Source organism: Devosia sp. 63-57 (genome assembly GCF_001899045.1).
Taxonomy (GTDB): Bacteria; Pseudomonadota; Alphaproteobacteria; order Rhizobiales; family Devosiaceae; genus Devosia; species Devosia equisanguinis.
This window is the reverse complement of the sequence record NZ_MKUY01000004.1, coordinates 115,177-170,601: the sequence shown is the minus strand read 5'-3', so window position 1 is coordinate 170,601 and position 55,425 is coordinate 115,177. Positions and strand designations below refer to the sequence as shown.

The following is a 55,425-nucleotide window of genomic DNA, read 5'->3' as shown; positions in this document are numbered from 1 at the left end:
AGATCGTGGACGAGGTCACCCAGGCGCCGCGCCGCCTGAGACCACTGCGGCGTCTATTGCCCTTCATGCTCGCCTATCCAGTGCGGTTGAGCCTGACTCTACTGTTCATGCTGGTCTCGACCATTTCCTCTCTGGCGATCCCGGCGCTCATGGGTGGGGCCATCGACGAAGGGTTTCTGGCCGAGAACCTCGAAAATGTCGGCCGCTACGGCTTCATCATCATCGCTATCGCCGCGGTCATGGCCATTGGCAGCGGCGCGCGCTTCTACTTTATCTCCGTGGTCGGCGAACGCGTTCTTGCCGATCTGCGGCAGGCCGTGTTCACCCATCTCCTGGCGCTCGACACCCGCTATTTCGACAATCACCGCGTTGGTGAACTGACCAGCCGCCTCAATGGCGACGTCGCTGTCATTCGTGGCGCTGTCGGCTCCAGCTTCTCGCTCGCCCTGCGCTCCATGGTCACCATCATCGGCGCGCTGGTGATGATGATTCTGACCAGCCCTGTGCTGACCTTGGCTGTGGTCATCGCCGTGCCAGCCATACTTGTCCCGGTCATTCTATATGGCCGCCGCCTGCGCGGCATGTCGCGCAAGACCCAGGATGCGCTGGCCGATCTCTCGGCGATGGCCACCGAAATGCTGGGGGCCACGCGCACAGTGAAGGCCTTCACCCAGGAACAGGTACAGTCCGGCATTTACGACAGCCACAGCGAAGCCAGCTATCGCGCCGAAGTCCGTCGGCTCGGTGCCCGCTCGCTTCTCGTGGCGCTGGTCATGTTCCTCGGCACCAGCGCCCTGGTTGGCCTCGTTTGGTGGGGCGCCCGCGCCGTGTTCGACGGCTCGGTGACGGCCGGGCAGCTGGCCCAGTTCCTTGTCTATGCGCTGATGGCTTCGGGCGCCCTGACCAACGTCTCCGAAGTCCTGGGCACGCTGCAGACCGTAGCCGGCTCTACCGAACGGCTGATGGAGATTCTCGATACCGATGCCGAGATCAACGACCCCGCCCAGCCGGTCCCCCTGCCTACGCCCTCACCAGGCACCGTCCAGTTCGACAATGTGGATTTCTCCTATGCCGGACCCAATGGGGAAAAGGTACTCAAGAGCCTCAACTTCTCCGTCTCCAAGGGGGAGACCGTTGCGCTCGTGGGCCCCTCCGGCTCCGGCAAATCCACCACGCTGGCGCTGCTACAACGCTTTTACGATGTTACTTCGGGGACGATCCGCGTCGACGGCATCGATATCCGAAAGGTGCGCCAACAGGATCTGCGGCAGCGTTTTGCCTATGTCGAGCAGGAGCCGGTGATCTTTGCCGGCACCATTGCTGACAATATCCGTTTCGGCAAACCCGGCGCCGACATGTCCGAGGTCATCGCCGCTGCCAAGGCCGCCCTGGTGGATGACTTCGTCTCCGATCTCCCCATGGGATATGACACCGTCGTTGGCGAGCGCGGGGTCATGCTCTCTGGTGGACAAAAGCAGCGCCTCGCCATTGCCCGCGCCATCATCAAAAATGCCCCTATCCTCCTGCTCGACGAGGCCACCTCGGCACTCGACGCGCAGAGCGAGCACCTGGTGCAACTGGCCCTCGAACATCTGATGGCAGGGCGTACCACGCTGGTGATCGCCCATCGCCTCGCCACCATCCGCGACGCCAACACTATTCTGGTGCTCGACGATGGCCAGATCATCGACCAGGGCACCCATGACCAATTGGTCGCCAAGGGCGGCCGCTATGCAGAGTTGGCCCGCCTGCAATTCCGCCTTGCCGAAGCCGGGTAATCCCCGGCTCGGCGCAGGCCGCTCAAGGCTTTCCGGCCAAGAGACAGGCATCGATCAAGTCGTAAAGCCGCGCGCGCCCAAGGATCAGCAGCCAGGGCGTGGCATCGGCCGGCACGATTTCAACGCGTCCACCCGAGCCCTCATTGGACGTGCCCAGCAGGCCACCGGGCTCAAGGAAGAGGCCATCGAGCGGATAGAACAGGCCCAGCGATCGGCGGAAGCGGATCGGCAGCAGGGGATGCACCGAGACGCGCTCGCGCCGGTCGGCCTCGAAGGCAAAGGGTCCAACCACCGCCAACGCCACATCGACCTCGTCCACCAGCAGCACATGCCGGTCAGGCGCCACCTGCAAGACCGCGCTCAGCGCTGCCAGCGTATGATCAAGCCGCTTACCGGTCATGCCGAGCGCCAGCGTCACCGGCGCCCGCGTGGAATAGAGCGCCTTCTGGAAATCGGTCGTGATTTGCTCGGGTATGTGGACGACGCGGCTGCGGCTTTCCCAGCCGGTCCGATCCTGCAGCGAATCGAGGTCACCGATGATCGCCGCTGGCACCAGTCCGGCAGCAGCAATGGCATCGGCGCCGCCATCGGCACCGATCAGTACCATGTCGCGCTGGTAGAGGTCCTGCAGCAGCGCATTATCGACCGTCCCACCGCCCACAATAGCGACCGGTTGATCGAAGGTGAGGGGAAGCGGCGATTCGTCGTTCAGGGAGGGGGATTGCACTCTCGGCATTCTCTCAATATGGTCCGCACCGTCTCGCTGGGGTGTTCCGGTTACCGCCGGAGCTGAGAGTTACCCATAGAACCTGAACCAGGTCATGCTGGCGGAGGAAGTTCGAGATGGCAAGGGTGCATCTCGCGCATCCTCTCCATTGACAAGATCCCTTCACCCATGGCCGCAGACCATTGAAGGGAAGCCGACCATGGCAAAATCCTTGACACTGGCGCTTGCGGTCCTCGTTGCCGGATTGTCCGCAGCGCCCGCATTGTCACAAGACCGTCCGACGCTCACCATCTACACCTATGACGGCTTTGCCGCCGAATGGGGCCCCGGCCCCAAGCTCAAGCAGGGGTTCGAGGCCACCTGCAATTGCACCGTGAACTGGGTGGCCGCCGACAGCTCCATCGGCACGCTGCGCCGCGCCCAACTTGAAGGCCCAAGCACCGAGGCAGATATCCTGCTCGGCCTTGACACTGCCATTGCCGGGGAAGCCCGTGCCACCGGCCTGTTTGCCGATCATGGTCTCGATCTCAGCCATCTGGCACTGCCCGAGACCTGGACCGATGCGCAGTTCGTGCCCTTCGACTTTTCGCACTTCGCCTTCATGCACGACACCGACACCATGGCGGTGCCGCCGGCTTCGTTCGAAGAGCTGATTGCACTGCCGGATACGGTCAAGATCGCGATCCAGGATCCCCGTTCGGCCACGCCGGGCCTCGGCCTCTTGCTCTGGGTCAAGGCCGCCTATGGCGAGCGCGCCCCGGAAATCTGGGCCGGTCTCAAGCCACATATTCTCACCATCACGCGAGAGTGGAGCGAGAGCTATTCGCTGTTCCTCAATGGCGAAGTCGACATGGTGCTCTCCTACACCACTTCACCCGCCTACCACATCATCGAGGACGGCGACGACACCATCAAGGCGGCGCTGTTCAGCGAAGGCCATTTTCCGCAGATTGAAGTGGCAGGCATCCTGAAATCCTCGGACCAGCAGGACCTGGCGCGGCAATTCCTTGCCTACCTCACCTCGCCCGAGGGCCAGAAAGTGATCCCGACCACCAACTGGATGTTCCCGGTGATCGATCTCGGCGCCGATCTCGATCCAGCTTTCGCCACCCTGCCGCAGCCGGAAAAGACGCTGACCATCCCCGAACAGGAGATAACGGCCAATTCCGCCGCCTGGATCGACGAGATGCTGGCGTCGGTGCAGTAGAGCGGGGGTCTCGCGCCTGCAAAGCCAAGCTTCGCGCCTCCCCATCATTGTAGGGGAGGCGCAGTTTCCGCACGAAAAGTTTGTCAGGAGGTGGCACGTGAGCACCATGCCGACACTTCCCCATCGCCCCTATCGCATCGCCGCCGCCACGGCCTTGTCACTATTCATCGCCGGGCTCATCGCCGCCGTGCTCTGGGCTATCCTTGCTGCCGCCGGCGATAGCGCCGGCACCTCGCGCATCGATATCCCGCACCTTCTGCGCATGACCTCCATCCAGGCTACCCTCACCACCGTGCTGTCGCTCGGCGTCGGCACCGCCATCGCCTGGTCGCTCAATCGCCTGCGTTTCGTCGGGCGCGACCTGGTCGTCGGCCTCTTTGCTGCCGCCATCGTCACCCCCGGCATGGTGGTGGCCTTCGGGCTCATCTCCATCTGGGGGCGCAATGGCTGGATCAACCAGCTGAGCCAATCGCTGTTCGGCGTCAGCATCGATAGCCCCGCCTATGGGCTTTCGGGCATCCTGCTCGCCCATGTCATTCTCGATGGCGCCTTTGCGGCGCGCATTCTGCTCGCCCGCCTCGACGCCATTCCCGCCAACCGGCTGAAAGTCGGGCAGTCACTTGCATTGTCGGCCTGGCACCGCTTCCGCCTCATTGACTGGCCCGCTTTGCGCGGCAGCCTGCCCGGATTGGGCGCTATCATCTTCCTCCTCGCTTTCACCAGCTTCCCCATCGTGCTGCTGCTCGGCGGCGGCCCCGCCAACCAGACGCTGGAAGTGGCCATCTATTCCGCCGTCCGGCTCGATTTTGACCTTACCGGCGCGGTGCGCCTGGCGCTGACCCAGATTGCCGTCTGCGCCGTCGTCATCCTGCTCGCCTCGGCTCTTACGCCGGTTCCCGCGGCCCTCGGCCGCTCCGCCCAGCCCGCCTGGCGCGATATGGGTGTGGCGCGACTGCTGCAGTGGCTGGTGCTGATCCTGGGCACAGTCGCCTTCCTCCTGCCGCTGCTGTCGGTATTGATCGATGGAATGGCGGGAGGCTTCGGCCGGGTTCTGGCCCAGCCGAGCTTCTGGCGCGCCACCCTAACCAGCCTTCTCATCGGCACCGCTTCCGCGCTCCTCACCCTGCTGCTGTCCCTCGCCCTGGCCCTGGGACGCAGCGCCGCCGCGACGCCGGCCCTGCGCACCGTGCTCGGCGCCCCGGCCTATGCCTATCTGGCCGTGCCGGCAGTGGTGCTGTCGCTGGGATTTTTCCTTCTGGTGCGTCAAATGGGCATGTCGACCGGCGTTGCTGCCCCCTTCGTCGTGGTCTTCGCCAATAGCCTGCTCGCCCTGCCCTTCGCCATCGCCACGCTTGGCCCTCCACTCGACGCAATCGTGCGCAGCCGTGGCAAGCTGATCCGGTCGCTGGGGATTGATGGCTACAAGCAATTCCTCACCATCGAATACCCCCTGCTCGGCCGTGATATCGGGCTGATGCTGGCGCTCGCCTTCTGCTTCTCGCTCGGCGACCTCGGCGTCATCGCCTTGTTCGGCACCCAGGATTTCCAAACCCTGCCGCTGATGATGTTCCGCGCGCTCGGCGCCTATCGCAACAACGATGCCGCCGCCATTGCCGCACTCCTGCTCATCGGCACCATCACCGCCTTTGTCGGCCTTCCCCGTCTCATCGAAAGGATCGCCCATGCTCCGCGCCGATGATCTGGTCTTCGCCCATCCCGGCCAAACCAGTCCCTACCATTTCAGTCTGAGCGCCGAGGCCGGCGAGGTCACCGCCATTTCCGGCGCCAGTGGCTCCGGAAAATCGACATTGCTCGATCTATTGGCCGGCTTTCTTTCCCCAAGTGCCGGAACGCTCTTGCTCGACGGCACCAACATCGCCGTCCTGCCGCCGGAAAAGCGGCCGGTCTCGCTGCTGCTGCAGGCGGACAATCTCTTCGATCACCTCACCGCCGCCGATAACGTGGCGCTTGGCATGCCCAAGGGCATCGACAAGGGCACGGGAAAAGAAAAGGTCCGCGCCGCTCTTGCGGAGGTAGGGCTGGGCGAGTTTGCCGACAAACCGGCATCCACACTGTCAGGCGGTCAAAAGCAGCGTGTGGCCCTGGCGCGCACATTGCTGCGTGACCGGCCCGTCCTGCTGCTCGACGAGCCGTTTTCGGCACTGGACGATGAGACGCGGCGCACGACGCGCGATCTCGTGGCCGAACTGACCCGCCGCCATGGCTGGCACACAGTGCTCGTCAGTCACCATGCCGACGACATCGCTGCTCTGGCCCAGCGCCATTATCGCTTGAGTGACGGGCGGCTCATCGCCGCCTGATCGCTTTGCTTACGGGTTCCAGGCGGCAAACGCCTGCTGGAACAGCGCCTCCGCCTCATCATCCTTTTCCAGGGTCAGGATGGCATTGCGGCCGGTGCCATAGACAATGGCCAGGTCGATCCAGCGCCGCGACGACAGCAATTGGGTATTGTTGGTCACATCGTCGCCGCTGGTGCTGAGCGCGAAGAGGAAGGAATTGCCGACAACGCGCGCTGAAGCGCCGACCAGCGCCGTGCCCGGCACCAGTTCCTCATCCTTGAGCAGCACGCCAGCCAGCGTCGAGATCGAGCCGCCGATAAAGGTATCGGAGACGTCGAAGGTGACTTCCATCAAATGGCTGGCCGGCAGGCTCGGATCGGAATTCTTGCGAATGGTCAGCGACACCTTGAGATTGCGTGCCGGGATATTGGCCTCGGCAACCAGTGTCGGCAGGCCGATCTCGTCGACGCCTTCGCTCCAGTCCACGGTGCCCGAGAACGGCACCGCGCCGCCGCGACCATCGGTCGAGGCTTCGAGCAGCAGCGACTGACTACCGGCAAGCACGGATGGATCAACGCTGGCACTGGGGTCGTTGGTCGCCGCAATACTGGTGTCCTGCCCGGACAGCCGCTCTTCGGTCTTGGCTTCGCCATTGCTGTTGATCGATGGCAGCACGGTCTCGCTACCACTCGGAACCACGGCCTCAGGCGTCGGCTCCAACCGATCTTCGGTCTCGAGTCCTTCGAGCGCGTTGGTCGGCTCCTGCGTCACCGTGGTGGCGGTGTTGCCGGGGCCCACAGCCTCTTCACCGGTTGTGCCCGGCGCAGTGGTCATTGCGTCCATCGAAGGCGTATTGGGCGTCTCGACATTCTGTGCGGTTTGCGTCGTCGTGGTCTGGGCGCGGCCGAACATCTGGTCAAGATCGACATAGCCCTCGCGCCACGCCCAGAAGCCGGCACCGCCGACACCAACCAGCAACAGCGCGAAAACCACGAGGAAAATGGTCACACCGGCGCCCGAGCGCTGCTCGGCACCCACGGTGGCAAAGCCGCTGTCGTCGCTGGCATCGCCATCGAGCGCGCCAGCGGCGCGGGTTTCAGACCGATCGGGAAGCGCCTCGGTTGCTTCGCCACGAGCTTCCCGATCCAGCGTCTCGATCGCCCGTTCGATCACGCCTTCGGCTTCGCGGGCGTCATCTTCCAGATCGACCTCGCGCACACTCGAAAGCGCCGGTTCCACTGGCAAGACCGGTTCGATGGCGACCGGCTGCACCTGCGGCTGGCGCGCCAGCGCCGTGGCACCCAGGCCGGGCTCGATCCGCGGCAGGCTTGCGGGGGCAACAAAGTCGGAATTGGCCGCCAGCGGCGCGGGACTGTCACGACGGGCGGTAAAGGACGGAGATTTGAGCGGGGTCGGCTCCACGGTGCGAAGATCGGGGCGCTGCGGTGTCTGGCTCGGCTTTGCCACCACCGGCGGCGGCAGGGGTTCAGCCGTTACCAGATCGGGCTCGACGGCCTCGACCGCGGCGCCACTGGCCTCGGCTGCTTCCCCGATAATGTCCTCGATGGAGACCGGTTCCGGAACCGGCTCATCGATTTCCGGCTCCACCGGGACTGCCGCGACGGGCATCGGGGCTTGCACCTGCACCGGCTTGGGCGGCGGTGTGAATTGCGGCTGGGGGGTGACCACCGGCGCGGCGGCCTGTGGCGCAGGCGCGGGTTTGGGAACTGGCGCCACCGGAATGAGCGGCTCGCGCGGAATTGGGGCGGTGTCCCGCCCCAACATGATCACGGCTTCGCTGGCCTCTTGCTCGACCTGGCGGATACAATCTTCCAATTGCAGGCGATGTTGCGTGATTTCACGCGCCGGCAACGGCGGCTGGATGGCGCGCAACTGCCCGACCAGGGCCGTGCGTGCCTTCTCATAAACCGCGCGACGCGCGGCCCCGTTGTTCTCCGGCAGCGCCGTAATCGCACGGCGCAACAGCTCCTTGTAGTCCGCCATTGGTTACTTGGTACTCACAATTGCAGCGACGTCTTGTAGCAAAATTTTTCAGTCTTGGAACGGGTCAACCACAAGAATGGTGTCGGCACGTTCGGGACTGGTGGACAATAGCGCTACCGGAGCGCCGATCAGCTCTTCGATATAGCGGACATACTTGACGGCCTGCGCCGGCAGTTCGGCCCAGCTGCGCGCGCCTGCCGTGGTCTCCGACCAGCCTTCCAGCGTCTCGTAAATCGGCTTAACCCGCGCTTGTGCCCCCATTGAGGCAGGCAAATAATCAATCCGTGATCCGTCGAGCTCATAGCCGACGCACACCTTGATCTCCTTGAGGCCATCGAGCACGTCGAGCTTGGTCAGTGCAATGCCGGTAATCCCCGAGGTCTTGACCGTCTGGCGCACCAAGACGGCATCGAACCAGCCGCAGCGGCGCGGACGGCCGGTATTGACGCCCACTTCCTTGCCCACCGTCGCCAGATGCTTACCGATCTCGTCATCGAGCTCGCAAGGAAACGGGCCTTCGCCGACGCGGGTCGTATAGGCCTTGGTGATCCCCAGCACATAACCGATGGCAGTGGGGCCGAGACCCGAGCCGGCGGCGGCCTGGCCGGCCACGGTGTTGGAGGAGGTTACGAACGGATAGGTGCCGTGATCGTTGTCGAGCAGCGCACCCTGGGCGCCTTCGAACAGGATGCGCGCGCCTTCACGGCGCTTATCGTCGAGCACGCGCCAGACCTGATCCATGAACGGCAGGATTTCCCCGGCGATCGAGGTCAGCTCTTCATAGATCGTGTCGGCAGCGATTTCCGCCAGGCCGATGCCGCGACGCAGCGCATTGTGGTGCGCGAGCAGGCGCTCGATCTTGGGCATCAGCGTATCGGGTTCGGAAAGATCAACCAGGCGAATGGCGCGGCGGCCAACCTTGTCCTCATAGGCCGGACCGATACCGCGGCGCGTCGTGCCGATCTTGAGCCCGGAATTGGCGTCTTCGCGAATACCGTCCAGCTCGCGATGCAGCGACAGGATTAACGGCGCATTATCGGCAATCCGCAGGATCTCGGGGGTAATGGTAACGCCCTGGCCACGCAGCTTGGCCATCTCGGCGACGAAATGGTGCGGATCCACGACCACGCCATTGCCGATGACGCTGAGCTTGCCCTGCACGAGGCCCGACGGCAGCAGCGCCAGCTTGTAGCTCACCCCATCGATGACCAGCGTATGGCCGGCATTGTGGCCACCATGGAAGCGCACGACGACGTCGGCGCGCTCCGAAAGCCAATCCACGATCTTGCCCTTGCCCTCGTCGCCCCATTGCGAGCCGACGACAACCACATTCGCCATATTCCAGTCTTCCTCAAGAAAACGCGACAATAGGGCCGCGCGTCAGCGGGCCCCTTCGAATTGGACGTCCGTCCCCCCCAGCCACCTTTGTCTGATTTGAATGTGGCCGAATAACTGGTAAGTCCAACTGTCCTTACATCACCAAAGCCATTATGACAAAGCCGCAGACACACCAAAATCGCGGCATAACCGCCCGCTTTCTCGATCAACCCTACCTTCTATTGATCCTGGCCCCGCTTTTTTGGGGTGGAAATCTCGTCGCCGCCAAGATGGTAACCGGGGAAATCGACCCCTTTCTGCTGCTGGCAAGCCGCTGCGTGCTGGCGACGCTCTTCATCCTGCCCTTCTCGATCAGTCATCTGCGCCAGGACTGGGCCGTCGTGCGAAAGTCCTGGCCGATCCTCATGGCCTATGGCGCGGTGGGCTACGCCTTTTTCAACGTTCTGCTCTATGTCGGCCTGCAGACGACGAGTGGAATCAACGCCGCCATCGTCCAGGCTGCCCTGCCCATGATGATCCTGGGCGCCAATTTCATCATCTTCCGGGTCCGCGCCCGCTTCGCGCAGATCATCGGCGTGCTGCTGGCCATTTTCGGCGTGCTCGTGACCGCCACCCACGGCAATCCGCTGCGTGTGCTCACCCTCGACGTCAATCTTGGCGACGGCTTCGTCATCCTCGCCTGCATTTCCTATATGGCCTATACGCTGGGTTTGCGCTTCCGCCCCAAAATGCACCTCATGAGCTTCATGGCCGTGTCCTTCGCCGGCGCTGCCATCACCGGGCTCATCATGCTGGCACTATTCGGTGGCGGGCTAGGCGCCATTGCCAGCCTGGGCAGCACCTCGACAGCCGTCTGGCTCGTCATCATCTATATCGCGATCTTTCCCTCGATGGTCAGCCAGATCGCCTATGCCCGCGGGGTGGAACTGGTGGGCGCCAATCGCGCCGCGCCCACCCACAATCTCATCCCGGTCTTCGGGACACTGGGCTCGGTGCTGATCCTGGGAGAAAGCCTGCAGCCCTATCACTTCATCGCCGCCGGCATCATCATTGGCGGCATCGTACTGGCCGAATGGGCCGCACGACAAAAGGCCTGAACGCCATATGCAAAAAGGCCGGCGCAACGCGCCGGCCTTTGTAAGCTTCACATGGTCTTGGCGCGTAAGCGCCTCAGAACTTCAGCGCCTTGGCCTGCTTCACGCCCTCCAGCGAGGCGATCTCGACCAGTTGCGCCTCGGTCAGCGTGCCATCGATCGAAATCAGCGCGATAGCATCACCACCCACTTCGGCACGGCCAAGATTGAAGTTGGCGATGTTGATGCCCAGCGTACCCAGCAGCGTGCCCAGGCGGCCGATATGGCCCGGCTTGTCCTCATTGGTGACATAGAGCATGGACGGGGTCAGTTCCGCTTCCATGTTGATGTCCTTGACCTGGATGATGCGCGGCTTGCCATTGGCGAACAGCGTACCGGCAAGGCCACGCACCTGGCGCTCGGTCGTGATGGTCAGCCGGATATAGCCCTCATAGGAGCCCTGGCGATCGCGATTGGTGGTCTCGACGGTGATGCCGCGATCCTTGGCGATCTGCGGAGCCGAGACCATGTTGATATCGCCCAGCGACGGCTTGAGCACACCATTGATGGCGGCAGCGATCATCGGCTTGGTGTTGAGCTGGGCCACATTGCCCTCGAACTCGATCTTGATGCCCGAGATCGCGGTTTCGGTCAGTTGGCCGGCAAACGAACCCAGCGTTTCGGCGAGCTTGACCCACGGGGTCAGGAGCGGTGCTTCCTCGGCCGAGATGGATGGGAAGTTCAGCGCATTGGTGATCTCGCCAGTCATCAGATAGGCCGAGATCTGCTCGGCGACCTGCAGCGCCACATTTTCCTGCGCTTCGGTGGTCGAGGCGCCAAGATGCGGGGTGCAGATCACATTCGGCAATTCGAACAGCGGATTGTTTTCGGCCGGCTCGACCAGGAACACGTCAAGCGCCGCACCGGCGACATGGCCGGACTTGAGCGCAGCGTAAAGCGCTTCCTCATCGATCAGACCGCCACGGGCGCAGTTGATGATGCGCACGCCCTTTTTGGTCTTGGCCAGGTTTTCCGCATTGAGGATGTTGCGGGTGGCGTCGATCAACGGAGTATGCAGCGTGATGAAGTCGGCGCGGGCCAGGAGATCGTCGAGTTCGACCTTTTCGATACCCAGGGTTTGGGCGCGTTCGGGCGTGAGGAACGGGTCGTAGGCGATGACCTTCATGCGCAGGCCAATGGCGCGGTCGGCCACGATCGAGCCGATATTGCCGGCGCCGATCAGGCCAAGCGTCTTGTTGGTGACCTCAACGCCCATGAAGCGGTTCTTTTCCCACTTCGATGCGCGGGTCGAAGCATCGGCTTCCGGCAACTGGCGGGCCAGCGCCATCATCATGGCAATGGCGTGCTCGGCCGTCGTGATCGAGTTACCGAAGGGCGTATTCATCACAATGATACCCTTCTTGGTCGCCGCCGGAATATCGACATTGTCGACACCGATGCCGGCGCGACCGATCACCTTGAGATTGCTCGCCGCGGCGATGATCTTCTCGGTCACCTTGGTGGCCGAACGGATGGCCAGTCCATCATACTGGCCGATGACTTCGAGCAGCTTTTCCTTGTCCTTGCCCAGATCGGGCAGATAGTCGACCTCGACGCCATTGTCCTTGAAGATCTGGACGGCGGTGGGGCTCAGCTTGTCGGAAACGAGAACTTTTGGCATTTGGGATTTTCCAATTTGGCTGCGGCAGCAGGTCCGTCAGCGCCGCTTAATTGATACACAAGGTATTTCCGCTGCCGTCACCACCCGGCTTGACCGGGTGGTCCATGGATTGCCCGGTCAAGCCAGGCAATGACGACAGCAGAAGGTTCGGCAAATGAGTTAAGCAGCAGCCTTGAGCGCGGCCTTTTCCTGGGCGAAAGCCCAATCGAGCCACGGGGTCAGCTTGGCGAGATCGTCGGCTTCGACGGTCGAACCTGCCCAGATGCGCAGGCCCGCCGGAGCATCCTTGTAGGAGCCGAAATCATAGCCGACGCCGAGCTTGTCGAGGCGGGCGACGATGGCCTTGGCAAAGGCCGCCTGTCCATCGGCATCGAGCGCCGCGATCTCGGCATCGACGATCGACAGGCACACCGAGGTGTTGGAGCGCTGATCGGCCTGCTTGGCGAGGAAATCCACCCACTCGGTCTTGGCGACCCAGTCGGCAAGTACCTTGAAATTGGCATCGGCCCGGGCTTGCATGGCACTGAGCCCACCAATGCTGGCACCCCACTTCATGGCGTCGATTGCGTCTTCGATGCACAGCATCGACGGCGTATTGATGGTTTCGGCCTTGAAAATACCTTCGATCAGCTTGCCGCCCTTGGTCATGCGGAAAATCTTGGGCAGCGGACGGTCGGGCTTATAGCTCTCGAGCCGTTCGACGGCGCGCGGCGACAGGATGAGAATGCCGTGCGCACCCTCGCCGCCCAGCGCCTTCTGCCAGGAGAAGGTGACGACATCGAGCTTGGCAAAGTCGAGCTTCTGCGCAAAAGCCGCCGAGGTGGCGTCACAGATGGTCAGGCCTTCGCGATCAGCCGGGATCCAGTCGGCGTTGGGGACGCGCACACCCGAGGTGGTGCCGTTCCAGGTGAAGACCACGTCGCGCTTGAAATCGACCTGTGCCAGATCGGGCAGCTCGCCATAGGGCGCTTCGAACACGCGCACATCGTTGAGCTTGAGCTGCTTCTGCACATCGGTGACCCAGCCGGCACCGAAGGATTCCCAGGCCAGCATATCCACACCGCGGGCACCCAGCGCGCTCCACATGAACATTTCGACCGCGCCGGTGTCGGAAGCCGGCACGATGCCGATGCGGTAATCGGCCGGCACTTCGAGCAGGCTGCGGGTAAGATCGATGGCTTCCTGAATCCGGGCCTTGGCGATCTTGGCGCGGTGCGAGCGACCGGTCAGCGCATCAGCGAGCGCCTGGATCGTCCAGCCTGGACGCTTGGCACATGGGCCCGACGAAAAATTGGGGTTTGCCGGTTTTACCGCCGGTGCGGTCAGGGGCATATCAGCCATCTTAAGCGGCCCTCCCAGGCCTATGGTCTCGCGTTAGGGCGAGATGTCCTGAGGACGCAGATACTCCCGCGCCAACACCGCCGTCAATCGATATTTTGGCAGGCATTTGCGCCGCTTCGGCCCCGTGCCCGCAAAAGCTCATTTCGCCGCTCAGCCTACCCTCAGTTGACAAAACCGGCCCTTCGGGATGGGTTTGTGCACCCCTCCTGTTCCGGATTCGCAATTCCCCCATGGTCGATCCCGTTTTCGTCACGATTGCCGTGGTGGCGGTCCTTATTGTCGGGCTCAGCAAGGCGGGCCTGTTGGGCGGGCTCGGCGTCGTTGGCGTGCCGCTCCTGACCCTGGTTATGGCCCCGCGCGATGCGGCCGGCATGATGTTGCCGGTGCTGCTCTGCATGGATGCGGTGGCCATCTGGATGTATCGCAAGGAATGCGACTGGAGCCTGCTCAGGATCATGCTGCCCGGCGCCGCCGTGGGCACGTTGATCGGCTGGGCCCTCTGGGCCGTGGTCAGCGATGCCGTCGTTTTGCTCATGGTCGGCGTCGTTACTCTGCTCTTTGTGCTCGACGCTGTTTTTCCCATCCGCAAGAAGCTCGAGGGCCTGCCGCCGTCAAAGCCCTGGGGCGCATTCTGGGGTGCTGTCGCCGGCTTCACCAGTTTCATCTCCCACACCGGCGGCCCGCCGTTCCAGATCTATGTGCTGCCGCGCAAGCTGGCCCCCGCCCTTTACGCCGGGACCACCGCCTTCTTCTTCGCCATCGTGAATTCCGCCAAGCTCATTCCCTATTATTTCCTTGGCCAGCTCAATGTGCACAATCTGATGCTCTCGGCGGCCTTGGCGCCGGTGGGCGTGCTGGGCGTATTCCTCGGCGTCTATCTCGTGCGCCGCATCGACGCTCGCCTTTTCTACCGCATTGCCTATTGGCTGGTCTTCCTGTTGGCGCTGCAACTGATCTGGGAGGGCACGCATCGGCTCATGGCGGGATAGACTATGCCGACCGCGTCACCCCACCACCTTCACATCCCCCTGCCCACTGGCTAAGGTCCGCCCCGAAAATTCGTTTCGGGAGTCGCGTTCATGTCCGCCGCACAGAAGACCCACAACCAGTTCGGCAACCTTCCCGTCTGGGACCTGTCCGACCTCTATCCCGGCAAGGACAGCGCCGAATTCAAGGCCGGGCTGGAAGAGGCAAAGCAGCTCGCTGCCAAGTTCGAGGCAGACTACAAGGGCAAGCTGCTCGATCTCACCCGCTCCGGCGGCCTGATCAAGGCCATCAAGGACAGCGAGACCCTGGGCGATCTCACCGGCCGCATCGGCTCCTATGCCTTCCTGCAATATGCGCAGAACTCCACCAATCCCGACCGCGCCAAATTCATGGGCGATACGAATGAGGCGCTGACCGCCCTCTCGACCCGGGTGCTGTTCTTCGAGCTTGAGCTTAACCGCATCGAGGACGCCGAGCTCGACGCCGCGCTCGAGCGCGATCCCGAGCTGGCCCGCTACCGCACCTGGTTTGCCGACCTCAGAAAGGCCAAGCCCTACCAGCTCGACGACAAGCTCGAAGAGCTGTTCCACGACAAGTCGGTCACCGCCTTCTCCGCCTGGAACCGGCTCTATGACGAGACGCTGGCAACGCTGGAATTCGAGGTCGAGGGCGAAAAGCTCAATCTGGAATCCACGCTGCACCTGCTCTCCGAGAAAGACGAAAAGAAGCGCGAAGCCGCCTTCCACGCCGTTGCCAAGACGCTGGGCGCCAATGGGCGGCTCTTTACCCACATCACCAATGTCCTGGCCAAGGACAAGGAAATCTCCGACCGCTGGCGCGGCTACCAGGACATTGCCGATAGCCGTCACATGGCCAATTCGGTCGAGCGGGAGGTCGTCGACGCCCTTCAAACCGCGGTCCAGGCAGCTTATCCGCGCCTCAGCCATCGCTATTACAAGATGAAGGCCAAGTGGTTCGGCAAGGACAAGCTCAATGCCTGGGACCGCAATGCGCCGCTGCCGACCAGCGACGAACGGGTCTGGGACTGGGACACCGCCGTCACCACAGTGCTCGACGCCTATGGCCGCTTCTCACCCGAACTGGCCGAGGTCGCAAAACCCTTCTTCAATTCCGGCTGGATCGATGCGCCCACCGGCAATGGCAAGCTCTCGGGCGCCTTCGCCCATCCCACCGTGCCGAGCGCCCATCCCTATCTCATGCTGAACTATCTCGGCCGCACCCGCGATATCATGACGCTCGCCCATGAGCTGGGGCACGGCGTCCACCAGCGCCTCGCCGCCGCACAGGGCCCGATCATGGCCAACACTCCACTGACCCTGGCCGAAACTGCCTCGGTCTTTGGCGAAATGCTGACCTTCCGCGCCCTGCTCGACAAGACCACCGATCCCAAGCAGCGCTTTGCTCTACTGTCTTCCAAGGTGGAAGACATGCTCAATACCGTGGTGCGGCAGATCGCCTTCTACACCTTTGAGCGCAAGGTCCACACCGCCCGCCGCCAGGGCGAATTGCGCACCGAAGAGATCAATGCCATCTGGATGGAAGTCCAGGCGGAGTCGCTGGGCGACGGTATCGTCGCCAATGAGGGCTATGAGGTATTCTGGACCTATATTCCGCACTTCATCCACTCCCCCTTCTATGTCTACGCCTATGCCTTCGGCGACTGCCTTGTGAACTCGCTCTACGCACAGTATGAGAAATCAAGCGAAGGCTTTGCGGAGCGCTATTTTGAGCTCCTCAAGGCGGGGGGAAGCAAGCATCATTCCGAATTGCTCAAGCCATTTGGCCTGGATGCAAAAGATCCCCAATTCTGGTCGCTTGGCCTCTCGATGATCGAGCGGTTGATCGACGAGCTGGAAGCCACCAGCCCCTGAGGCTGGACTTTCGGATTAGCCCGAATAGACGACTATACTTTTGAGGACCCAATGGCCAAAACCCACGCACAGCACCACACCGACCCCGTACTGGAATCCGGCATGGATTATGCAGAACACGAAAAGACCTATAACGGCTTCATTACCGGGGTTAAGTGGTCGGTCTACGGCATCGCCGCACTGATGGTGGTCTTGTATTTCGTGGTCATCCACTGATCGGTTTTCAACAAGCAGGCCCGTGAAACAGCCTGCCCGTCGGCAGGCGGGTAGGAGAGAGTTTCCATGAAGATTGCCGTCCTGCGGGAGCGGACTGAGGGTGAAAGCCGCGTTGCGGCCACCCCCGAAACGGTCGCCAAGCTCATCGGCCTGGGCGCCGGGGTCACGGTTGAGAAGGGCGCGGGATCAGGCTCGCGCATTGCCGACGAGCAGTTCTCGGCCAGCGGCGCGACCATCGGCGCCGATGCCAGGACCACGCTCGCGGGCGCCGACATCGTGCTGGTGGTCCGCCGCCCCGCAGCGGCCGACCTGGCCGGCGTCAATCCGGGTGCGCTGCTGATCGGCGCCCTTGACCCCTATGGCAATGACGGCGACGTCGCCGCCTTGGCCAAGGCCGGCGTCACCGCCATGGTCATGGAATTCATGCCACGCATCACCCGCGCCCAGGTGATGGACATTCTCTCCTCCCAGGCCAATCTCGCCGGCTACCAGGCCGTGATCGAAGCAGCCTCGGTCTTCGACCGCGCCATGCCGATGATGATGACGGCCGCAGGCACCGTTCGCCCCGCCAAGGCCTTCGTCATGGGCGCCGGCGTTGCTGGCCTTCAGGCCATCGCCACGGCCAAGCGTCTCGGTGCCGTCGTATCAGCCACCGATGTGCGCGCCGCTGCAGGCGAGCAGGTGGAATCGCTCGGCGCCAAGTTCATCATGACCGAGGCTCTCAAGGATGCCTCCGGCACCGGTGGCTATGCGCGCGAGCTGACCAAGGACGAGCAGGCGGCGCAAGCCGAACTGGTCGCCGGACACATTTCCAAGCAGGACATCGTCATTACCACTGCCCTCATCCCGGGCCGTCCGGCACCCAAGCTGGTGACCCGCGCCATGGTGGAAAGCATGGCTCCGGGCTCGGTGATCGTCGATCTCGCGGCTGAACGCGGCGGCAATGTTGAACTGACCCAGCCTGGTAAGGTTATCGACCACAACGGCGTTGTCATCATCGGCTACACCAATCTGGCCGGTCGCATTCCCACCACCGCCAGCCAGCTCTATGCGCGTAACCTGCTGTCCTTCATCGACACCCTTGTCGACAAGAAGGAGAAAAAGCTCGCCATCAACTGGGACGACGAACTGGTCAAGGCCACCGTGCTGACCCGCAACGGCGCTGTCGTGCACCCCAATTTTGTGGCCGCTGCCAAGACCGGCGACATCGTCACGGCACCCTCAGGTGCGGTTTCTGGTGATGTGGTGAGCGCAAAACCCAAGCCGGCCCCGAAAAAGCCCGCGGCAAAGGCCGAGCCCAAGGACGCGCCGGTCAAGACCGGTGCGGCCAAGAAACCCGCAGCCATCAAAAAGACGGCACCAAAGGCCGAAGCAGCGCCTGCGCCCGAAGCGGTTGTGACACCTGCACCTGCCGTGCCCGTCGTCGCCAAGAAGGCGCCTGCTCGCAAGCCTGCAACGCCCAAGGCAGACGCTGTTGCAAAAGAGCCAGCCGCCAAAAAACCGGCCTCCAAGAAGCCCGCCGCCAAGCCAGAGGAAGGCAAGTAAGATGGATATGTCCGCAATCGACCCCTTCACCTTCCGCCTCGCCATTTTCGTCCTGGCGATCTTTGTCGGCTACTTCGTGGTCTGGAGCGTCACCCCGGCCCTGCATACCCCTCTGATGAGCGTCACCAACGCCATCTCCTCGGTGATCGTGGTGGGCGCATTGCTCGCCGTGGGCGTCAACATGGTTCATGACGCCAGTTGGGTGAGCAAACTCTTTGGCTTCATCGCCCTTGTGTTCGCCAGCGTGAACATCTTCGGCGGATTCCTGGTCACCCAGCGCATGCTGGCCATGTACAAGAAGAAGGGCTAGCCGATGGAAAGGCGTAACCTTTCCGGCGCGGGCCTATCGACGCCGCCCATTCAATACAGTCACGGCGTGCTCGCAACGGCGCCTCAGGCCATCCTCACGACGTCGGGCCAAGTGGCGATCCGCGCCGATGGGTCTATCCCCGAGGGCATCGAGGCACAGCTGGAGCTCATCTTCCAGAACATCGAGTCCATTCTCGTCGATGGCGGCTTCACCATGGCAGATGTGGTGCAAGCCCGCACCTTCCTGACCGATGCTGACCAATTGCGCGCCAGTCGCGCCGCCTTCACCAAATGGCTCGGATCGGCCCAGCCCGCCAGCACCCTCGTAATCGTCAAAAGCCTGATCTCGCCGGCCCTTCTGGCCGAAGTCGAAGTCATGGCGGTTCGCTAAGGAACCTCATCATGATTGACGCAAATATCGCCGCCCTGCTCTATCTGGTCGCCGGCGTGCTCTTCATCCTGGCCCTGCGCGGCCTCTCCAGCCCGAAATCGGCCCGTCAGGGCAATACGTTCGGCATGGTGGGCATGGCTATCGCCATCGTCACCACCCTGGCCGTCGCCGCGCCCTCCGATTTCATCAGCTGGTTGCTCATCATCGGCGGCCTTGGCCTCGGCGGCGGCATCGGCGCCTATATGGCCCGCACGGTCAAGATGACCGACATGCCGCAACTGGTCGCCGCCTTCCACTCGCTGGTGGGGCTGGCCGCCGTCTTCGTGGCCGCGGCCGCGCTTTACGCGCCCGAAGCCTTCGGCATCGGCACGCTCGACCATATCCACGCCCAGGCGCTGGTCGAAATGTCGATCGGCACCGCCATCGGCGCTTTCACCTTCACCGGCTCGGTCATCGCCTTCGCCAAGCTCAATGGCAATATGAGCGGCAAGCCGATCATCCTGCCTTCGCGCCATCTCATCCACATTGCCTTCGGCATTGCCATCGTGGCTCTGGTGGTCGCCTTTGCCATGACCGGCCAGGCCTGGATGTTCTGGGCCATCACCATTCTCGCCCTCATCCTGGGCGGGCTGATGATCATCCCCATCGGCGGCGCCGACATGCCCGTCGTGGTCTCGATGCTCAATTCCTATTCCGGTTGGGCAGCTGCCGGCATCGGCTTCACCCTGGGCAACACCGCTCTGATCATCACCGGCGCACTGGTTGGCTCCTCGGGCGCCATTCTGTCCTACATCATGTGCAAGGCGATGAACCGCAGCTTCATCTCCGTCATCCTGGGTGGCTTTGGCGGCGACACCGCATCGGCCGCTGCGGCAGGCGAAGACGACCGCCCTGTCAAGCAAGGCGCTGCCGACGACGCGGCCTTCCTGATGAAGAATGCCGGCAAGGTCATCATTGTCCCCGGCTATGGCATGGCCGTGGCCCAGGCCCAGCACGCTTTGCGCGAAATGGCCGACATGCTCAAGGCTGCCGGTGTGGAAGTGAAATACGCCATCCACCCCGTCGCCGGCCGCATGCCGGGCCACATGAACGTGCTGCTCGCTGAAGCCAATGTGCCCTATGACGAAGTGTTCGAGCTCGAAGACATCAACTCCGAATTCGCCCAGTCCGACGTCGCCTTCGTCATCGGCGCCAATGACGTGACCAACCCCGCCGCCAAGACCGACAAGACCTCGCCGATCTACGGCATGCCTGTTCTCAACGTCGAGGATGCCGGCACCGTGCTGTTCATCAAGCGCGGCATGGCCGCCGGTTATGCCGGCGTGCAGAACGAACTGTTCTTCCGCGATAACACCATGATGCTGTTCGGGGACGCCAAGAAGGTCACCGAAGAGATCGTCAAGGCCCTGGGCCACTAGCCGTTTGCGGATGAGATCGCCCCGGCGGGGCGCCTAAAGCTACGGCGCCACGAGAGCTAGGCTCGAGCGGCGAGGATCGACCAAGACACAAAAGGCCCGCTTCTGCGGGCCTTTTCATTTGGATCACGTTACACTCAGTAATGCGGCGGTGGCCTCTCAGTCGATGGATCGGCGATATAGGCGCCGCTGCGCACTTGCTCCTCAAGCTGGGTAAGCTTGCGCGTCAACAGGTCAATCACCTTCCATTGCTCGGTGATCGCCGCGTTCAAATCCTCGATAACCTGGTCCTGATGGGCAATGCGCGTTTCCAGCCCATCCAGCCTTTCAACATCGTCTTTTTCGCTCATCGCAGATCTCCTTGGCGCTCTCGACATAGGCTGACTGAGGCCCTCGCTCAAGCGCTCGTGCACGCGAGCAAGTTTACCTATTGGGAACCTGTTTGCCTTCCGCGCCATTGAATTGGGTGAAAACGCCACCCTGGAGCCGCAAATGGCCACCAACAGCGCAGTCCTTCTTCCCCAGTCCACCCGCCCCCATGCAGTGAGCGCTAATGCGCGCTACCGCGCCGCCTTCGGGCTGTTGATCGCTGCCGGCCTGCCGCTTGGCCTGTTTGGTCTCGTCAATCTTGCCGCCGAAGCTGTTGGCCTCATACCTCTGTTTTTCGCGCCCTTCGGTCTGCCTGGCTGGCTCGGCGCCGTAGCTCATCTCGCCATGCTGCAGCTGCTTGGTGCTGCCGGCTGGATCGCCACCCGCAAGGGCGATATCAGTCTTCATCTGTGGCTGGGTGCGCTGATGGCCGGTGTCATTGCCGTCCCCTTCATCACCGCACCGCTTGATTCTCTGCAGATGAGCATTGTCAGCGTCGTCCTCTTTCTGCTGGCCCTGGCCACCATCCAACGCGTTGGTAAAGCCTCGCGCACCGCAGGCTGGCTGCTGGTGCCGGTCCTTGGTTGGCTGGGTCTGAGCGCTGCTTTGGGCATGGTGCTCGCCGCTGCCTGGACCCCGCCCTTCGCCCTGACGCAGGGCATGGACAATGCGCCGCCCGCTGCTGGCTGACAGTTACCGGCAAGTTCCTTCTTGCCGAATGCGATGGGAACGCTCATTTGAAGGCAAATAGTCTTCGGAGTCTTCTCATGGCCAAGCTGCTCAAGATCGACGTGTTCACCGACGTGGTCTGCCCATGGTGCCTCGTCGGTTCAGCGCGTCTCGACCAGGCCATTGCTGCCTTGCCCGACGATGTCGAGGTGGAGGTGACCAACCACCCCTTCTATCTTGACCCCACAGTGCCGCCCGAAGGCGTCGATGTCGGTCAGATGCTCCAGGAAAAGTACGGTCGCGACCCCAAGGAAATGTGGGCACGCGTCGAGGGTGAGGCCAAGAAGGCCGGCATCGATCTCGACCTGTCCCAGCAGCCGCGCATGTTCAACACGGCCAAGGCTCACACCATCACCAGGCTGTCCAAGCCCAATGGCAATCAGCACGAGCTGGCCAACGCCATTGCCGATGCCTATTTCCTCGAGCATCGCCAGATCAACGACGACAACGTCCTCGCCGATATCGCCGTGCAATATGGCTGGGATCGCGGCGACGCGCTCGACGCCATCAATGACGAGAACGAGCTATCCATCACCGCGCAATTGGCCACCAGCGCCGCCCAGCAAGGCATCCGCGGCGTTCCCTTCTTCGTTTTCGGCGAGAAATACGCCCTCTCCGGCGCCCAGCCGGACGAAGTCTTTGCCCAGGCGCTCGAAAAGACCATTTCCGAACTCTGACACCGGCGTCCAGGCTGGTATAGGCTGGTGCGAACAGAGTCGCATCGAGGTCGTCACGTGAAGCTGCTGCGCCGTCTCCTGATCGCCATCATCGCCCTGGTGGCTATCGCCTATGCCGGCGTCGTCGGTTACATGTATGTCAACCAGCGCGCCCTGCAATACGCCGCCACCGGCCCGGTCATTCCGCTCGCCGACACCGCGCTGAGCGGCGCCGAAGATATAGCGCTGCCGTCGGGCGACGGCGTCATCCACGGCTGGTATCAGGCGCCCCGGCCGGGCTTGCCGGTGATCGTCTACTACAAGGGCAATTCCAAGAGCTTCGGCGAAGAGCATGAGCGCTACGAAGCGTTCGTCGCGGCCGGCTACGGCTTTATCGCCTTCGACTATCGCGGCTTCCCGGCCTCGCCCGGCCAGATCACCGAGGACAATATCCTTGCCGATGCCCTAACCGCCTATGACTGGGCGGCTGCCAAGGGCGACCCGCTCGTCATCTGGGGCCGTTCGATCGGGTCCGGCCCCGCCACCTATGTCGCCAGCCAGCGCGACGCCAAGGCTCTGTTGCTCGAAACGCCCTTTCTTTCCGCCGTCGGGGTGGCCGCCGAGCGCTATCCCTATCTTCCCGTCTACTGGGTGATGCAGGATCAGTTTCGCAGCGATGAATGGATCAAGGACGTCGCCGAGCCGGTCTTTGTCGGTCATGGCACCGCCGATACCACCGTCGACGTTTCCAATGGCGAACGCCTCTACGCCCTGGCGCCAAACCCTTATGAACTCTGGATCGTTCCGGGCGTCGGCCATTCCGACCTCTGGGCCGCTGGTATCTGGGACAAGGCAAGGCCCTTCTTCGAAAGCGTTATGACACCGTGACCATATCAAGACCGGTGGGCATGTCCGCCCGCCGCACCGCCATTATCGGCGGCCTGATGGTGGCTACCGGCCCGCTGAGCCTCACCCTTTACGCGCCGGCCCTGCCCACCATCGTCGGTGATCTCGGCACCACCGATGCCGGGGTAAAGCTGACGCTGACGGTCTATTTCGCCGCCTTTGCGCTGGCGCAGTTGATCTGCGGCCCGCTGTCGGATCGCTTTGGCCGGCGTAGCGTCGGCATCGCCTTCTTTGCCATCTATGTGCTCGGAAGCCTGGTTTGCATGGCCGCGCCGTCGCTCGAAGTGCTGTTCATCGGCCGCTTCATCCAGGGCTTCGGCGTGTCCGCCGGCGTCGCCCTGTCGCGCGCCATGGTGCGCGATCAGTTCGTCGGCAGCGAAGCCATTCGCATCCTCACCATGATCAACTTGATCCTGACCGTGACCCCGGCCGTGGCGCCGACCCTGGGCAGCGTCATTCTCCTTGGCGGCTCCTGGCATTATCTGTTCCTGGTTATGGCAGGGTTCGGTCTCGCCATTCTCGCCCTGCTGGGCACCGGCGCGCGGGAAACGCTGCCTCCCGAGGCACGCATTCCCTTCCGGCCCGGCGTCATCCTCGGCAATTACCGGACGCTTCTCAGCGCACCGGATTTCCTCATTCCCTCGCTCCTGCTTTGCCTTACCTTTTCGGGCTTCCACGGCTTCACTGCGCTTTTGCCCTTCGTGCTTATCGACGGACTGGGCCTCACCCCGTTCCAGTTCGCCATGGCGATGCTGGTGCAGACCGGTTCCTTCATTGCCGGCAACCTGCTGGTGGGCGCACTCTCGACCCGCCTCGGCGGCACGCGATTGATGACGGTGGCACTGGTGCTTATGGGCGTCAGCGGGCTGGCCTTCGCCACCCTGCCGGCGCTCTATCCGCAATCGGTTCTGGCGGTGATGGTCCCGGTCGGCATCTGGATGGTCGGCATTGCCTTCATCAGCCCCAGCGCCACGGCGGCAGCCATGGCCGGGTTCGGCGGCATGGCCGGCGCGGCGGGTGCGCTGACCGGTTTCTTCCAGGTCGGTGGCGGCTTTCTCGGCTCGCTCACCGCCGGCACCCTGTTTCCCGATGCGCATACGGCCCTGGTTATCCAGATGCCCATCGTCGCCATTCTCGCCATCGCGGTAGCGCTTATCGACCGGCGGCGGCGCAAGCGGCAATAAAAAACACCGCCCCGAAGGACGGCGTTCAAATTCTTCGGCAGAGCCCTGAGCAGCTTAGCTCGGACGACCCGGTGCAGCCACAATGCCGCCTTCGCGCTGTGCGCGCTTACGAGCCAGCTTGCGGGCGCGACGAACGGCCTCGGCCTTCTGGCGAGCCTTCTTTTCAGAGGGCTTCTCGTAATAGTTGCGCAGCTTCATCTCGCGGAAGACGCCTTCGCGCTGCAGCTTCTTCTTGAGCGCGCGCAGCGCCTGGTCAACATTGTTATCGCGAACGACTACTTGCAAAGGTCAACCGCCCTTTCAAAGCTTTTGCAAACTGGTGAACATAGCAAAGGCACCTAGTGGTGCCCCCGCCGACCAGCAGAGCCGGTCATCGTGGCGGGCTCTATAGCTCAAACCGGGCCTTGTGTCCACACTGACGATACGGAAAATTGCAGGCTCTTGCGGGCTTTCGCGGCTCCCGCTACCCCTCTGGGACTGCTTTGCGGAGTTCGCCATGTATCAGCCCCTGCTTCTCATTCCTGGCCTGCGCTGTGATAGCTATCTCTACGCCCCGCTCATTGCCCGCCTCGATGCCGGAACCGCTGCCGTGGTGGCGGATGTGTCACGCGACGATTCCATCGCGGCCATGGCCAGTCGCGTGCTCGCCGTCGCGCCGCCGCGCTTTGCGCTCGCGGGCTTGTCCATGGGGGGCTATGTCGTACTCGAAATCATACGCCAGGCGCCCGAGCGGGTCACACACCTGGCACTTCTCGACACCAATGCCCGACCCGACAGCGACGAACGCAAAGTGGCCCGCCGGGCGGAAATGGCGCTGGTAGCAGCTGGCAAATCGGCGCTGGTGTCGCGCATGGGCCTGCCCGGCCTGCTTGCTCCCCGCCATATCGATACCCCGATCGCCGAGGCCGTGCATGAGATGACCATGCGAGTCACCCCCGAAACCTATTACCGCCAGCAGACCGCCATCATGGGCCGCATCGATTCCCGGCCCTTTCTCCAAGACATCGCCGTGCCCACCCTGGTGGGCGTCGGCGCCGAGGACCAGCTCATTCCCCTGCCGCTGTCCCAAGAGATGGCGGCGGCGATTCCCGGGGCTGAACTGGTGGTCTTCCCAGATGCCGGCCATATCCCGACGATCGAGAATCCTGCTGCGGTAGCCAGTGCCGTCCACGACTGGCTACGGCGCTGAGGTAAAGAAGGCGGCCTATTCGGCCGCCTGCTTCTGTTCTTCGCTGCGCTGGTCGGTGATGGCCAGCGGCTCGCCCTGCTCTGCCGGCGCCTCCGCGCTCCTGCGACGAATGCGCAGGCGCTTGATGCGGCGACTGTCTGCGGCAAGAATCTCGAACTCGAAGCCATCGAGACTCTCGAGACCCGTTACCCGCTCGCCGCGCTTGGGGACATGCCCGGCCAGGTCGAAAACCAGACCACCAATAGTGTCCACCGCATCGCCAAAGGCGCCAGGGTCGAAATCCGGCCCCACCAGGGCGCGCACGTCATCGAGTTCAGCACGGGCATTGGCGATATAGGTGTCCTTGCCGACCTTGCGGATCAGCGCCACCTCGGCCTCATCGTGCTCGTCCTCGATCTCGCCAACGACCGCCTCGAGCAGGTCCTCAATGGTCACGAGGCCATCCGTGCCACCATATTCGTCGACAACGATGGCCATATGAGTTCGACCGGCGCGCATCGACTGCAGCAGGTCCGAAGCCGGCATGAAGGTAGGCACGAACATCGCGGTGCGCATGATGCCCAATTTGCCGATCTTCTGCTTGAGCGCGGTCGAGAGCAATTTGACCGGCACATCCTTTTCAGGATCGTTCACCGCTTCGGTGATGCGGGACAGTGCATCCTTGATGTGAATGAAGCCCTTGATGTCATCGAGGCCATCTTCATAGACCGGCAGGCGCGAATGGCCGACCTGCTTGAACTTGGCCAGCAATGTCCCAAGGTTGATGTCGATGGAAACCGCATGCATATCGCTACGCTCCACCATGACGTCGTCGACCGACACCTTGGCCAGCTTCAGCACGTTTTGCAGGATGATGCGTTCACTCTCGGTGAAATTCGCGGTCTCGGCGCTGCCGGTTTCTTCCAGCGCCACCTGCAGATCGTCGCGCAGGGAAACCGTTCTCAGGGCCATCAACCCTTTGATGCGGTTCCACAGGCTCGGCCCCCGCGACGAGGCGGAGGCGGGACTAGAGGGAGGTTCAGGGTTTTCGGCCACCCAGGGGGCCTTGTTACTGTCGCTGTCGGTCATCATCTCGCGCCGCGCAAATGCGGCTCTTGGTGTCCTTTGGACGAAAATGCCTCTGAAGATCAGAGGTTCCAGGCGGTTTTGTCAATCGGCATAGGGATCGTCTATCCCCAGCCCCGCCAATATCTGGGTTTCGAGTCCTTCCATTTGAAGGGCCTCGTCTTCCACGATGTGATCATAACCCAGAATGTGCAGAAATCCATGCACCATTAGGTGGGTGAAATGGTCATCAAGGCTCTTGCCGAGGTCAAGTGCCTCTCGCTCCACTGTTTCTCGCGCCAGCGTGATGTCGCCCAGAATGCCCATGACCGGCCCGAAGGGCTCGATCTGCGGGAAACTTAACACATTGGTGGACGCATCCTTGCCGCGCCATTGACCATTGAGCTCGCGCTGCTCGGCATCGTCGGTGAGCAGCACGGAAATCTCGGCAGCGCCCTTGACCTTCGCCTTGGCGCCGGCGAGAGCCGCCAGCACCGCCTTTTCGGCAAGGGCATCGAAATGGTCCGGCCAGCCCTCCGCATTGCGGATGACGGCGATCTCAAGCGGGGGCAAGGCAGGCATGGATGTGCGGTTCAGCTCCGGGGCAACGCGCCCAATGTCCGCGCCAGACCATCCCTGTCGCCTTCCTTTTCGGCGAGGCGGCGCGCGGTATCGGCTTCATAGGCCCGCACGATGCGCCCGACAAGCGCATGGCGCACCACGTCCTTGTCGTTGAAGCGTGAAATATGCACGCCCTCGACGCCGTCGAGCAGATTGACCGCTTCCACCAGACCCGATTTCTCGCCGCGCGGCAGGTCCACCTGAGTGGGGTCGCCCGTGACGATCATCTTGGAGTTCTCGCCCAGGCGGGTCAGGAACATCTTCATCTGCATCGATGTGGTGTTCTGCGCTTCGTCAAGAATGACCACGGCATTGGCGAGGGTCCGGCCACGCATGAAGGCGAGCGGGGCCACTTCGATAATGCCCGAAGTGATGCAGCGCTCGACATTTTCGGGCTTCATCATGTCATAAAGCGCGTCATAGAGCGGGCGCAGGTAAGGATCGACCTTTTCCTTCATGTCGCCGGGCAGAAAGCCCAGACGCTCACCGGCTTCGACGGCCGGGCGGGACAGGATGATGCGATTGATGTCGCCACGCTCGAGCAGCGATGCGGCATGCGCCACCGCCAGATAGGTCTTGCCGGTACCGGCGGGGCCGACACCGAAGACCAGCTCGCTCCGCTCCATGGCGCGCATATAGGCGTCCTGCGCCGGCGTGCGCGCGACGATGGTGGATTTGCGCGTGGCGATCTGGGCCATGCGCACCTTGCCCTTGCGCTCGAGGGTCGGCAGCGTCAACTGGCTGTCCTCTGTCTCGATCATGCGGATCACCGCATCGACATCGGCTATATCGACGCTGCGGCCTTCCTCGAGATTGGTGTAAAGCGATTCCAGCACGCGTCGCGCCTGATCGACCTTGGAGGCCGCGCCCTTGATCAACACATGATTGCCGCGCGGCGTGGCCGACACGGCAAGGCGCTGTTCTATCAAGGCGAGGTTCTGGTCGAAATCGCCATAGAGCTGGGCAGCCAGGCGATTGTCTTCAAAGGCGAGTTCGAGTTGCGATGCGAGGGCGTTGTCTGCGGTCGGTGGCAAATGCCTGCTCAAACTGGTGTGGCTCCGAAGGGCGGCGCGGGCTGCGCCGCATGAACATCAACGAGGCTAGGCCTATTCGCGTTGCCTGTCTCTAGCAATTTTACGCAGGCTGCCTTTGCGAGCCCAAGCTGTCGCAATCCAGTGACAATAGCGTGTCGGTTCACACCGCGGCCACCTTTCGCCGCTGGGTGGTTAGGAAGGCGACGAGGAAGCAGCCAATCATCAGCAGCACGATGGTCGGCGCAGGCGCGCTGTCGAGGAAGAAACTGAGATAGACGCCCAAGAGACCGCACCCCACCGAAATCGCCATGGCCACCAGCAGCATGACGCCGAACCGCTTGGTGACCAGAAAAGCGATGGCTCCCGGCGCGATCAGCAACGCAATGACCAGGACGATCCCTACCGCCTGCAAGGCGCCCACAATGGTCAGCGAAATCAGCGCCAAAAGCCCATAATGCAGCAGCCGCACCGGCAATCCGATGGCGCCGGCCTGCTGCGGATCGAAGATGAAGAGCATGAGGTCGCGCCACTTGGCCGCCACCACCACCCCGACCACCAGCGCGATGACGCCGGCCGTCACCAGATCATCCTGGCCCACGCCCAGCATATTGCCGAAAAGAATGTGGTCGAGATGCACATCGGTGCGGATGGCGGTGTAGAGCACGATCCCAAGTCCGAAGAGCCCCGAAAACACCACGCCCATGATCGTGTCTTCCTTGACCCGGCTGTTTTCCTTGAGATAGCCGACCGACAAGGCGCAGACCATGCCGGCCGCAAACGCACCGACACCAAGAGGCAGGCCGACGATATAGGCGATCACCACCCCTGGCAGCACCGCATGGGAAATGGCGTCGCCCATCAGCGACCAGCCCTTGAGCACGAGAAAACAGGACAGCAACGCCGTCGGCACCGCCACCAGCACTGCGATGATCATCGCCTGCACCATGAAGGGCAATTGGAACGGCCACAGGGCCATCTCATACCATTCCATCAGCGTACCTCCCGGGCAATGCGGCGGCGGGCGGCCAGCAGCCCATGCGTGGGGGCAAAAAGGAATGCTGAAAGAAACACCAGCGTCTGCAGCACCACGATGACTCCACCGGTCGCCCCATCGAGGAAATAGCTGAGATAGGCCCCGACAAGGCAGGACAGCACGCCGACGGTAACGGCGATGACGATGAGACGGGAGAAGCGGTCGGCCAGCAGATAGGCCGTGGCGCCGGGTGTCACCACCATGGCGATCACAAGGAATGCGCCCACCGTCTGCATGGCCGCGACTGTGGCCGCCGCCAGCAGCGTGAAAAAGATGGCCTTCAGCCAATCGGTCTTGATGCCGATGGAGCGGGCATGGCTTTCGTCGAAAAAGGTGACCATCAGATCCTTCCAGATCACCAGCATCACCGCCAGCGTCACCACCGAGATCAGCACCAGCTGCAGCGTGTCTTCCGGGGTGATGGCGAGGATATTGCCGAGCACGATGGTCTGCACATTGATCGGCAGCGGCGAGACCGAGACCATGAACAGGCCCAGCCCGAAAAAGCCGGAAAAGATCAGCCCGATCACCGCATCTTCACGCAGTTTGGTGCGTTGCGACAGAAACAGCATCGCCGCCGCGGCCAACCCGCCCGAAAAGAATGCGCCGATGGAAAAGGGCAGGCCCAGCATATAGGCGCCGGCCACGCCAGGCACGATGGAATGGGAAAGCGCGTCGCCAATCAGCGACCAGCCCTTGAGCATGAGATAGGCGGAGAGAAAGGCGCAAACCCCACCCACCAGCGCCGACACCCACATGGCATTGACCATGTAGTGGTAGGAAAACGGCTCGAGCAGCAGATCGATCATTGTTCGCCGCCCGATTGCTGATGGGTCTGCCGACCACTCTCGCCATAGAGCACCAGCGGCCGCTCATCATCGGTCAGCACCGAGAGATGGCGCGGGTCGTCATCGTCATGCAGGCCCGGCCCTGACAGCACGAAATGGCGCAGCACTCCGCCGAACGCCTCTTCCAACCTGTCGCGGGTAAATACTTCCGCAGTTGGTCCATGGGCCAGCACCGTGCCCTTGACCAGCACGGTGCGGTCGCAGAATTCGGGGACCGACCCCAGATTATGCGTCGAGACCAGAATGACCTTGCCCTCGTCGCGCAGTGCCCGCAGCAGCGCGATGATCGCATCCTCGGTCTTGACGTCGACGCCGGTAAACGGCTCGTCGAGCAGGATTACCTCACCCTCCTGCGCCAGGGCACGGGCGAGGAACACGCGCTTCTTCTGCCCGCCAGAGAGCTCCCCGATCTGCCGCTTGGCGAAATCGCTCATATTGACGCGCGCCAGCGCTGCCGCGACCTTTTCCCGGTCGATGGCGCGCGGCACGCGAAAAAGGTTCATGTGGCCGAAGCGGCCCATCATCACCACATCCTCGACCAGCACCGGGAAATTCCAGTCGACCTCCTCGGATTGCGGCACATAGGCGACCTTGTTCTGCCGCTGTGCCTTTCTGCCGTCCTGCCCGAGAATGGAAATTTCACCCGAGGCCAGGGGCACGAAGCCCATGATCGCCTTGAAAATTGTGGACTTTCCGGCGCCGTTGACACCCACCAGCGCGGTGATCGAGCCACGTGGCGCAGTGAAGCTGGCATGGCGCAGCGGTACCGTGCCATTGCGATAGGCGACGGTAATGTCGGTGACAGCGATGCCGGGAGCGTGGGTCACTGCGTCAACCCCGCCACGATAGTGCTGGTGGTAACCCGCAACAGGTCGAGATAGGTCGGCACCGGGCCGTCTGGATCGGACAGGGAATCCACGTAGAGCACGCCGCCATATTTGATGCCGGTTTCCCGCGCCACCTGCTCGGCCGGCTTGGAGGAAATGGTGGATTCCGAAAAGATTACCGGAATGGCGTTTTCGCGCACCGCATCGATGACCTGCCGCACCTGGCGTGGCGTGCCCTGCTGGTCGGCATTGATCGGCCAGAGATAGAGCTCCTTGAGCCCGAAATCGCGCGCTAGGTAGGAGAACGCACCTTCCGAGGTCAAAAGCCAGCGCTCGGCCTCGGGCACGGCCGCCAGCGCCTCATGCATGGGTGCGACAGTCGCAGCAATCTCGGCCGAATAGGCGGCGGCATTGGCGGCATAAATATCGGCATTATCGGGATCGACGCTGGCAAAGGCGGCGCGGATATTCTCAACATAGATCAGTGCATCGGAGGGCGACATCCAGGCATGCGGGTTCGGCTTGCCCTCATAGGGCCCCTCCCCGATACCGATGGGCGTGATCCCGTCGGTCAGCACCGCATTGGGCACGTCGGGCAGATTGTCGAGGAACTGGGCGAACCACTGCTCCAGATTGAGCCCGTTCCACAGCACCAAGTCTGCGTCCTGCGCCGCAACCAGGTCTCCCGGCGTCGGCTGGTAATTGTGGATTTCGGCACCCGGCTTGGTGATGGACACCACATCGGCGACGTCCCCGGCGACGTTTTGCGCCATGTCGGCCAGAATGGTAAAACTGGTCACCGCCTTGATCCGCTCCCCCGCCTGTGCTGCGCCGGTGAGCGCAAGAGGCAAAGTCATGAGCAGCGCGGCAAAGGAACGTCGGCGCATCGTCAACTCCGCTGTGAACTGACGATGAAGCTAGTGCTTCTGCAAATCATTTGCAATAGGAATGCGAATGATTTGCAAGAACCTCATACCGGGCCTTGAGGCCAAGACGGCGGCCGCGCCGGCTCTATCCCTTGCGCACCACCCGCCCTAGCGTATGGCCGATCTTGTCCATGAACTTTTTCACCTGCGATGCGGAGGCCGTCTCAGCCGAATGCAGGCTCAGCATGGTAAAGCTGGCGCGCGGCGCGCAGGCATCGATCACACCCAGCTTGAGCATGTGACGCACCGGGCTGCGCATGATGACGCGATCGAACCACCAGGGCGATCCCAGCGTCGTGATCACGGTGACACTGCGTAGATTGGTGAGCAGCGGCACGATTGGGGTGCCCTGGGAAAAGGCGACCCCTGGCGACCACACCCGATCCAGCCAGCCCTTCAGCGCCGCCGGCACGCTGAACCACCAGGTGGGAAAGACCAGCACCAGGTGCTCCGTGGACATCAGCCGCATCTGCAATGGCACGATATCACTGCCCGGCGCCGGCGTGCCATAATAGCCCGCACGCTCTTCAGCCGTAAGAACGGGCGAAAAGCCGGCTTCATAGAGATCGAGGCGATCCACCTCATGGCCGTTGAGCACCAGCTCGGCCTCGGCATGTGCCGCCAACTGGGCACATAGACTTGTCGATACCGGATGGCACGACACCAGATGCACACGCAAACCAGAACTCCCCCAGGCCACGATCGGGCCCGGGGAAGATGAGGGCTGTCGGGCCCGCGGTCAATTGGCTGCTGCGCGACGCCGGTATTCGGAGGCGATATAGAGCACGAAGAGGGCGAATACCGCGCCGATCCCCACCTGCAACCAGTCGAAACTCCGCAGGAAGCTGGTCATGAATACCCAGCTATCAAGGGTTTCGGCGCCATCGAACACGCGCTCGATATAGTCGGTGGCAACCGGCAGCCGCGAGCGGTAGTCGAGAAATGCCCAGGTCGCGGTAGCAAAGGGATGCCGCCCGCCCAGCGTCACCCATTCCAGTGCCGAGACCAGCGACGGCAACAGGATGGCGACGGGAATGGCCCAGCGCCCCACGGCGGTCGCCATGGCCCCGACCAGCGCCATATAGGGCAGATACCAGAGCAGCGCACAGACCAGCACCACAAGGAAGACCACGCTCATCTGCCCATAGATGCCGATAATGCTGCCCAACAGGCTGCCGCTTCCGAGCCCGGCCAGCATGGTGGTGACATAGGCGACGCCGAACATCAGCAGGATGCTGACCATGGCGACGACATAGACCGCGCCGGGCAGGATCGTGATCGATGCCACCAGCTTGGACAGAAGAATGCGGAAATCGCTGACCGGCATGGATTTCCAGAACAGCATCGCATTGTTGCGCTTGTCGGCAGCAAAGCCGTCGGCGCAGTAGAAGAACAGCACGAAGCCCAGATAGATCATCCAGGCTGTCGCCAGCCCGGCAAAGCCGGCTTCGAACACCCAGGTCGGGACCACGGTCAACAGCTGCCCGGAAAACCGGGTATCGAGCCGATCGACGCTGAAGGCGAGCACGGTCAGGGCGAAGACCACGACCACCAGCACCAGCGGGGCGATGAAGAAGGCGCCGCGATGTTCGATGAACTCACGATGGAGGAGCGCGAAAAAAGCCTTCATCGGGCGGTCTCCGGATTGGCGGTCGGACGCTGCATCAGCGCCACGAACAGATCGGACAAAGTCGGGGTCGACACGCGCCCCAGGGGCTCCAGTTGGCCCCGATCGACGCCGTCGAAAATCATCACCGTCTGCCCGAAACGGGTTTCCTCATAAACCGGGCCCAGGGCCCGCGCGGCCTGCTGCTGCTCGGGCGTATCGACCACCAGCTGGCTGAATTTCTCGCTCACCGTTTCCATCTGCATATGCAGGATGAGGTCGCCGTCGCGGATGAACATGATGTCCGACAGCATGAACTCGATCTCGTCCACCTGGTGAGTGGTGATGATCAGGGTCCGCTCCTCGGTCATGTAGTCTTCCAGCAGCCGCCGGTAGAAGCGCTTGCGATAGGTGATGTCGAGGCCGAGCGTCGGCTCGTCCAGCACCAGGAGCTTGGCGTCGATCGCCATCACTACTGCCAGATGCAGCTGCGCCACCATGCCCTTGGAGAGCGTGCGGATTTTCATCTCCGGCTTGATATCGGTGCCTTCGAGGAACTGGCGTGCCTTGTCGGTGGAGAAATTGGGATGGATATTGCTCAACAGCGCAAACAGCTCGCGCACCCTGAGGAACCGCGGCAGGCTGGCCACGTCGGAGATGAAGGCGACGTTTTCCATCAGCCTGGCGCGCTTCTGGAACGGATCCTCGCCGAGCACACGGATGGTGCCTTCATAGCTGGTGAGGCCCAGCATGGCATTAAGGGTCGTGGTCTTGCCAGCGCCATTATGGCCGACCAGCCCATAGATGCGCCCGGCGGGAATGTCGAAATCCAGCCCGTGCAGGATCTGCTTGCGGCCGAAGGACTTCTTCAGTCCCCGGGCAGAAACGATCGGATCGAGGGCAAGGGGTGCGTCGGTCATTTCTGTGAATTCCCCGGCTGAGTGTCGGCTTGTGGTTCTTGCAGCAGGCTGGAAACGTCCAGCTCCAATGCCTTGATCTGCGCCGCGATACGCGGCCAGTCCTGTTTGAGAAACTTCTCGCGCTCATGTGCGAGCAATGTGGCGCGCGCGCCCTGGGTAACGAACATCCCCAATCCCCTGCGTTTTTCGACCACCCCGATCTCGACCAGGGCTTCAAATGCCTTGGTGACCGTCAGCGGATTGACCGACAGATCAGCTGCAATCTGGCGAACCGATGGCAGGGGATCACCTTCCACCACGGCACGCCGCAGGATCATGTCGATCAGCCTTTGGCGGATCTGCACGAAGATCGGCTGGCTGGCATTGAAATCATCCATGTGTCTTGCCTATCTAGTGTATTAGTTATCTAACACACTAAATTTGCACTGACAAGCGGTAGATTGCGCCGCTCAGCGGACTAGGGCTGGGGCGGTACAACGCACCCCAAAAACCTTCACATCGGCTTCGCCGAGCCCCAGCCCAAGCGCCGAAAATACCCCGGCCAGGGTCAGGTCGAGCGTCGGACCCAGCGGCGTGATAAGGGCGCGCACCGTCCCTTCCAGCAGCGTCAGCGGCACGAGGAGTGGCCCCACATCCACCCTTATGTCGAGCGAATTGAAGAGGGACGTCATCAGTGAAGTGACCATGGTGCGGGTGCGCGCCGTCTTGGTGGCGCCGGCGCCGATCTCCTGGGACGAAAAGCTCAGCATCACGCTGTCGTTCTGGGCGATCTCCACCTGTGCCGCGCCTGAAACCTTGAGCAACAGGACATCGATGAGCTTGACCCGCCCGGGATAAAGCGGCTGACCGAAATTGCGCAATTGCTCGTCGCTGGCCTCGCCCAGACTGAGCTTCAGCACCCCCGGTCGCACTGCGATGACAGCCGATCCATTGCGGTTCTCGGCGGTCGGGCAGGTGATGGACGACACCTGCGCTTCAGCATGGGCCACATCGAGCAGAATGGGCACCCTGACCCCGGCACGAAGCAGCACATCGCCCCCGAGCAGTTGCGCCAGAATTCTGAGCCGCAACTGCGAACTGCGCACCGTCGCCCCGCGCTCCCCGATCCGCGTCCAGCCGCTGCCCTGGGGTGCCTCGCCAATGGCGAGCGCGACCTGCAAAGCTGTTAGGTTGGGCACATTCGGCACCAGATCGAGCGTAACCTGTTTTTGCCCGTCGGACAGGCGCGCTGCAGCCATTATTACCTCCAGCGCAGAGAGCGACACTCCGGCACTAGAACCACTCCCCAATTCGCGGCTGCCCAGCACGCCCAGATTGACGAGTTTTCCTACCAGCACCTGCGTCCCACGCCCGCCATTGGACAGGACATTGAGCACCTGATGCACCGGCCCGGTGGTGACATCGGCGAGAGCAGCAGCAATTTGCCCCGAACGCGCCCGCATATTGAGGATATCGACATAGGAGCCCGTCTCTATGTCGAGCTGTTGTCCCAGAGCGCCGAGAAAGCTCAGAGCATCCACACGCGCACTTGCCAGCGCGTTGTAATCCATCACGCTCAGCGAAACATTGGTGCCCAGAAGCGCGGTGAGCAGGCGGTTGGCCACCCCCTGGTTGAGACTGGCGAGCCGCGTCCCGAGCCCGAAAGACACCTCGGGGGTAAAGGCCGCCAGCGCCGTAGCGCCAATCTGGGGCGAGGAGGTGAAGGAGCGCCCGAAATAGAGCGTGCCCGGCTTTTCGAACGACACCTGCACGGCATTTACGGGCGTAGCGCCGGGGGTAAAACGCTGCTCGATCGGCCGATGCACATCGGCAAAATACCGGCCCGTCACCACTGTCAGACCCGTCGTGCTGTCGGGCGGCAGCAGTCCGGCATCGACCATCACCAATTGGGCGAGCCGCTGCGCCTCCGCCGGATTACCCGCTGCGGTCATCGCGGCCAGGTCGACGCTAGCCTGCACCTGGCGGCGTTCATAATAGAGCGAGGCCGAGTCCACCCCAACGGCTGCGGCGCCGATCGCCACGACAAATGCCAAGGCGAACAGCAAGGTGAAATTGCCCCGCTGATCAGCCCCGAACATACGCAGCGTCACAATATGCTCCGCCTTATCGTTGTCGCGGCAATGATTTCCCGATCTGGGAGCGGCAGGGGCGGATAGAGATTCCAGATCGGCAGCGACGCAGCATCGTAGCGCAAGACGAGCCGCATCTGATTACGGTCATTGTCCACCGTTGAGACCTGGCGCACCAGTCGTGTCTCGTCGATCAACATTTAGGCCGAGGCATTGTTGTGGATATACGACTCCACCAGATCGCGACTTTCCTGAGTAGTAAGTCCTGCCAGACTTACGCGGACAGCGTCTGCGGCCAGTTGCTGCAAGGAATGCGCGGTGCCGAAGTAAATTCCATAGGCAAGCATTCCGGTCATGAGCAGCACGAAGACGGGCGTCAATATGGCAAACTCGATGACTGCCGCCCCTTGAGTGTCGTCCAGCAGATTACCGCGGCGCCTTTGCATGACCTCTTCCTTGAGTCAGTCCATGCATTCTCGCATCTAGAGTACCGCCATAGGAAAAAGCTGCAAATACGTAGTTATGCGGGTTGTTCTAGCATCGACAACCGCCTCAAGAAGGTGACTTTATTTCTCCACATAAAGCAGCTAGGACAGTGCCGTTCTTCGCGAGGAAGCGCGCTTTGACTGCTCGCAACTATCTCTTTGCCGCCACCCAGGAGGATGTTGCCCTGACGCGCCTTCTGGCGACGGCAGCATCGGTCACCGGCTTCATGTCAGGCGCACCAGGCGGCGCCCTGCCGGGCTGGCATGTGCTGGGCCAGGACAACACCGCCCTGCTCCGCACTTTTTATGCACGGCTCGAGCAGACCTATCCCCATGCCGGCCAGCCCTTTTACGCGGTGCGCCTCTGGACCAACCTCATGTGGCAACCGGCTTATCTCGCCGCCATTGCCGTCCATGCCCACGGTGCTGTACCTGAACTGTCCCGCATGGCGCAGAAAACCTCCGGCAATGACATCAATGGCTTCCGCCTGCCGCCGGGCCCGCAATATTCAGCCGGTCTCGAAAGCCTGATCCGCCGCGCCGGCGCCGATCTGCGCATCATGGCCGACCGGGTGCTGGCCGAAATCAACACGGTGACCAAGCTCAAGCGCGTGCCGGCGCTGCGCCTTCTCACCGACCGCATGCTGGGCATCGGGCTGCGGCTCGGCAAGTTCCAGCCCGGCCTTTCCATCGCCGAACAGCACAGGCTCTGTCGCCTGTGGCTCGAGGCCATGGGTCTGACCGGCCAGGGCGATCTCGAAGTGCTCGACCTGCACGACGGGCGTCAGGTGCTAATCTCGGCCCGCAAGGGCTGCTGCCTCGACTATCTGGCCTTTCCCGGCACCTATTGTGCCTCCTGCCCCAAGCAGGACGACACGCTCCGGCTCGACCGCCAACGCCGCGACGCCATCGCCGAGCTGGACGCCGCCTCCTGAGCCACCCGCTTCGGGCGGTCGCCCTAAGCGCCCCGCGTAATGCGGTTGATATGCCCCATCTTGCGCCCCGGCCTTGCTTCGGCCTTGCCATAAAGATGTGGCTGGCTATCGCCATCGATGCCGCCCGGCACGATATCGACTTCGTCTCCGACCAGGTTCTGCATCACTACATCCGCCATGCGGCGCGGATCGCCCAGCGGCCAGCCGGCAATGGCGCGAACATGCTGCTCGAACTGATCGGTGAGGCATACGGCCTCGGTCCAGTGTCCGGAATTGTGCACGCGCGGCGCGATCTCGTTGACCATCAGCGTCACCCGCTCGCCGGGCACCACGAAGAATTCGACCCCAAGCACCCCGACATAATCGAGCGCCACCACGATGACCTTGGCCAACATGGCGGCGTGCTTTTCGACGCCCGGCGGCACATCGGCCGGCACGGTGGAGGTGTAGAGAATGTGGTGTCGATGCACATTCTCGGCGGCATCGAAGGCGCGCACCGTGCCGTCGAGCCCGCGTGCCACCACCACAGAAATTTCTTTTTCGAACGGCACGAAGCCTTCGAGCACCAGGGGATGGGGCATCAACTCGTTGAAAGCCGCCTCGGCGTCGCCTGGTTCGCGCAACACCCGCTGCCCCTTGCCGTCATAGCCGAGCCGCGTGGTCTTGAGCACTGCCGGCAGGCCGAGCTCGCTTATTGCCTGGTGCAGGTCATCGAGGCTGTGCACGGCGCGATAGGGCGCCACCGGAATATTCTTGGAGGCCAGAAAGCTTTTTTCCGCCAGCCGATCCTGGGAAATCGCCAGCGCATTGGCGCCGGGCCGTAGCGGCTTCAGCCCAGCCAGCACTTCGGCCGTCGCCGCCGGCACGTTCTCGAACTCGTAGGTGACGACATCGACTTCAGCCGCAAAGGCCTTGAGCGCCTCGACATCATCATAGGCAGCGACGGTCTTGTGTGGCGTCACGTCGAATGCAGGGCTTTGCGGATCGGGGCAATAGATATGGCTTTTCAGTCCCAGCTTGGCCGCCGCCAGCGCCAGCATGCGCCCAAGCTGCCCCCCGCCCAGAATGCCGATGGTGGAGCCGGGAGGAAGGGATGCGAAGTCTTGGGACAATGGACTACTCGATATCGGACGGAAACTGCGGCACGGATTCGGTCTGGCGGGCGCGATGGGCTTCGAGGCGATCGGCCAGGTCATCATCATTGAGCGCCAGCACGGCCGCAGCCAGCAGCGCCGCGTTGATCGCGCCCGGCTCACCGATGGCCAGCGTGCCCACCGGAATGCCGCCGGGCATCTGCACGATGGAATAAAGGCTGTCGAGCCCGCTGAGCGCCTTGGACCGCACCGGCACGCCGAATACCGGCAGCGTCGTCATCGCCGCGATCATGCCTGGCAGGTGTGCCGCGCCGCCGGCACCGGCAATGATGACCTTGATCCCTTCGGCCTTGGCATGGGTGGCAAAATCCACCATGCGCTCGGGCGTGCGATGCGCCGAAACGATGCGCGCCTCATATTCGACTTCGAGATTTTCGAGGGTCTCGGCGGCAAGCCGCATTGTGGGCCAATCCGATTGGCTGCCCATCACGATGGCGACCGGTGGCTTGAGCATGGCGATTCCCCCGTGCCGCTCCTCAAAGCGCGCAATTAGCCCAATTCTGGCCACAACTCAAGGCGGAACGGGCTCAGGCGATGATGTCCGGGAGCAGTAAATTCTCGAGTTGGACGATGCGGTCCTTAAGCGTCAGCTTCCGCTTTTTCAGCCGCTGGATCAGCATGCGATCGGCAAATTGCGACTGCGTCAAAGTGTGGATAGCGGCGTCGAGATCCGAGTGTTCCTGGCGTTTTGTGGCCAGTTCCAGCCCCAATTGGGCTTCCTGTTCCTTGGTCAGACTGAGCATTGAAAACCGGATCGAAGGGCCCCAGATACATCCTTGGTTAACCGATCACGGACTGTTTTGCATCTGATTTCCCGTGGTCACCCGATGGGCGTCGACAAAGCATGAAATATTTGTGACGATACCCCCGTCCAACACGCTGAAAGGAGTTACTATGACGACTGAAGGCCACATAGCTGCACTGGAGCGACGGCACCATGAACTGGACCAGCGGATCCAGTCCGAAATGCAGCATCTTCCGGTCGACGACCTGATGGTTTCTGCGCTCAAGCGCAAGAAGCTGGAAGTGAAGGACGAACTTTCCAAGCTCCAGGGCATGACCCGGCAATAGGGTTTCGAGACATAAACAGTTCGACTCTGGAGGGTCACGACGCAAGTCGGGGCCCTTTTTCATGGCCACCCGCCACCGCAACCTGCTTCACAAATAATGCAGGATTAACACCCTCTTAAGCCCCACCCGGCATCGTCATCCCAAAACGGCACAGACGATTCGTGCCCGTCCTTTGGTCGCCAGTTTTCGGGGTATGTATGACGCGGGTTCTTGTTGTCGATGACGATCCGGTGCAGTTGCGCCTGACCGCCGAGGTCGCCAATAGGGCCGGCTTCAAGCCGATCACCGCCACCGGGGGCGAACAGGCCCTGTCCATCCTGCGTGAAGACCGCGGCGTCGGGGTCATGATCCTCGATCTGGTCATGCCCGATATCGATGGCATGGGCGTCATGGAAACCATGCGCAAGGAGGGGCTTATCACCCCCGTCATCATCCAGACCGCCAATGCCTCGCTCGAAACCGTCATCTCGGCCATGCGCCAGGGCGCGGCGGATTATTTCGTCAAGCCGGTCTCCCCCGAGCGTCTCGTCATTTCGCTGCGCAATGCCCTCAAACTCGACGCGCTCGAAGCCGCCATCCGCTCCGAACGCGCCCGCCGCAGCGGCACCTTCACCCAGGCCGACATGATCGCCGCCGCCCCTGCCATGGCGCGTGTGCTGACCCTGTGCGCCAAGGCCGCCAAGAGCACCATTCCGGTGCTGATCGAGGGCGAAACCGGCGTCGGCAAGGAATTGATCGCCCGCATCATCCAAGGCACCGGCGAACGTGCCGGCAAACCCTTCGTCACCGTCAATTGCGGTGCCATTCCGCCCAATCTCGTCGAGTCCGTGCTCTTTGGCCATAAGAAGGGGGCCTTTACCGGCGCCGTCGCCGACCAGGCCGGCAAATTCGCCGAAGCCCATGGCGGCACGCTCTTCCTCGATGAAGTCGGCGAACTGCCGCTCGAAACCCAGGTCAAGCTGCTGCGCGCCCTGCAGGAGGGCGAGATCGAGCCGGTGGGCGCCAGCCGCCCCGAGCGCGTCAATGTCCGCGTCATCTCGGCCACCAACCGGCGCTTGTTGAACCTGGCCAAATCCGGCGAATTCCGCGAAGACCTGTTCTATCGCCTCAACGTTTTCCCCATCTATGTCCCGCCGCTGCGCGAACGCCGGGAGGATCTGCCGGCGCTGGTCGCGCATTTCATCGCCCGCTTCTCCGCCGAGGCCGGGAAGCGCGTGCTCGGGACGTCCCCGGCCGCCATGGAACTGCTGCAGGCCTATGACTGGCCGGGCAATGTGCGCCAGCTCGAAAACGCGGTGTATCGCGCCATAGTCCTCACCGATGGTGCCTTCCTCGAAAGCCAGGACTTTCCGCAGATCGTCGCCCAGTCCTCCGGGCGAGAGGAAGCGCTGCGGGCCGTCGAACAGAGCCCTGCGCCAGCCGCCCCCATTCACATCGACGCGGTCCTGCCCCGCCAGCGCGTCGAAATCATCTCCGAGCCGGCCCCTGATCGCTTCCTCGCCGCCAGCGGCGAATTGCGCGCTCTGGCCGAGATCGAGCGCGCCGCCATCGCCTTTGCCATCGACCATCATGGTGGGCGCATGTCGCGCGTCGCCAGGGCTCTCGGCATTGGCCGCTCGACGCTTTATCGCAAGCTGCACGAATATGGCCTGGCCGAAGGGCTGATCAACGACGCAGCGTAAGATGCACTGTTGCAACACCCCTGATCACAGCGTGAGAAAGCGCCGGCGTTAACCTTGTTCCTTTCCGAGCCATTAATGACTCGCATGGGATTTGTGCCTCATCGTTAAGTTTTCGACCACCATGAGGCCATCGATGAAACGCTTCGGCATTGTGCTTTCCGCAGTTTTGGCGGTCACCGCGTCCGCCCAGGCAGCTGATCTGAACTGGTCCAGCCCCGCTGCATCCCCAATCTATTCCTCCACGCCCGCCAGCGGCTGGTCCGGCTTCTATGCCGGCATCAATGGCGGCTATGCCTGGGGCAATTCCACCACCAATCCCGCTTTGCCAGGCAGCCCCGCCACCGTGAACAATAGCGGTTGGACCATTGGCGGCCAGGCTGGCTACAATTTCGATATGGGCGGCTTCGTGCTCGGCGCCGAAGCCGACCTGCAATGGGCCAATATCGCCTTCAGCACCCCGGCCGGCGCGGCTGGTAATTTCGACGCCGTCACCGACGTCTTCGGTACCGCGCGTATTCGTGCCGGTATCCCGGTGGGCCAGGTCATGCCCTATGCCACTATCGGTGGCGCCTATGGTCATGGCACTGCCAAGATCACCAACAACCAGAACGTGGTGACCTCCCAGACCGCCAACCACATGGGCTGGGCCGCCGGCGTGGGCCTTGAGGCCCAGGCCACGCCCAATCTCTCGTTCAAGGCCGAATATCTTTATGTCGACCTGGGCAAGCAGACCTATGCCGGCCTGCCGGTCGGCAATCTCGACATCTCGCCGCGCTTCAGCGTCGTGCGCGCCGGCGTCAACTACAAGTTCTAGCCAATACCCGCTTCCATGCAGCCCTCGCCCGGACCTCTGGTTCGGGCGAAGTGGTTTACGGGGGAGCGTTGTAGCCAGGCCACAGGCCGGTCTCACAACTTTGAGAGCAATTGCTCCCGTTAAGGTTTGCAAGTTATTGAGAATTGACGGGACGCCGGGATTCTCCCTCCGGACGCCCCCGAAAAGGAGCTTTCATGCACAAGGTTCTGGCCAGCCTCGTCGCCCTCGTCGCGGCAACTTCGGGCGCATTGTCGCCGGCCCTCGCCCAGCAGGCTGTCGCCAGCCTGGAAACCAGCCGCGTCGTCATCGCTCCGCCGCAAAATGCCCTGGCCCGCACCATCAAGGACGGCCTGTCCGCGGCCTATTACAGCGCCACGCGCGACACCACCGCCTATAACGAGGCCCAGCGCCTCTATTTCCTTTATGGCGAACGCCATTTCGATCCCATCTGGCTGTCCCAGGATGCCAGCGGCGCCATCAGCTTTTCTCCGGCCGCCGAAAAGATCGTGGCGCTATTCCGCACCGCTGATACCGAAGGGCTGCGCCCGTCTGACTATCTGACGCCCGATATCGATCTCAGCCGCGCCAAGAGTGGCGATCCCGCAGCATTGGCCGCGCTCGAAACTGCCTTTTCGCGCGCCACCATGCGCTATGCCAACCATATCCATAATGGCCGCATCCGGCCGCAATCGGTCAGCGAAAACCTCGACATTCAGCCCAAAAAGATCGACGAGGCCGCCCTGCTTGAGCGTCTCGCCAAAAGCGACGATCCCGCTTCGATCCTGGCCGAACTTGAGCCCAAGCACCCTGAATTCCTGGCGCTGAAGCAGGCGCTGGCCAATTTCGGCAAGACCGATACCGCGCGCCCCACTCCCATTGCCGAAGGCGCCGTGCTGCGTCCCGGCGGCACCGATGCACGCGTCCCCGCCATTCGCGAGCGCCTCAAGCTCACAGCCCTCGGCTCCAATTCCTATGACGACATGCTGGTTTCGGCGGTGAAGTCGTTCCAGGAAAGCCAGGGGCTCGAAGTCGACGGCATTATCGGGCCGGCCACCGTCGCCGCGCTCAATGGCGGCTCCGCCACGCGTCGCGAGGACATTCTGGCCAATATGGAACGCTGGCGCTGGATGCCCTCGGACCTGGGCAAGTTCAACGTCTTCGTCAACATCCCCGAATTCCGCCTCGCCGTCAATCGCGACGGCCATGAGGAATATACAACCCGCGTCGTCGTCGGCACCACCAAGAACCAGACCCCGATCTTTTCGGATAATATCCGCCACCTGGTGGTGAACCCTTTCTGGAACGTGCCCTCCTCGATCATCCGCGGCGAAATCGCCCCGGCGGTGATGCGCAATCCCGGCTATACCGACGCCAAGAACATGGACCTCATCTATAATGGGTCCGTGGTCAGCCCCTGGCAGGTCAACTGGAGCCAGGTCAGCTCCACCAATTTTCCCTTCCGCGTGCGCCAGCGCCCCGGTCCGGGCAATTCGCTGGGCCAGATCAAGTTCCTGTTCCCCAACAAGCACGACGTCTATCTGCACGATACGCCGTCCAAGTCGTTGTTCGCCCGCTCCTATCGGGCTTTCAGCCATGGCTGTATCCGCGTGCAGAACCCGTTCGAGTTCGCTGACGCCCTGATGGCCAACGAGCCAAATATCAGCGGCGCGTCGCTCGAAGCCATGTTCGGCCCCAACGAAAAATGGGTAAACCCGCAGACCTCGATCCCGGTGCACCTGGCCTATTTCACCCTGCGCGTCGACGGGGACGGCACCATCCGCTCTTATGGCGACGTCTACGGTCACAATGAAAAATTGATCGCCGCCATGGGCCTCAATGCTGCCCCGGCCCCGGCCATCATCGCCGAAACCTCCCCGATCGCAGACGATCTCTCCCCCTGAGACCCCTTATGGGCTTCAGGGCCCGGCCGTTCGGATTAACCGCCCCTTTACACTTCCGCCATTGTTGTGCCAGCTTTGCCCTGTAGTAACAGCGGCGTGAGGGGCACCGATCCGGTCTGTTCACAAGTGGTTAGCGTTAATCAATTCGTGCGAATTGCGCGCTAACGTCCTCCAATATCTCTCAATGAACCGGGCAGAGTTTGGCGTGACGGTGACTTGGTCTACTATCGGGCAGCGGAGTGCGCGGGTGGCGGCAGCCATGATCGCGGCACTCTCGATGATTTTTGTTTTCGCGGCAGCGCCGGTGCAGGCATCGAGCGAACGCGCCCTCTATCTCTACTACACTCACACCAAGGAAACCGCGCGCATCGTCTTCAAGCGCAACGGCCAATATGTGCAGTCGGGGCTCAACGAGCTCAACTATTTCCTGCGCGACTGGCGTCGCAACGAGCCCACCAAGATGGACCCGCGCCTGTTCGACCTGGTCTGGGAAGTCTATCAGGATGTCGGCGCCAGCCAGCCGATCAACGTCGTCTCGGCCTATCGCTCTCCTCAGACCAACGCCATGCTGGCCAAGAACTCCTCCGGCGTCGCTGACAATTCCCAGCATATGCGCGGCACGGCCATGGACTTTTTCATTCCCGGCGTGCCGCTGGCCAAGCTGCGTGCCGCTGCCATGCGCAAGCAGGTGGGCGGCGTCGGCTACTACCCGACCTCGGGCAGCCCCTTCGTGCATCTGGACGTTGGCTCCGTGCGCGCCTGGCCGCGCATGACCCGAGCCCAGCTCAAGGAAATCTTCCCCGACGGCCGCACCATGCACCTGCCCACCGATGGCAAGCCGCTGTCGCAGGAGGGCTATAACGTGGCCCTCGCCGAGTGGAAGCGCTGCCATGCCTTCCCCTGTGGCGGCGGTTCATCCGGCACCCAGGTTGCTTCCAACAATAGCGCCGGCGGCGGCGGCAAGACGCTGATGGACATGTTCTTCGGCGGCAATGACAACCAGCAGGCCGCCCAGCCGGCGCCACAGGCACAGGTACAGACTGCCTCGCTGGCCGCACCCGTCGCGACGCCATCGGCCAGCCCCATCGCTCCGGTCCCGGCCATGCGCCCGGCCAGCCTTGGCATGCCGATGCAGCAAACCGCAGCGGCAGCCCCGGTCGCCCCCATGCCCGCGACGGCGCCTATGGAGGTTGCTTCTGCTGCGCCCACCGCCATCCCCTTCTCGACGGTTGGCAGCGCTCCGCTCGACCCCTCGGAACTGACCACGGCTCACATCGCGCCCATGCCGGTGATGAAGTCCGAACGCCTTCAGGTGGCCACCGCCTCTGCCCTGCCCGCTGGCGACGCCGTCACTGCGCTGGCCGCGCTCACTGCGCCGCCGGTCCCGCAGCCGCGCCTCATCATGTCCGAGACGCCAGATACGCTCACCGCTTATCTGCCGACCAATGGGCCTGAGCCTGAGGCCCAGCGCGCCCTCGACATGATCATTTCCGGCTCGACTCCCGCTAGGAACGCACCGACCCCGCTGCCGGGCCTGCGCCTGCCCATCCTGCCGGGCGGCGTTGCCGCGGCCACCGGTATCCAGACCGCCTCGCTGGGCGGCGCCGCCGCCGATCCCATGGCCAATCTCTTCGCGTCGACCTTCGACGCTGCCGGCAAGACCACTGCCGAACCGCTGGCCGCGGCCCTCGCCCAGCATGTCAGCCGCCCCGAGGGCACCGATGCCATGCGGGACCGCGACTTCGTCGCCCCCGATCTCGAACACGTGGTCGACATCTTCATGGCCCCAGCGGCCCTGACCTCGGACCATTTCGCCGTGATCTTCGACCATGACGAAGCCGATTTCGATCCGACCCCGGAAATGGGCCGCTATGTCGTGGTGATGAGCGCCGGCGACGATACCACCAGTCTTGGCCACAAGAGTTTCAGCCCGGCCAAGCCACTCGCCGTCGCCAGCAATTGAGATTTTTGGGCGTCGAGCGTCGCCGGCCATAGAAAAGCCGGCCTCCTCGACGCCCTATCCACTATGACAGATGCGCGACGCCGAAACGGGGCCGGCATTGCCAAGGCCCCACCCCGAGCCTAAAGAGGGGTATTCAGTTTCGCCTCCAGGGAGCCCCCCTTGGCCGACAAGCCCTCCACACCGCTGCTCGATACCGTCAACAGCCCCGCCGAATTGCGCGCCCTGCCGCGCGAAGACCTGCGCCAGCTGGCCGACGAATTGCGCTCGGAAATGATCGACGCCGTGTCGGTCACCGGCGGGCATCTGGGTGCGGGCCTCGGCGTCGTCGAACTGACCGTGGCCCTGCACACCGTCTTCGATACCCCGCACGACCGCATCATCTGGGATGTCGGCCACCAGGCCTATCCGCACAAAATCCTCACCGGCCGTCGCGACCGCATGCGCACCTTGCGCCAGAAGGACGGGCTCTCGGGCTTCACCCGCCGCGCCGAAAGCGAATACGACCCGTTCGGAGCCGGCCACTCGTCGACCTCGATTTCGGCCGGCCTTGGCATGGCCGTCGCCAGCGATCATCTGGGCACCCCGCGCAATGTCATTGCCGTCATTGGCGATGGCGCCATGTCGGCCGGCATGGCCTATGAGGCGATGAACAATGCCGGCGCCATGGATGCGCGGCTGATCGTCGTGCTCAACGACAATGACATGTCGATCGCCCCGCCCACCGGCGCGCTCCGCACCTATCTCGCCAAGCTCGTCTCCGGCCCGGTCTATCGCGGCACGCGGGAAGCGGCCAAGGCCGTGGTGCAAAAGCTCCCGCCCTTCCTGCACGAACCCGCCCGCAAGACCGAGGAATTCGCGCGCTCCTTCTTCACCGGCGGCACGCTGTTCGAGGAGCTGGGCTTCTATTATGTCGGCCCGCTCGATGGCCATAATCTCGATGACCTGCTGCCCATTCTTGAAAATGTGCGCGATGCCGGCGCCGGCCCCATTCTCGTGCATGTGGTGACCAAGAAGGGCAAGGGTTACGCCCCGGCAGAAAACTCCGCCGACAAATATCACGGCGTCTCAAAATTCAACGTCATCACCGGCGCCCAGGCCAAGGCGCCGTCCAATGCGCCGTCCTACACCTCGGTCTTTGCCGAGACGCTGATCCAGGAAGCCCGAGACGATGAGCGCATCGTCGCTGTCACCGCCGCCATGCCCTCGGGCACCGGCCTCGACAAATTCGCCGAACTCTTCCCCAACCGCATTTACGATGTCGGCATTGCCGAGCAGCATGCGGTGACCTTTGCCGCCGGCATGGCGACCGAAGGCATGAAGCCCTTCTGCGCCATCTATTCGACCTTCCTGCAGCGCGCCTATGACCAGGTGGTGCACGACGTGGCCATCCAGGGCCTGCCGGTGCGCTTCGCCATCGACCGCGCCGGCTATGTCGGCGCTGACGGGCCCACCCATGCGGGAAATTACGACAACGCCTATCTCGGCGCCATCCCCGGCATCGTGCAGATGGCCGCCGCCGACGAGGCCGAATTGCGCCACATGGTCGCCACCGCCGCCGCCTATGACGCCGGCCCTATCGCTTTCCGCTATCCGCGCGGCGACGGCATGGGCGTCGACATGCCCGAACGCGGCGCCATCCTGCCCATCGGCAAGGGCCGCATCGTCCGCCAGGGCGGCACCATTGCGCTTCTGTCCTATGGCACACGCCTGGGCGAAGTCCTCGCCGCTGCTGACCGGCTGGCCGCTCTTGGCCTCAATCCTACGGTCGCCGATGCACGCTTCCTCAAGCCGCTCGACGAAGAGCTGATCGCGCGCCTTGCCGCCACCCATGATGTGGTGATCTCGACCGAAGAAGGCGGGCTGGGCGGCTTCGGCAGCCATGTCGCCACCTTCCTCGCCGCCAATGGCCTGCTCGATGGCAAGACCCGGTTCCGCCCCCTGATGATCCCCGACCGCTTCGTCGAACATGCCAGCCAGGCCGATATGTATGCCGAAGCCGGCCTCGACCGCACCGGCATCGTCAACACCGCCCTCACCACCCTCGGCTACGACCAGGCCGCCATGACAGCCGCCCTGGCCAAGATTTAGCAATCGCCGCAAATGCGGGCGTTCGCCTAACCAAACATCAAGCTTTTAAGCGCCTTGATGGTCGCGCGCCTGTGTTTGGAGTTGCGCTATGACCATGACCAGCCTTGCCCTCGGCGCCAGCGGCATGCACCGCGCCAGCGACCGGCTAGACGCTAGCGCTACCCGCATTGCGCGATCAGGCACTGATCTCGAAGGCGTCGACCTGGCGCGGGAAATGGTGGGCATTCTCGAGGCCAAGACCAGCTTCAGCGCTTCGGCCAAAGTGGTGACCACTGCTGACCAGATGTCGAAGTCTCTCCTCGACATCCTTGTCTGATCGCTGCACCGAGCCTCCAGATAAAACATCCGTCAGACGCGCCGACAACACCGGACGACCAGACATGGCGGCGCGCAGCCCGCACCGGCCACAAGCGAAAAGCGCAGGCACCGCCCCAACGGCGCCCGCGCTTTGATTTTTATAGAACAGCTGCCCTTACGGCGCTTCGACCATGCCCAGGGCCGACATGTAGAGCTCGAGCAGGGCTTCCTGCTCCATGCGCTCATTGGCGTCCTGCTTGCGGATGGCCACGATCTTGCGCAGGATCTTGGTGTCGAAGCCGTTGCCCTTGGCCTCGGCATAGATCTCCTTGATGTCGGCGGCGATGGCTGCCTTCTCTTCTTCCATCCGCTCGATGCGCTCGATAAAGGCGCGGAGCTGGTCCTGGGCGACGCTATCTTCAACGGCCATGGCAAACCTCTCAAAAACTGTCTGTGTGGCAACAAGCCGGCGCGACATTCTCTGCCGATTGTGTCCGCATCGTGCGGCAGGCGGGCAGCGGCCGGTCAAAAATGATCCGGCCTCGTTGAACCGCAAGCGCGGTGCCGGTTCAACCCTTTTGTGGGTCAATCCACATGACACACACACCCCCTCCGTGCATACCCGCAATTCCGACAAAACCGCCCTTTAGCCATTGACCTCGTCTTTCGCATCGGCTCAAACAAAGGCACCGATTTACCGATGAATTCCGGCTTCCCCGTGCACAGCATCCGCCTCGGCTCGACCCTGCTGATTGCAGCCCTTGGCGGGCTGGTTGCTTTCGCCACGCCGGCGCAGGCCGATTTGCGCATCTGCAACGAGACCGCCAATCTCGTCTCGGTGTCCATGGGCTATCGCGCCGAGCGCGGCTGGATGAGCGAAGGCTGGTGGCAGACCCCGCCCGGCGACTGCCGCGTGCTGTATCAGGGCGACCTGCAGCGCCGCTTCTACTATCTCTACGCCGTCGACGACATTGGCGGCGGCGCCTGGGATGGCGAGGTGTTCATGTGCACCCGTGACGAAACCTTCACCATATTCGGGGTTGAGGATTGCCTCGCCCGGGGCTATGAGCGCACCGGGTTCTTTGAAGTCGATACTCAGAACCGGACCGACTGGACGCTGCAGTTGACCGAAAGTGCGGGTGCTCCCGCCGTCGTCGGACCGGACCTGGGTGAAGACCTCGAGGATCCGGCATTTCTCGTCGATCCCGACGCCCCCCTAACGCCAGACAAGACGGACACGCAATGAGACGGATCAGACGCGCGAAGATCCTCGCCACCCTCGGGCCAGCCAGCCACGAGGAAAAGATGATCGAGGAACTGGCCAAGGCGGGCGCCGATGTGTTCCGCATCAATATGAGCCATGCCAGCCACGACCTGCTGCACCAGACCGTGGCGCGCATCCGCCGCGTCGAAGAGCGTCTCAAGCACCCCATCGGCATCCTTGCCGATCTGCAGGGCCCCAAGCTGCGCGTCTGGAAGTTCGCCGAAGGCTCGGTGAACCTGGTCGCGGGCCAGAAATTCACCCTCGACAGCACCGCTGACGACCAGGGCAATACCGAGCGGGTTTACCTGCCGCATCCGGAAATCATCGAATCGGTTTCCGTCGGCGACCGTCTGCTTCTGGACGATGGCAAGCTGCAGCTCAAGGCGACTAAAGTCGGAGGCGGCGTCATCGAGACCGAGGTGGTCTATGGCGGCAAGCTCTCCGACAAGAAGGGCGTCTCCCTTCCCGATACACTGCTGCCCACCGGCGCGCTGACCGAGAAGGATCATGCGGACCTGCTCGAAGCGCTCAAGGCCGAAGTCGACTGGATCGCCCTCTCCTTCGTGCAACGCCCCGAAGACATCATCGACGTGCGCAAGATCGTCCAGGGTCGCGCCGGCGTCATGGCCAAGATCGAAAAGCCCCAGGCCATCGAGCGGCTCGAGGAAATCGTCAAGCTCTCCGACGCCATCATGGTGGCGCGCGGTGATCTCGGCGTCGAGCTGCCGCTCGAAACCGTGCCGGGCCTGCAGAAGCGCATGATCCGCATGTGCCGTCGCTACGGCAAGCCGGTGATCGTGGCGACGCAGATGCTCGAATCCATGATCACCGCCCCGGTGCCGACCCGCGCCGAAGTCTCGGACGTGTCGATCGCCGTCTTCGAAGGCGCCGATGCGGTCATGCTTTCGGCCGAAAGCGCCTCGGGCCAGTATCCGATCGAAGCCGTCGCCACCATGAACAAGGTGGCCGTGGCGGTGGAAAGCGACGCCAACTATCGCGGCATCATCCGCGCCGCCCAGACCGAGCCGGAAGCCACAGCTGCCGACGCCATCTCCGCCGCAACCCGCCAGGTTGCCGAGACGCTCGACCTGGCTGCCATCGTCACCTACACCGCCTCTGGCTCGACCGGCATTCGTGCGGCTCGCGAGCGGCCCAGCAAGCCGATCATTGCCCTGTCGCCGAACCTGCGCACCATTCGCCGCCTCTCGGTGGTCTGGGGCATTCATTGCGTGCAGACCGAGGACGCCGTCAACCTCGAGGACATGGTCGATCGCGCCTGCGTCATCGCCTATCAGGAAGGCTTTGCCCGCCCCGGCGACCGCATCGCCATCACCGCCGGCGTGCCGCTGGGCACCCCTGGCGCCACCAATATGCTGCGCATCGCCTTTGTCCGCCAGGATGGCGCCGGCTCCAGCTGAGCCAGGCCGCAGCATTGCAAATGCAGAACGCCACCCCCCGGGGTGGCGTTTTCGTTTCACGGCAGATCGAGATAGGCCTTGAGCACCTGCAGGTCCGTCCGCAGCCATTCGCATTCTGAGCTGAACTGGTCGTCGCTCTCATCGGCGGTCTGAATGATCGTCAGGCAAAGCTCCGTGCCCTTGCCATTGGGGAACACCCGGATGTGGTGCACCCGTGGTAGGCGCCCTTCCACCGCCACGGCAAGATCGAGCACTCCGAGCGCATTGGGCGGGGTAAAGGTCAGCTGGACGTCTTGGCCGAAATAGCGCGAGTGCCAGACATAGCCACTGGCCTGTCGCAGCTGCATGTCCCGCACGCCGTCGGTCCAGAGCAGGATATTGGCGGGATTGCTGAGAAAGGCATAGGCTTCCGCATACGGCCGGTTGATGGCCAGGCTGAGCGTGCGACTGGGAAACATGGTCTTGCAACACGTGGAGTGCAGGAACGCAGCGTCTGCGTCAGCCTGCGGGAGAGGCGGGGACCGGCTTCTGCCCGGCGGCGCAGCCTTATCACACGGGAAACCTGCGTCAAACCATTGATTTAGATAGATAAATTTGCAGATAGTGCACGAATTTTCTGTGCAATATCCGGTTTCAGCCTTGTTGAGATTCGATGAGGGTCTTCAGCGTCATCAGATCGGTATTGATCCATTCGATCGCAGACGAAAACGTCGTCTCACTCATGCCCACACGCTGCAGGAAAGTGAATTCGAGCCGGGTAGTGCCATCCTCAAGCGGCGAGATACGCAGCGGCATCCACAAGAGCGGATCACCCGGCGCGAACACGGCATGGTCGAAAATGCCATCGCCATTGGGCGGGCTGAAGCGAATATGGCGAACCCCGCCAAAGCGCACCTCGGCCGACCAGTCGCCATTGGGCAATTGCTGATAGGTATTGGGGTCGACTGCCGCCCATTCCGGATAATTGCGCGGATTGGCCAGATAGGCCTCGGCCACCGCATAGGGGGCCTCGATATCCAGGACGAATTTTTGCGACAGGGCCATGAACCATCCTTGCTGGAGCCGGGCCCAGAAAGCAACAAAGCCCGCACTAGCATGCGGGCTTTGTCGATCAGGTCAAGTCCTGGAGTCTGCGCTTAGCCCTGGCGGGCCTTGAAGCGCTTGTCCACCTTGTTGATGATGTAAACGCGTCCGCGACGGCGGACGAGCTTGTTCGCGCGGTGGCGAGTCATCAACGCCTTCAGCGAGTTGCGGATCTTCATCGTTCTAATCCTCAGGTCAAACAACAAGGGCGCCAAGGCGCCCCGAAAACTGGGCCCTTCATAGGGAATATGCCCTCGCCTGTCAACGCGCCAAACAGAGAGTTTTCCCGCTTTATCCCGCGACATCTGCGCAAGATGCGGCTGGGGCAGGCAAAGGCCCGCCCCAGCCGGAAGCACTGCGCGCCTCAGGCGCCCAGGACTGCCTCCTGGTCCGCCGGAATTTCAATTTCACGCCAGCGCAGGCACGCCACCAACCGCCCATTCTCGATGGTTTCGAGTGGCGGCCGCTGCTCGGCACATTGCGGTTTGGCAAAGCGGCAGCGCGTGCGGAAGGTACAGCCCGAAGGTGGATTGATCGGCGAGGGGATTTCCCCCTTGAGCGCATCGATCCGTCTTTGCCGGGCCAGATTGGGGTCCGGTATCGGCACCGCCGTCAGCAAGGCACGGGTATAGGGGTGCTTGGGATCGTCATAGATCTCGTCCCCTGTCGCCAGCTCGACGATGCGGCCGAGATAGAGCACCAGGATACGGTCCGAAACGTGCCGCACCACCGACAGATTGTGCGAGATGAAGATCAGCGTCAGCCCGAACTCGTCCTTGAGCTCGGCCAGGAGATTGAGAATCTGCGCCTGGATGGACACGTCCAGCGCCGATACCGGCTCGTCGCAGACGATGAGCTTGGGTTCGGTGATCAGCGCCCGGGCAATGCCGATGCGCTGCGCCTGCCCGCCCGAAAACTCGTGCGGATAGCGGTTGATCATTTCTGGCAGCAGCCCCACCGATTCCATGATCCGCACCACGCGGGCCCGTCGCTCGGTCTTGCTGAGGTCAGGCTTGAGCGTGCGCAGCGGGTCCTCGATGATCTCGCCCACCGTCATGCGCGGATTGAGCGAGGCAAGCGGGTCCTGGAAGATGATCTGCAGATCGGCGCGACGCTTGCGCATCTCTTCGGCCGGCAGCCGCGTCAGGTCCTGACCCAGCCACAGCACCTGCCCCTGGTCGGGGGAGAGCAATTGCAGGATGCAGCGGCCGAGCGTCGACTTGCCACAGCCGCTCTCGCCCACGATCCCCAGGGTTTCGCCCTGACGCACGTTGAAGTTGATATCCTCGAGCGCCGTCAGCGTCAGCTTGCGGGAAAACAGGCCCGTGGCGATCGAGAAGGTCTTCTTGAGATCACGGATTTCGAGAAGATTGCCTGGCGACTGATTCATCACGCCACCTCTTCATATTTGAGTGGGCCTTCGTAGAAACAGGCTTTTTCCCGACCGTCCCCGATCGGGGTCAGTGGCGGCCGCTCTTCGAGACACTTGGCGAAACAGAAGGCGCAGCGCGGATTGAACGAGCAGCCCTTGGGCAAGTGCTCGAGGCTGGGCGGCAGACCCTGGATCGGATCGAGCCGCGCCGCGCGATGCGCGATATGCGGCGTCGAATGCAGGAGACCCAGCGTATAGGGGTGGCGGGGGTCGTAGAACAGATCGTCGACCCGTCCCTTCTCCACCGCCCGGCCGCCATACATCACCATCATGCGGTCGGCGACGCCGGCGACCACGCCCAGATCGTGGGTGATCAGCACCAGCGAGGTGCCGAAATCATTGGTGAGGGTCTTGAACAGATCCAGCATCTGCGCCTGCACCGTCACGTCGAGCGCGGTGGTCGGCTCGTCGGCGATGAGGATTTTCGGCTGGCACAGCAGCGCCATGGCGATCATCACGCGCTGGCGCATACCGCCGCTCATTTCGTGCGGATAGGCATTGGCGCGCTTGACCGGTTCGGGGATACCGACCCGCTCGAGCATTTCCACCGCCGACTTGGTCGCCTGTTCCCGGCTGAAGCCGCGATGCTTGACCAGCACTTCGGACAGCTGGGTCTTCACCCGGAGGCTGGGATTGAGCGAGGTCATCGGATCCTGGAAGATCATGGCGATGTCCTTGCCGCGGATGCGGTCGAGGGCATGGGGCGCCATGCCCACCAGATTGGTCTCGCCCAGCATAGCCTTGCCGGTGGTTTTGCCATTGCGGGCCAGAAGCCCCATGATCGAGAGGAAGGCCTGGCTCTTGCCCGACCCGCTCTCCCCCACCACGGCCATGGTCTCACCCGCTTCGAGCGAGAAGTTGAGGTTGTTCACCGCCCGCACTTCTGAATTGCGCAGGGCGAAGGTGACGCTGAGGTCCTGAACATCGAGTACTTTGGTCATGTCAGCGATCCTTGGGATCAAGCGCGTCGCGCAGGCCGTCACCGATATAGGTGAGGCAGAACAAGAGCGTGACCAGCACCGCAGCCGGCGCCATCAACAGCCAGGGCATCACCTCGGCCACCGGCGCACCGGCGGAGATCAGCGTGCCGAGCGAGGTCTGCGGCTCCTGCACGCCAAGGCCGAGATAGGAGAGGAAGCTCTCGGCGATGATGATTTCGGGAATGGTCAGCGTTGCATAGATCACCACCGGCCCGGTGAGATTGGGCACGATATGGCGCAGGATGATGGTGAAGGGTTTTGCCCCGCCGGCCTTGGCCGCCTCGACGAATTCCTTCTCCTTGATGCTGAGCGTCTGTCCGCGCACGATACGCGCCATGGTCAGCCATTCGATCGCCCCGATACCGACAAACAGCAAGACCGGATTACGGCCGAACATCACCACGAGGATGATCACGAACAGGATATAGGGCAGCGCATACATGATATCGACGATACGCATCATGATGGCGTCGACCCGGCCGCCGAAATAGCCGGCAACGGCACCATAGACGACGCCGATGCTGACCGAGACGAACGTCGCCACGAAGGCCACGATCAGGCTCATCTGCGTGCCCTGCAGCACGCGGGCCAGCATGTCGCGGCCATTCTGGTCGGTGCCCAGATAATGCCCCGCCTCGAAATTGGGGGGCTTGCGGATATTGCTCCAGTCGACCTGTGAATAGGCCCATGGCA

58 protein-coding genes and 1 riboswitch (2 of these 59 cut by a window edge) are annotated in these 55,425 nt (G+C 62.8%); of the genes, 27 read left to right on the top strand and 31 right to left on the bottom strand.

Annotated elements, in window-relative coordinates; translation table 11 throughout:
- A protein-coding gene (locus BGO80_RS05985) for an ABC transporter ATP-binding protein (RefSeq protein WP_286719945.1) crosses the window boundary here: on the top strand, positions 1 to 1,778 show its 3' portion. 40 nt of this gene lie to the left of the window's left edge; only the last 1,778 of its 1,818 coding nucleotides appear in the window; its start codon lies beyond the left edge, outside the window; it ends in the stop codon at positions 1,776 to 1,778.
- 22 nt (positions 1,779 to 1,800) lie between these two features.
- Here the strand turns inward: BGO80_RS05985 and BGO80_RS05980 are convergent, their stop codons facing one another.
- Positions 1,801 to 2,505: a thiamine diphosphokinase gene (locus BGO80_RS05980; protein WP_286719942.1), complete on the bottom strand. Its 705-nt coding sequence runs from the start codon at positions 2,503 to 2,505 to the stop codon at positions 1,801 to 1,803.
- Positions 2,506 to 2,532: 27 nt separating this feature from the next.
- Positions 2,533 to 2,633: riboswitch (TPP riboswitch) on the top strand.
- A 71-nt stretch (positions 2,634 to 2,704) separates the two neighbouring features.
- Here BGO80_RS05980 and thiB point away from each other — a divergent pair.
- The 3 genes from thiB to BGO80_RS05965 all read left to right on the top strand — a co-directional run bounded on the left by thiB (position 2,705) and on the right by BGO80_RS05965 (position 6,033).
- Positions 2,705 to 3,712 carry a thiamine ABC transporter substrate binding subunit gene (thiB, locus tag BGO80_RS05975; RefSeq protein ID WP_286719939.1) on the top strand — a complete coding sequence of 336 codons (1,008 nt, stop codon included), beginning with the start codon at positions 2,705 to 2,707 and terminating at the stop codon, positions 3,710 to 3,712.
- Between the two features lie 97 nt (positions 3,713 to 3,809).
- Positions 3,810 to 5,411, top strand: coding sequence for an ABC transporter permease family protein (locus BGO80_RS05970; protein WP_286719936.1), 1,602 nt, complete (start codon positions 3,810 to 3,812; stop codon positions 5,409 to 5,411).
- Positions 5,395 to 6,033: an ATP-binding cassette domain-containing protein gene (locus BGO80_RS05965; protein ID WP_286719933.1), complete on the top strand. Its 639-nt coding sequence runs from the start codon at positions 5,395 to 5,397 to the stop codon at positions 6,031 to 6,033. Before BGO80_RS05970 ends, BGO80_RS05965 begins: the two co-directional genes overlap by 17 nt.
- A gap of 9 nt (positions 6,034 to 6,042) precedes the next feature.
- Here the strand turns inward: BGO80_RS05965 and BGO80_RS05960 are convergent, their stop codons facing one another.
- Both BGO80_RS05960 and BGO80_RS05955 read right to left on the bottom strand, forming a co-directional pair.
- Positions 6,043 to 8,016, bottom strand: a complete 1,974-nt coding sequence (locus tag BGO80_RS05960; protein ID WP_286719930.1) for a hypothetical protein — start codon at positions 8,014 to 8,016, stop codon at positions 6,043 to 6,045.
- A gap of 48 nt (positions 8,017 to 8,064) precedes the next feature.
- Complete coding sequence (locus tag BGO80_RS05955; protein WP_126149943.1) at positions 8,065 to 9,354, bottom strand: adenylosuccinate synthase; 1,290 nt, start codon at positions 9,352 to 9,354, stop codon at positions 8,065 to 8,067.
- A gap of 152 nt (positions 9,355 to 9,506) precedes the next feature.
- On the opposite strand from BGO80_RS05955, the gene BGO80_RS05950 reads away from it, so the two are divergent.
- The gene (locus tag BGO80_RS05950; RefSeq protein ID WP_286719927.1) at positions 9,507 to 10,451 is read left to right on the top strand and encodes a DMT family transporter; all 945 of its coding nucleotides are present in this window, start codon (positions 9,507 to 9,509) and stop codon (positions 10,449 to 10,451) included.
- 73 nt (positions 10,452 to 10,524) lie between these two features.
- Here the strand turns inward: BGO80_RS05950 and serA are convergent, their stop codons facing one another.
- On the bottom strand, positions 10,525 to 12,108 hold the full coding sequence (gene serA / locus BGO80_RS05945; protein WP_126149945.1) for a phosphoglycerate dehydrogenase: 1,584 nt from the start codon (positions 12,106 to 12,108) through the stop codon (positions 10,525 to 10,527).
- Positions 12,109 to 12,267: 159 nt separating this feature from the next.
- The gene (locus BGO80_RS05940; protein WP_286720744.1) at positions 12,268 to 13,440 is read right to left on the bottom strand and encodes a phosphoserine transaminase; all 1,173 of its coding nucleotides are present in this window, start codon (positions 13,438 to 13,440) and stop codon (positions 12,268 to 12,270) included.
- A 239-nt stretch (positions 13,441 to 13,679) separates the two neighbouring features.
- Between BGO80_RS05940 and BGO80_RS05935 the strand changes: the two genes are divergently transcribed.
- From BGO80_RS05935 to BGO80_RS05905, 7 genes are all read left to right on the top strand, one after another.
- Entirely contained in the window at positions 13,680 to 14,438 is a 759-nt protein-coding gene (locus BGO80_RS05935; RefSeq protein WP_126149947.1) for a sulfite exporter TauE/SafE family protein, read from the top strand.
- A gap of 90 nt (positions 14,439 to 14,528) precedes the next feature.
- Complete coding sequence (locus BGO80_RS05930; protein ID WP_286719921.1) at positions 14,529 to 16,328, top strand: M3 family oligoendopeptidase; 1,800 nt, start codon at positions 14,529 to 14,531, stop codon at positions 16,326 to 16,328.
- 51 nt (positions 16,329 to 16,379) lie between these two features.
- Positions 16,380 to 16,544 (top strand): aa3-type cytochrome c oxidase subunit IV, encoded by a 165-nt coding sequence (locus tag BGO80_RS05925; protein ID WP_126149949.1) that lies wholly within the window; start codon positions 16,380 to 16,382, stop codon positions 16,542 to 16,544.
- A 66-nt stretch (positions 16,545 to 16,610) separates the two neighbouring features.
- A complete protein-coding gene (locus BGO80_RS05920; RefSeq protein ID WP_286719917.1) occupies positions 16,611 to 18,089 on the top strand; it encodes a Re/Si-specific NAD(P)(+) transhydrogenase subunit alpha in 1,479 nt (492 codons plus the stop codon).
- Between the two features lies 1 nt (position 18,090).
- A complete protein-coding gene (locus BGO80_RS05915; RefSeq protein ID WP_046105516.1) occupies positions 18,091 to 18,399 on the top strand; it encodes a proton-translocating transhydrogenase family protein in 309 nt (102 codons plus the stop codon).
- Between the two features lie 3 nt (positions 18,400 to 18,402).
- Positions 18,403 to 18,789 carry a RidA family protein gene (locus tag BGO80_RS05910; protein ID WP_126149951.1) on the top strand — a complete coding sequence of 129 codons (387 nt, stop codon included), beginning with the start codon at positions 18,403 to 18,405 and terminating at the stop codon, positions 18,787 to 18,789.
- Between the two features lie 14 nt (positions 18,790 to 18,803).
- On the top strand, positions 18,804 to 20,207 hold the full coding sequence (locus tag BGO80_RS05905; RefSeq protein WP_126150003.1) for an NAD(P)(+) transhydrogenase (Re/Si-specific) subunit beta: 1,404 nt from the start codon (positions 18,804 to 18,806) through the stop codon (positions 20,205 to 20,207).
- Positions 20,208 to 20,341: 134 nt separating this feature from the next.
- On the opposite strand, the gene BGO80_RS05900 is transcribed toward BGO80_RS05905, so the two are convergent.
- Positions 20,342 to 20,554, bottom strand: coding sequence for a SlyX family protein (locus tag BGO80_RS05900; protein WP_286719907.1), 213 nt, complete (start codon positions 20,552 to 20,554; stop codon positions 20,342 to 20,344).
- A gap of 142 nt (positions 20,555 to 20,696) precedes the next feature.
- Here BGO80_RS05900 and BGO80_RS05895 point away from each other — a divergent pair, with 142 nt between their 5' ends.
- The 4 genes from BGO80_RS05895 (at position 20,697) to BGO80_RS05880 (ending at position 24,048) form a co-directional block, all read left to right on the top strand.
- Positions 20,697 to 21,263, top strand: a complete 567-nt coding sequence (locus tag BGO80_RS05895; RefSeq protein WP_286719905.1) for a TspO/MBR family protein — start codon at positions 20,697 to 20,699, stop codon at positions 21,261 to 21,263.
- Between the two features lie 77 nt (positions 21,264 to 21,340).
- On the top strand, positions 21,341 to 21,979 hold the full coding sequence (locus tag BGO80_RS05890) for a DsbA family oxidoreductase (RefSeq protein WP_126149954.1): 639 nt from the start codon (positions 21,341 to 21,343) through the stop codon (positions 21,977 to 21,979).
- 57 nt (positions 21,980 to 22,036) lie between these two features.
- Positions 22,037 to 22,846 (top strand): alpha/beta hydrolase, encoded by an 810-nt coding sequence (locus tag BGO80_RS05885; protein WP_286719901.1) that lies wholly within the window; start codon positions 22,037 to 22,039, stop codon positions 22,844 to 22,846.
- Positions 22,847 to 22,866: 20 nt separating this feature from the next.
- Positions 22,867 to 24,048 carry a multidrug effflux MFS transporter gene (locus BGO80_RS05880; protein WP_126149956.1) on the top strand — a complete coding sequence of 394 codons (1,182 nt, stop codon included), beginning with the start codon at positions 22,867 to 22,869 and terminating at the stop codon, positions 24,046 to 24,048.
- A gap of 54 nt (positions 24,049 to 24,102) precedes the next feature.
- Here BGO80_RS05880 and rpsU read toward each other — a convergent pair whose 3' ends face one another.
- Positions 24,103 to 24,333: a 30S ribosomal protein S21 gene (gene rpsU, locus BGO80_RS05875; protein ID WP_086470604.1), complete on the bottom strand. Its 231-nt coding sequence runs from the start codon at positions 24,331 to 24,333 to the stop codon at positions 24,103 to 24,105.
- 211 nt (positions 24,334 to 24,544) lie between these two features.
- On the opposite strand from rpsU, the gene BGO80_RS05870 reads away from it, so the two are divergent.
- Entirely contained in the window at positions 24,545 to 25,237 is a 693-nt protein-coding gene (locus tag BGO80_RS05870) for an alpha/beta fold hydrolase (RefSeq protein ID WP_286719894.1), read from the top strand.
- A gap of 15 nt (positions 25,238 to 25,252) precedes the next feature.
- Here the strand turns inward: BGO80_RS05870 and BGO80_RS05865 are convergent, their stop codons facing one another.
- The 14 genes from BGO80_RS05865 to BGO80_RS05800 all read right to left on the bottom strand — a co-directional run bounded on the left by BGO80_RS05865 (position 25,253) and on the right by BGO80_RS05800 (position 36,611).
- On the bottom strand, positions 25,253 to 26,188 hold the full coding sequence (locus BGO80_RS05865) for a hemolysin family protein (RefSeq protein ID WP_286719891.1): 936 nt from the start codon (positions 26,186 to 26,188) through the stop codon (positions 25,253 to 25,255).
- 198 nt (positions 26,189 to 26,386) lie between these two features.
- Positions 26,387 to 26,863 (bottom strand): rRNA maturation RNase YbeY, encoded by a 477-nt coding sequence (gene ybeY / locus BGO80_RS05860; RefSeq protein ID WP_286719889.1) that lies wholly within the window; start codon positions 26,861 to 26,863, stop codon positions 26,387 to 26,389.
- 11 nt (positions 26,864 to 26,874) lie between these two features.
- Positions 26,875 to 27,936 (bottom strand): PhoH family protein, encoded by a 1,062-nt coding sequence (locus BGO80_RS05855; protein WP_286719887.1) that lies wholly within the window; start codon positions 27,934 to 27,936, stop codon positions 26,875 to 26,877.
- 160 nt (positions 27,937 to 28,096) lie between these two features.
- Positions 28,097 to 28,930 carry a metal ABC transporter permease gene (locus BGO80_RS05850; RefSeq protein ID WP_502686547.1) on the bottom strand — a complete coding sequence of 278 codons (834 nt, stop codon included), beginning with the start codon at positions 28,928 to 28,930 and terminating at the stop codon, positions 28,097 to 28,099.
- Entirely contained in the window at positions 28,927 to 29,778 is an 852-nt protein-coding gene (locus BGO80_RS05845) for a metal ABC transporter permease (RefSeq protein ID WP_286719884.1), read from the bottom strand. The genes BGO80_RS05850 and BGO80_RS05845 overlap by 4 nt, the downstream gene beginning before the upstream one ends.
- Positions 29,775 to 30,644 carry a manganese/iron ABC transporter ATP-binding protein gene (locus BGO80_RS05840; RefSeq protein ID WP_286719882.1) on the bottom strand — a complete coding sequence of 290 codons (870 nt, stop codon included), beginning with the start codon at positions 30,642 to 30,644 and terminating at the stop codon, positions 29,775 to 29,777. The genes BGO80_RS05845 and BGO80_RS05840 overlap by 4 nt, the downstream gene beginning before the upstream one ends.
- Complete coding sequence (locus BGO80_RS05835) at positions 30,641 to 31,531, bottom strand: metal ABC transporter substrate-binding protein (RefSeq protein ID WP_502686544.1); 891 nt, start codon at positions 31,529 to 31,531, stop codon at positions 30,641 to 30,643. The genes BGO80_RS05840 and BGO80_RS05835 overlap by 4 nt, the downstream gene beginning before the upstream one ends.
- Before the next feature lie 124 nt (positions 31,532 to 31,655).
- Positions 31,656 to 32,243, bottom strand: coding sequence for an NAD(P)H-dependent oxidoreductase (locus BGO80_RS05830; RefSeq protein WP_286720742.1), 588 nt, complete (start codon positions 32,241 to 32,243; stop codon positions 31,656 to 31,658).
- Positions 32,244 to 32,309: 66 nt separating this feature from the next.
- Positions 32,310 to 33,200 carry a hypothetical protein gene (locus BGO80_RS05825; RefSeq protein ID WP_286719881.1) on the bottom strand — a complete coding sequence of 297 codons (891 nt, stop codon included), beginning with the start codon at positions 33,198 to 33,200 and terminating at the stop codon, positions 32,310 to 32,312.
- A complete protein-coding gene (locus BGO80_RS05820) occupies positions 33,197 to 34,096 on the bottom strand; it encodes an ABC transporter ATP-binding protein (protein WP_286719879.1) in 900 nt (299 codons plus the stop codon). The genes BGO80_RS05825 and BGO80_RS05820 overlap by 4 nt, the downstream gene beginning before the upstream one ends.
- Entirely contained in the window at positions 34,093 to 34,473 is a 381-nt protein-coding gene (locus BGO80_RS05815; protein ID WP_286719877.1) for a GntR family transcriptional regulator, read from the bottom strand. Before BGO80_RS05815 ends, BGO80_RS05820 begins: the two co-directional genes overlap by 4 nt.
- 72 nt (positions 34,474 to 34,545) lie before the next feature.
- A complete protein-coding gene (locus tag BGO80_RS05810) occupies positions 34,546 to 36,186 on the bottom strand; it encodes a TadG family pilus assembly protein (RefSeq protein ID WP_286719874.1) in 1,641 nt (546 codons plus the stop codon).
- A complete protein-coding gene (locus BGO80_RS05805; RefSeq protein WP_286719873.1) occupies positions 36,183 to 36,341 on the bottom strand; it encodes a hypothetical protein in 159 nt (52 codons plus the stop codon). The genes BGO80_RS05810 and BGO80_RS05805 overlap by 4 nt, the downstream gene beginning before the upstream one ends.
- A 24-nt stretch (positions 36,342 to 36,365) precedes the next feature.
- The gene (locus BGO80_RS05800) at positions 36,366 to 36,611 is read right to left on the bottom strand and encodes a TadE/TadG family type IV pilus assembly protein (protein WP_286719871.1); all 246 of its coding nucleotides are present in this window, start codon (positions 36,609 to 36,611) and stop codon (positions 36,366 to 36,368) included.
- 176 nt (positions 36,612 to 36,787) lie between these two features.
- Here BGO80_RS05800 and BGO80_RS05795 point away from each other — a divergent pair, with 176 nt between their 5' ends.
- Positions 36,788 to 37,585: a siderophore ferric iron reductase gene (locus BGO80_RS05795; protein WP_286719868.1), complete on the top strand. Its 798-nt coding sequence runs from the start codon at positions 36,788 to 36,790 to the stop codon at positions 37,583 to 37,585.
- Between the two features lie 23 nt (positions 37,586 to 37,608).
- On the opposite strand, the gene BGO80_RS05790 is transcribed toward BGO80_RS05795, so the two are convergent.
- From BGO80_RS05790 to BGO80_RS05780, 3 genes are all read right to left on the bottom strand, one after another.
- Complete coding sequence (locus BGO80_RS05790) at positions 37,609 to 38,697, bottom strand: 5-(carboxyamino)imidazole ribonucleotide synthase (RefSeq protein ID WP_286719865.1); 1,089 nt, start codon at positions 38,695 to 38,697, stop codon at positions 37,609 to 37,611.
- Positions 38,698 to 38,701: 4 nt separating this feature from the next.
- The gene (gene purE / locus BGO80_RS05785; RefSeq protein WP_126149972.1) at positions 38,702 to 39,193 is read right to left on the bottom strand and encodes a 5-(carboxyamino)imidazole ribonucleotide mutase; all 492 of its coding nucleotides are present in this window, start codon (positions 39,191 to 39,193) and stop codon (positions 38,702 to 38,704) included.
- A gap of 73 nt (positions 39,194 to 39,266) precedes the next feature.
- Complete coding sequence (locus BGO80_RS05780) at positions 39,267 to 39,473, bottom strand: YdcH family protein (RefSeq protein WP_164550311.1); 207 nt, start codon at positions 39,471 to 39,473, stop codon at positions 39,267 to 39,269.
- 160 nt (positions 39,474 to 39,633) lie between these two features.
- Here BGO80_RS05780 and BGO80_RS05775 point away from each other — a divergent pair, with 160 nt between their 5' ends.
- The 7 genes from BGO80_RS05775 (at position 39,634) to BGO80_RS05745 (ending at position 48,574) form a co-directional block, all read left to right on the top strand.
- The gene (locus BGO80_RS05775; protein WP_126149974.1) at positions 39,634 to 39,810 is read left to right on the top strand and encodes a YdcH family protein; all 177 of its coding nucleotides are present in this window, start codon (positions 39,634 to 39,636) and stop codon (positions 39,808 to 39,810) included.
- 197 nt (positions 39,811 to 40,007) lie between these two features.
- Positions 40,008 to 41,492, top strand: a complete 1,485-nt coding sequence (locus tag BGO80_RS05770) for a sigma-54-dependent transcriptional regulator (RefSeq protein WP_286719861.1) — start codon at positions 40,008 to 40,010, stop codon at positions 41,490 to 41,492.
- A gap of 133 nt (positions 41,493 to 41,625) precedes the next feature.
- Complete coding sequence (locus BGO80_RS05765; RefSeq protein ID WP_164550307.1) at positions 41,626 to 42,306, top strand: outer membrane protein; 681 nt, start codon at positions 41,626 to 41,628, stop codon at positions 42,304 to 42,306.
- A gap of 194 nt (positions 42,307 to 42,500) precedes the next feature.
- Positions 42,501 to 44,207: a L,D-transpeptidase family protein gene (locus BGO80_RS05760; RefSeq protein ID WP_286719857.1), complete on the top strand. Its 1,707-nt coding sequence runs from the start codon at positions 42,501 to 42,503 to the stop codon at positions 44,205 to 44,207.
- Positions 44,208 to 44,466: 259 nt separating this feature from the next.
- Positions 44,467 to 46,170 (top strand): peptidoglycan L,D-endopeptidase MepK, encoded by a 1,704-nt coding sequence (gene mepK, locus BGO80_RS05755; protein WP_286719854.1) that lies wholly within the window; start codon positions 44,467 to 44,469, stop codon positions 46,168 to 46,170.
- Positions 46,171 to 46,329: 159 nt separating this feature from the next.
- Positions 46,330 to 48,258 carry a 1-deoxy-D-xylulose-5-phosphate synthase gene (gene dxs / locus BGO80_RS05750; RefSeq protein ID WP_126149979.1) on the top strand — a complete coding sequence of 643 codons (1,929 nt, stop codon included), beginning with the start codon at positions 46,330 to 46,332 and terminating at the stop codon, positions 48,256 to 48,258.
- An 88-nt stretch (positions 48,259 to 48,346) separates the two neighbouring features.
- Entirely contained in the window at positions 48,347 to 48,574 is a 228-nt protein-coding gene (locus BGO80_RS05745; protein WP_126149980.1) for a flagellar basal body rod C-terminal domain-containing protein, read from the top strand.
- A gap of 156 nt (positions 48,575 to 48,730) precedes the next feature.
- Here BGO80_RS05745 and BGO80_RS05740 read toward each other — a convergent pair whose 3' ends face one another.
- Complete coding sequence (locus BGO80_RS05740) at positions 48,731 to 48,985, bottom strand: DUF2312 domain-containing protein (protein ID WP_126149981.1); 255 nt, start codon at positions 48,983 to 48,985, stop codon at positions 48,731 to 48,733.
- A gap of 270 nt (positions 48,986 to 49,255) precedes the next feature.
- Here BGO80_RS05740 and BGO80_RS05735 point away from each other — a divergent pair, with 270 nt between their 5' ends.
- Together BGO80_RS05735 and pyk are read left to right on the top strand one after the other, a co-directional pair.
- Positions 49,256 to 49,801 (top strand): DUF1036 domain-containing protein, encoded by a 546-nt coding sequence (locus BGO80_RS05735; RefSeq protein WP_126149982.1) that lies wholly within the window; start codon positions 49,256 to 49,258, stop codon positions 49,799 to 49,801.
- Positions 49,798 to 51,237, top strand: a complete 1,440-nt coding sequence (pyk, locus tag BGO80_RS05730) for a pyruvate kinase (protein WP_126149983.1) — start codon at positions 49,798 to 49,800, stop codon at positions 51,235 to 51,237. Before BGO80_RS05735 ends, pyk begins: the two co-directional genes overlap by 4 nt.
- A gap of 56 nt (positions 51,238 to 51,293) precedes the next feature.
- On the opposite strand, the gene BGO80_RS05725 is transcribed toward pyk, so the two are convergent.
- From BGO80_RS05725 to BGO80_RS05700, 6 genes are all read right to left on the bottom strand, one after another.
- Positions 51,294 to 51,695 carry an SRPBCC family protein gene (locus tag BGO80_RS05725; protein WP_126149984.1) on the bottom strand — a complete coding sequence of 134 codons (402 nt, stop codon included), beginning with the start codon at positions 51,693 to 51,695 and terminating at the stop codon, positions 51,294 to 51,296.
- 175 nt (positions 51,696 to 51,870) lie between these two features.
- The gene (locus BGO80_RS05720) at positions 51,871 to 52,281 is read right to left on the bottom strand and encodes an SRPBCC family protein (RefSeq protein ID WP_126149985.1); all 411 of its coding nucleotides are present in this window, start codon (positions 52,279 to 52,281) and stop codon (positions 51,871 to 51,873) included.
- 92 nt (positions 52,282 to 52,373) lie between these two features.
- A complete protein-coding gene (ykgO, locus tag BGO80_RS05715; protein ID WP_046105532.1) occupies positions 52,374 to 52,499 on the bottom strand; it encodes a type B 50S ribosomal protein L36 in 126 nt (41 codons plus the stop codon).
- Positions 52,500 to 52,684: 185 nt separating this feature from the next.
- On the bottom strand, positions 52,685 to 53,710 hold the full coding sequence (locus BGO80_RS05710; RefSeq protein WP_286719833.1) for an ABC transporter ATP-binding protein: 1,026 nt from the start codon (positions 53,708 to 53,710) through the stop codon (positions 52,685 to 52,687).
- On the bottom strand, positions 53,710 to 54,693 hold the full coding sequence (locus BGO80_RS05705) for an ABC transporter ATP-binding protein (protein WP_126149987.1): 984 nt from the start codon (positions 54,691 to 54,693) through the stop codon (positions 53,710 to 53,712). The genes BGO80_RS05710 and BGO80_RS05705 overlap by 1 nt, the downstream gene beginning before the upstream one ends.
- Position 54,694: 1 nt before the next feature.
- Positions 54,695 to 55,425, bottom strand: partial view of an ABC transporter permease gene (locus tag BGO80_RS05700; RefSeq protein ID WP_126149988.1) — the 3' portion only. 190 nt of this gene lie beyond the right edge of the window; 731 of the gene's 921 nt are visible here — the last part of the coding sequence; its start codon lies off the right edge, out of view; it ends in the stop codon at positions 54,695 to 54,697.

Coding starts and splice junctions, on each gene's coding strand:
- thiB (WP_286719939.1), top strand. CDS start 2,705: ATGGCAAAATCCTTGACACTGGCGCTTGCGGTCCTCGTTGCCGGATTG.
- BGO80_RS05965 (WP_286719933.1), top strand. CDS start 5,395: ATGCTCCGCGCCGATGATCTGGTCTTCGCCCATCCCGGCCAAACCAGT.
- BGO80_RS05960 (WP_286719930.1), bottom strand. CDS start 8,016: ATGGCGGACTACAAGGAGCTGTTGCGCCGTGCGATTACGGCGCTGCCG.
- BGO80_RS05955 (WP_126149943.1), bottom strand. CDS start 9,354: ATGGCGAATGTGGTTGTCGTCGGCTCGCAATGGGGCGACGAGGGCAAG.
- BGO80_RS05950 (WP_286719927.1), top strand. CDS start 9,507: ATGACAAAGCCGCAGACACACCAAAATCGCGGCATAACCGCCCGCTTT.
- serA (WP_126149945.1), bottom strand. CDS start 12,108: ATGCCAAAAGTTCTCGTTTCCGACAAGCTGAGCCCCACCGCCGTCCAG.
- BGO80_RS05940 (WP_286720744.1), bottom strand. CDS start 13,440: ATGCCCCTGACCGCACCGGCGGTAAAACCGGCAAACCCCAATTTTTCG.
- BGO80_RS05935 (WP_126149947.1), top strand. CDS start 13,680: ATGGTCGATCCCGTTTTCGTCACGATTGCCGTGGTGGCGGTCCTTATT.
- BGO80_RS05930 (WP_286719921.1), top strand. CDS start 14,529: ATGTCCGCCGCACAGAAGACCCACAACCAGTTCGGCAACCTTCCCGTC.
- BGO80_RS05925 (WP_126149949.1), top strand. CDS start 16,380: ATGGCCAAAACCCACGCACAGCACCACACCGACCCCGTACTGGAATCC.
- BGO80_RS05920 (WP_286719917.1), top strand. CDS start 16,611: ATGAAGATTGCCGTCCTGCGGGAGCGGACTGAGGGTGAAAGCCGCGTT.
- BGO80_RS05915 (WP_046105516.1), top strand. CDS start 18,091: ATGGATATGTCCGCAATCGACCCCTTCACCTTCCGCCTCGCCATTTTC.
- BGO80_RS05910 (WP_126149951.1), top strand. CDS start 18,403: ATGGAAAGGCGTAACCTTTCCGGCGCGGGCCTATCGACGCCGCCCATT.
- BGO80_RS05900 (WP_286719907.1), bottom strand. CDS start 20,554: ATGAGCGAAAAAGACGATGTTGAAAGGCTGGATGGGCTGGAAACGCGC.
- BGO80_RS05895 (WP_286719905.1), top strand. CDS start 20,697: ATGGCCACCAACAGCGCAGTCCTTCTTCCCCAGTCCACCCGCCCCCAT.
- BGO80_RS05890 (WP_126149954.1), top strand. CDS start 21,341: ATGGCCAAGCTGCTCAAGATCGACGTGTTCACCGACGTGGTCTGCCCA.
- BGO80_RS05880 (WP_126149956.1), top strand. CDS start 22,867: ATGTCCGCCCGCCGCACCGCCATTATCGGCGGCCTGATGGTGGCTACC.
- BGO80_RS05870 (WP_286719894.1), top strand. CDS start 24,545: ATGTATCAGCCCCTGCTTCTCATTCCTGGCCTGCGCTGTGATAGCTAT.
- BGO80_RS05865 (WP_286719891.1), bottom strand. CDS start 26,188: ATGGCCCTGAGAACGGTTTCCCTGCGCGACGATCTGCAGGTGGCGCTG.
- ybeY (WP_286719889.1), bottom strand. CDS start 26,863: ATGCCTGCCTTGCCCCCGCTTGAGATCGCCGTCATCCGCAATGCGGAG.
- BGO80_RS05845 (WP_286719884.1), bottom strand. CDS start 29,778: ATGATCGATCTGCTGCTCGAGCCGTTTTCCTACCACTACATGGTCAAT.
- BGO80_RS05835 (WP_502686544.1), bottom strand. CDS start 31,531: ATGCGCCGACGTTCCTTTGCCGCGCTGCTCATGACTTTGCCTCTTGCG.
- BGO80_RS05825 (WP_286719881.1), bottom strand. CDS start 33,200: ATGAAGGCTTTTTTCGCGCTCCTCCATCGTGAGTTCATCGAACATCGC.
- BGO80_RS05820 (WP_286719879.1), bottom strand. CDS start 34,096: ATGACCGACGCACCCCTTGCCCTCGATCCGATCGTTTCTGCCCGGGGA.
- BGO80_RS05815 (WP_286719877.1), bottom strand. CDS start 34,473: ATGGATGATTTCAATGCCAGCCAGCCGATCTTCGTGCAGATCCGCCAA.
- BGO80_RS05800 (WP_286719871.1), bottom strand. CDS start 36,611: ATGCAAAGGCGCCGCGGTAATCTGCTGGACGACACTCAAGGGGCGGCA.
- purE (WP_126149972.1), bottom strand. CDS start 39,193: ATGCTCAAGCCACCGGTCGCCATCGTGATGGGCAGCCAATCGGATTGG.
- BGO80_RS05775 (WP_126149974.1), top strand. CDS start 39,634: ATGACGACTGAAGGCCACATAGCTGCACTGGAGCGACGGCACCATGAA.
- BGO80_RS05770 (WP_286719861.1), top strand. CDS start 40,008: ATGACGCGGGTTCTTGTTGTCGATGACGATCCGGTGCAGTTGCGCCTG.
- BGO80_RS05765 (WP_164550307.1), top strand. CDS start 41,626: ATGAAACGCTTCGGCATTGTGCTTTCCGCAGTTTTGGCGGTCACCGCG.
- BGO80_RS05760 (WP_286719857.1), top strand. CDS start 42,501: ATGCACAAGGTTCTGGCCAGCCTCGTCGCCCTCGTCGCGGCAACTTCG.
- mepK (WP_286719854.1), top strand. CDS start 44,467: ATGATCGCGGCACTCTCGATGATTTTTGTTTTCGCGGCAGCGCCGGTG.
- BGO80_RS05745 (WP_126149980.1), top strand. CDS start 48,347: ATGACCATGACCAGCCTTGCCCTCGGCGCCAGCGGCATGCACCGCGCC.
- BGO80_RS05740 (WP_126149981.1), bottom strand. CDS start 48,985: ATGGCCGTTGAAGATAGCGTCGCCCAGGACCAGCTCCGCGCCTTTATC.
- BGO80_RS05735 (WP_126149982.1), top strand. CDS start 49,256: ATGAATTCCGGCTTCCCCGTGCACAGCATCCGCCTCGGCTCGACCCTG.
- pyk (WP_126149983.1), top strand. CDS start 49,798: ATGAGACGGATCAGACGCGCGAAGATCCTCGCCACCCTCGGGCCAGCC.
- BGO80_RS05725 (WP_126149984.1), bottom strand. CDS start 51,695: ATGTTTCCCAGTCGCACGCTCAGCCTGGCCATCAACCGGCCGTATGCG.
- BGO80_RS05720 (WP_126149985.1), bottom strand. CDS start 52,281: ATGGCCCTGTCGCAAAAATTCGTCCTGGATATCGAGGCCCCCTATGCG.
- ykgO (WP_046105532.1), bottom strand. CDS start 52,499: ATGAAGATCCGCAACTCGCTGAAGGCGTTGATGACTCGCCACCGCGCG.
- BGO80_RS05710 (WP_286719833.1), bottom strand. CDS start 53,710: ATGAATCAGTCGCCAGGCAATCTTCTCGAAATCCGTGATCTCAAGAAG.
- BGO80_RS05705 (WP_126149987.1), bottom strand. CDS start 54,693: ATGACCAAAGTACTCGATGTTCAGGACCTCAGCGTCACCTTCGCCCTG.